This window comes from Candidatus Pelagibacter sp. FZCC0015, from assembly GCF_007833635.1.
Classification (GTDB): Bacteria; Pseudomonadota; Alphaproteobacteria; order Pelagibacterales; family Pelagibacteraceae; genus Pelagibacter.
The window spans coordinates 402620-460290 of record NZ_CP031125.1; the positions used below are offsets into that span (position 1 = coordinate 402620).

Genomic DNA, 57671 nt, shown 5'->3' on the forward strand with positions numbered 1-57671 from the left:
AAATTTATCAAAGCCTATAAATATTTGATTAGTCCATTATTGGGTCATTCTTGTAGATATTTACCAACATGTTCTGAATACAGCATAGATGCTTTAAAAGAATACGGTTTTTTTAAAGGATTATTAATTAGTATAAAAAGAATTTTATCCTGCCATCCAATAAAATTTTTAGGGGGTGGCGAAGGGTTTGATCCAGTTAAAAAAGAAATGAAGGATAATAAATAATGGAAACTAGAAATATAATTGCTGCCATAAGTTTATCAGCTGCTGTAATTATATTATACTCGCTATTTTTTGCACCACCTCCTGTAACGAAGGAAAATTTAACCGAAAAAACTAAGACTGAACAGAATTCAGATGCACCAAGTCTTGATCAAAAAGAAAATGTGACCGAAATTTCACGAGAAGAAGCATTACAACAAAGTGAAAGAATTCAATTTGAAAACCAAAGTATTGTTGGATCTATTTCATTAAAAGGGGCCGCAATAGACGATCTAACTTTCAAAGAATATAATGTTAGTTTAGAAAGCGATGAAAAAGTAAAATTTCTTGCACCACGAAGCTCTAAAGAAGGCTATATAATAGAAAGTGGTTTTATAACTACTGATAAAAATATCGATATTCCAAATGCAGATTCAATTTGGTCAGTTTCTGGAAATAATAAATTAACTGATCAATCTCCTATAAAACTAAGTTGGACTAATGATCAAGGCATCACTTTTGAAAAAGAAATTGCATTAGACGATAAGTTTTTATTCACAATAAAACAAAGAGTTATAAATTCTACTGATAAAAACTATGACTTCTATTCTTATGGACAAATTATAAGAAATCAAATTCCAGAGGGTTTAACCGATTTTTACATTCTTCATGAAGGCCCTATAGCTACATTAGATGAAGAATTAATTGAGGAAGATTATGATGATATTGAAGAGAAAAAATTTTCAAGAACTGCCCAAAAAGGATGGTTAGGTCTAGGAGATAAATATTACATATCAACTCTAATTCCACCAAGAGAAAAAGAATTTAAAACTACGATGGATTACAAAAACAAGTACAGAATAAACTTTGTTACAACAGAACCATTAGAGTTAACTGGAAACTCCTCTATAGAAGAAAACTTGCAAGTAATAGTAGCTGCAAAAAGAGTTGACGTAATTGATGGGTACGCAGAATCATTAAAGATTGATAAATTTGATCTTACAATTGATTGGGGATTCTTATACTTTTTAACACGTCCTTTGTTCACCGCTTTAGAATATTTCTTTAAAATATTTGGTAATTATGGATTAGCAATTATTGCTGTTACTGTTTGTATTCGTGTAGCATTTTTTCCACTTGCTAATTTTTCATTCAGAAGCATGGCTAAGATGAAAGCTCTTCAGCCTGAGATGGCAAGACTTAAGGAAGTACACAAAGATGACAAGATGAAATTGCAACAAGCAATGATGGCTCTTTACAAAAAGGAAAAAGTAAATCCCATGTCTGGATGTTTGCCAATTCTAATTCAAATACCTGTATTTTTCGCTTTGTATAAAGTTTTATTTGTAACGATAGAAATGCGTCATATGCCTTTTTATGGTTGGATCCAAGATTTAAGTGCTAAGGATCCTACTTCAATATTTAATTTATTTGGATTGTTTCCTTATGACGTACCTTCTTTCCTTGTAATTGGAGCGTGGCCAGTTGCTATGGGGGTATCAATGTGGGTGCAACAAAAGTTAAATCCCGCTCCAACAGATCCAATGCAAGCTAAAATATTTATGTTCTTCCCTTTATTTTTAACAGTAATTCTTGCACCATTCCCAAGTGGGCTAGTAATTTATTGGACAGTTAATAACATTTTAACAATGGCTCAGCAGGTTGTAATAATGAAACGTACAACAGTTAAAACTGTAACCTAATTAAAAAATAATAAATGGACCTTGAAAAGATATTACCTAAAGATGGGCCACCAATTAATGAAGTAACTAAATATATTGAAAAATATAAAAATGATTTAATAGTAATTAAATACGGTGGAAACGTTTTAATTGATAGAAACGTATTTAATAATTTTATAACTGATCTTAGTGTTTTAAATAAATTAGGCCTTGCAACTGTGGTAATTCATGGTGGTGGACCTAGGATTAAAAGAGAGCTAGAAAAATCAAATATTCAATCAAAATTTATAAGAGGACTAAGAGTAACTGACAAAAATATAATTGATATTGTTGAAACTGTTTTGATTGATTTTAATAATGACATTGTTAATTCTTTAAAAGACAAAGGCACAGAGGCAATCTCTATTCACACAAAAAATAATAATGTTATAAAAACTATACCAGAAGCAGAAGAATTAGGATTTGTAGGAATACCAAATGAGATTAATAATGAACAAATATTAAATACAATTAATCAAAATAAAGTTCCTATAATTTCTCCATTAGGATTAGGTAAAGAAAACCAAACATATAATATTAATGGAGATACAGCTGCAATGGCTATAGCAAAATCTTTAAAATCTAGAAGACTATTGTTAATGACGAATGTTGATGGTGTTTTAGATAAAAATAAGAATTTAATAGAGGAAATTTCTTCTTCAGAGGTTCTTGAAATGATTAAAGATGAAACTATTACAGAAGGTATGATACCTAAAATAAACGCATGCTTAGACGCCGTAAATAATGGTGTAACAGCAGTTGGTATAATCAATGGCACAAAGCCACATTCATGTTTATGGGAAATATTCTCTGACAAGGGCTCTGGGACCCTAATAAGACAATGAAAGAATTAAAGAATATCAAAAACATATTATTTGATTGTGATGGGGTACTCTATAGTGATCTTGAAGGAGTATTTGGTCAAGTAAGTAAAAAAATGACTCAATATATTTCGAATAAATTAAATGTAGAATTAAAAGAGGCAAAAGAATTACAAACAAATTATTTTCATAAATATAACACTAGTCTTAATGGTTTAATGATACATCACGACATACCTCCAAGAGAATTTTTAGACTACGTGCATGATATTAATTTAGATTTTTTAGAAAAAGATACTGCTTTAAGGAATGAGCTTGAAAATATTAATCTAAACAAATTTGTTTTTACAAATGGTAGTAAAGAACATGTTAAAAATATTACTACTCACTTAGGAATTGATGATCAATTTGATGGTGTATTTGATATTGTTGATGCTGAGTACAGTCCAAAACCTGATGCAAAAGCATTTGATCTTATGGTCAAAAAATTTCAAATTGATCCAACTGAGACACTTTATATTGAAGATATCGCAAAAAACTTATCTATTGGAAAAGAAAGAGGAGCAAAAACAGTTTGGTTAATCAATGATGAATACTGGGGGAAAAAAGAGTCTGATGAAGAGTATATTGATTACAAAATTGAAAATCTTTCTTTATTTTTAAAAGAAATAAGGTTATTAAAAAACTCATAAAACTATGAGTATTGAGAAAATTATAAATGAAGCTTGGGAAAATAAAGACCAAGTAAGTCAAAATTCAGATAAATCTTTAAAGGATGCTGTTAATCAAATTATTGATGATTTAGACAGTGGAAAAGCAAGAGTAGCTGAAAAGATCAATGGTGAATGGGTTACACATCAACATCTAAAAAAAGCTATCATGTTAAGCTTTAGAATGTACCCAATGGAAAATTTAAATGGTCCATACAGTAGCTGGTATGACAAAGCTCATTTACTTAAAGGAAAAACAGCTGGATGGACAAAAGAAGATCATGAAAAAGCTGGTTTTAGAATGGTACCTAATTCACCTGTAAGAAAAGGATCATTTGTAGGAAAAAATGCGGTTTTAATGCCATGTTATGTAAATATTGGTGCTTATATTGATGAAGGGACGATGATGGATACGTTTAGTCGTGCTGGAAGCTGTTGTCAGATTGGAAAAAATTGTCATATCTCAGCTGGTACTGGAGTTGGAGGAGTATTAGAACCTGCTCAAGCATTACCTACAATTATTGAAGACAATGTTTTCTTAGGAGCAATGTCTGAAGTAGTAGAAGGCGTAATAGTTGGGGAAGGCTCTGTTCTTAGTATGGGAATGTATATTGGACAATCAACAAAAATTGTTAATAGAAAAACTGGTGAAGTAACTTATGGAAAAATTCCACCTTATTCAGTGGTAGTTCCAGGATCTTTACCAGATAAAAACAATCCACAAGCGCCATCTTTGTATTGTGCAGTAATAATTAAACAAGTTGATGAAAAAACGAGATCTAAAACATCAGTTAACGATCTTCTAAGAGATTAAAATGCCAACAATAAATGAATTACAATTAGCTAAAGAGCTAATTAGGTTTCCATCTGTTACAAAAACTGATGCTGGTGTTATTAAATTTTTAGAAAAAAAATTAAAAAAAATTGGCTTTAAAACTAAAATTCTCGAGTTTAAAGATAAAAATAGTTATCCTGTAAAAAATCTTTACGCAAGACTTGGTACCGCAAGTCCAAATTTTTGTTATGCAGGTCATTTAGATGTAGTACCACCCGGTAATTTGAATGATTGGACTGTTAATCCATTCAAACCTGCTGTTAAGAAAGGATACCTAATTGGCAGAGGTGCAAATGATATGAAAAGCTCAATAGCTGCATTTGTTACTGCGGTAAGTAATTTTTCTAAAATAAATAAAAAATTTGATGGGTCTATTAGCCTTCTAATTACTGGGGACGAAGAAGGAATTGCAATTAATGGAACAAAAAAAGTTGTTGAGTATTTGAGAAAAAGAAAAGAAAAAATAGATTTTTGCTTAGTAGGAGAACCTACAAATCCAAATAAATTAGGAGAAATGATAAAAATTGGTCGTAGAGGTAGTATGACTGGAAAATTGTCTGTCATTGGTATTCAAGGTCATGTCGCTTACCCAAATAGAGCTAACAATCCATCAACAGCTTTAGTCCAAATACTAAAAGAGTTAAAAGAAATTAAATTTGATAAAGGAACAAAAGATTTTCAACCTACAAATTTAGAAATAACAAAAATTAACATTGATAATTCAGCTGATAATGTAATTCCGGGATTAGCTGGTGCTTCTTTTAATATTAGATTTAATAACAAACATACATCTTACAAATTAAAGAATAAAATTAATAAAATAATAAAACAAATTTGTAATAAAAATAAATCAAAATATAAAATTGAATATAGTGTTTCTGGTGAGGCTTTTTTAACTAAACCTAACAAAACTACATTTATGATACAAAATACAATTAAGAGAATTACAAAAATTAAACCTAAATTATCTACAACTGGTGGTACATCGGATGCTAGATTCATAAGAAAAATAGCTCCATGTTTAGAATTTGGATTAGTAGGAAAAACTATGCATAAAGTAGGAGAATGTGTGTCACTATCTGATTTAAAAAGATTAACTTTAATTTATACTAAAATCTTAGATAATTACTTTAAGTGAAAACTGGCTTAATTACATCAGATACATCTCAAAATCATGATACAGGTCCTGGACATCCAGAACAAATAGCAAGGGTATCAGTCATAGTAGAAAATTTTAAAAAACTTAATAATAAAAATCTTATATGGAAGAAACCATCTAAGGTTTCAGATGATATTCTATTAACCACACATGAAAATAATTATTTAAATTTAGTAAAAAGTTCTTTCCCAAAAAAAGGTTTTTCTTCACTTGATGGTGATACAATCATTTCACCTGGAAGCAAAGATGCAACTTTCGATGCAGTTGGATCAATAATTGCTGCAATTGATGGAGTAGAAAAAAAAGAATTTAAAAATGCATTTTGTGGTGTTCGACCTCCTGGACATCATAGTTCACAAAATAAAGCAGCTGGTTTTTGCATTTTAAATTCAGTGAGTATTGGTGCAAATTATTTGTTAAAAAAATATAAATATAAAAAAGTTGCAATAATAGATTTTGATGTACATCACGGTAATGGAACACAGGATATTTTTTATGAAAATGAAAATGTTCTTTTTATATCAACTCACCAATATCCCTACTACCCAGGAACTGGTTCTGAAAAAGAAAGAGGTAAATTTAACAATATCTTTAATATACCTTTGCCAGCTGGTATAAGTTCAGAAGAATATTTAAACGTATTTGACCGTGTATTAAAAAAATTAGAAGAGTTTAGACCAGAGTTTATATTGATTAGCGCTGGTTTTGACGCCCATGAAGATGACCCTCTCGCTCAATTTAATTTAAAAACAGAGGATTATTTTACTATTACTAAAAGAGTATTAGAGACCTCTAAAAAGTTTTGTAGTGGAAAAGTTGTTTCAATTTTAGAGGGCGGTTATGACCTAAATGCACTTCGAGACAGCACTAAAAGACACGTTGATGCTCTTTTAGAATTTAATTGATAAATCTTAATAAAACTCTAAATAAAAACCTTCATGAAATTATATAAAATAAAAAAGTCTGGAATTGATAATAAAGGTAGAGGACTTTATGCAACTCGTGACATTAAAGAGGGAACAAAAATAATAGACTATGTTGGAAAACTTATAACTAAAAAACAAACACAAGATTCTGATAAGTACGATAATAGTAAACCAATATATTTATTCACAATAAATAAAAGATACGATCTAGATGGAGATTTTCCATGGAATACCGCAGGTTTAATTAATCATTCTTGTGATAATAATTGTGATTACGATGGAAAGGGATTGAAAATTTGGGTCAAAGCAATCAAAGATATTAAAAAAGGTGAGGAGTTTACATGTGATTATGGATTTGGTTATGATGAAAACTACAAACAATTTCCTTGTAAATGTAAATCAAAAAACTGTTGTGGGTATATTGTAAGAGCTGAGTCTAGATGGCGAATAAATAAAAAGTTTGCTATGAGCAATAAAAATAAATTAATAAAGAACTCTAAATAAAAATAAACCACTTGGTGGTGCAGGAGGAGCACACAGTGTTCTTTTTTTTGACTTAAATCTCTTTTCAAAAGTTTTCAAATCCCATTTCTTTTCCCCCAAATATTTTAAACAACCAACCATAGATCTGACCTGATGTTGTAAAAAAGATTGAGAACTAAATTGAAATTCAATTTTGTTTTTTGATGATTTAATATTTATTGATTTTAAAGTTTTAATTGGACTTTTTGCATGACAACTTGATGATCTAAAAGTTGAATAATCATGGGTTCCTAATAACTTTTTTGCACCCTTTTTCATTAATTCTAAATCTAAAGGCTTACGAACATGCCATGCTCTGTTTTTTTCAATTATTGGTTGGCTTATTTGATTAAAAATAAAGTATTTATAAATTCTTTGTTTTGCTGAAAATCTAGCATGAAATTTATTATTTCTTTTTTTAATATTTTTAATTGCAATGTCTTTTAAATTTAAAAAATGATTAATGGATTTTAAAAATTTAATTGTATCAATTATTTTAATTTTACAATCGAAGTGTGCAGATTGCTCAAATGCATGAACCCCTGCATCAGTTCTTCCTTGACCATGTAAAATAATTTTTTCTTTTAATAATTTTGATAATTTTTCTTGAATTAATCCTTGAATTGTTTGGCCCTTTTTTTGAATTTGCCATCCTCTAAAATTTGTCCCCACATATTCAATAAGTATTTGGTATCTATTCATTATAAAAATGAACCCTTTTTAATTTGTGTTCCTAAAACAAATTCTCCAATACTTTGAGGCTTTTTTCCTTGTCTTTGTATTTCTTTAATTTTTATTGATTTTTTATCTCCACATGAAATTTCTAAATGGTCAGATAAAACCTCACCTGGTTTTCCTTGTGCTTGTCCAATTTCTGCTTTTAATATTTTATATCTCTCACCGTTAAACATGAAATAAGCGCCTGGAACTGGATAAAGTCCATTTATTTTACCAATTATAATTTTAGCATCTTCTTTCCAATTAATCTGCCCCTCTAATTTTTGAATTTTTGAAGCGTATGTAGCTGATGAGTGATCTTGTTCTATAAAGTTTGCTTTATCCTCATATATATCATCTATATTATCTAAAATTTTCTCTGCAGCCAAACTTGATAGCTTTTCATTAATATCTTCAGCATTTAAATTATCTTCTATATTTATTTTATAAACATTACATACAGGTCCTGTATCTAGTTCCTCGCCTATTTTCATAATACTTATTCCTGTCTCTTTATCTAAATTCATAATTGATCTCTGAATAGGAGCTGCACCTCTCCATTTTGGAAGTATAGATGCATGTATATTAATAAATCCTTTTTTAGTTAAATTTAAATATGACTTTGGTATAATTTGACCATAAGCAACAACTATTGCTAAATCTGCCTCTAAAGATTTAAAATATTCTAATTCATCTAAATTTTCTTTTAATGAATTTGGTGTTCTAAATTCTATATTTAAAGTCTCTGAAATTAATTGAATTGGTGACTTGTTAATTTTTTGACCTCTTTTAGATTTTTGAGGTGGTTGTGTATAAACACAAGAAATAGGATATCCATTTTGATAAAGTGATTTTAAAATTGGAACAGCGAACATGGGAGTACCCATAAAAACTATTTTTTTTAACATTGATTAAGCTTCTACAGAAGTAGATTTTAATTTTGATAATTTTTTAATTATCATTGACCTTTTTAATTTTGAAAGATAATCAATAAATAGGATTCCCTCTAAATGGTCCATCTCGTGCTGAATACATGTTGCCAGAAGACCATCGGCCTTTAGCAATTTCTTTTCTCCATCATAATCAAGATATTCTACTTCACACTTACTAGGTCTATCAATTTCTGCAAACTGATTTGGTACAGAAAGACATCCTTCTTCATAAGTTGCTTTTTCTGGATCTTTATTTTTAATAACTGGATTTACGAAATATCTTGGCTCTTTTTTATTCTCATCTTTACTTATATCCATAACAATAATTCTCTTTGGTACACCAACTTGTATGGCCGCGAGACCAATTCCATTTGCGTCATACATTGTCTCCAGCATATCATCCATCAATTTTTGTTCTTCTTTACCAACGCTATTGACTGGTTTAGATATTTGCCTAAGTAATTTATTAGGTTCTGTTATTATAGTTCTGATGGCCATAAATTGATTTTATTATAATTTTTATACTTTTAAAGGAAGAACTTTTAGCAATAGTTTGTTTCTAATTAAATCAACATTTAATTGATTTAAAGTATTGATAATAAAATAAACTGTATCTTCATCAATATTTTCAATTTTATCAGGTCCAATTACCTCAATTATTCTCAACAATGCGGCACCCATCTCATTATTATCTATCATTGTTTGAATATCGGCAGGCATTTCTGATTGCTTCACCTCATAAAGACTGTCATATTTTTTTGAAATTTCAACTCCATCAGATTTAAGTGCCTCTATAAAAATTATATCTTTTTTTGATAAAAAATATTTTTTATCTTTTTTAATTTTCTTTAAAAATTTATCTAGATCCTCTTCAATTTTAGATTTTGCATAGTCCCCATTAAAATAATTTATAAGTTTTGATTGATGTAAAATTTTACTATTATATTTAATCTTTTTATCTGCTGTCTCTTTCTTGTTTAGATTGCTATTATAAAATGTTGTAAAATTTGAAGGCACATCCTCAACATTAATTTCACCTAAAAATTTTTTTAATTCTAAATCAAAGGCATCACCTATTTCATCAGATATAAATAGATCCTTTAATATCTTTATAAATTCTAATTTGATTTTTGGTTCTTCAGCTAAAAGAGTTCTTTGATATAAAAGAGCGCGTCCCTCGATTGAAGATAGGGATTTATATGCCTCTTTTGCATTTAAAAATTGATTAATATTAAATTGGAATTTTTTATAAAATTCGAATAACTCCTCTTCAGAATAATTTTTATCATTAACAGCTTTTTCTATTGTAGAAATTTTTTCTACATCCGTAATCTCTATATCTTGAATTTTAAAAAGTAAATTAGCAGCTGAAAGATATTTCCAAATTATTTTAGGTGTATCTTCGCTTGGTTCATAAGAAAACTCAGGGTTAGTTCTATGAGCTAAATGAAAATCTAAAATTGAATTTATAGATATTTCTTTGTCAGCCTCATCTAGATATCCAAATAAATAATTTATTTTGTTTTCGTAATAACTGTCTTCGAAACCTAACTCTTTTTTTAAATCTAAAATTAGTTGTGCCTCTTCATTTTTTCCATAATTGATTAAACAATATAAATTAAATTTTGATAGATATTCATCTTGAAGAGGTTCTGTATTTTTAGAAAAAATCTCACATGATTTTTTTACGTTTGATTCTGATAAATAAGTATCCACCAAATATTTTGCCAAATTTGGATGTAAATTTATTATTTGATTTTTAATTAAATATTCTTCTATTAATTCTAAGTTTGCATCCTTTATTAACCAATCAGATTTAAAGCTCATAAATTCTTTCTCAGTAATATTTTGAGTTGGAGAATAAGCGTTGGTTAATAAAGATATATGCATTATATCAGATGCATCCTCTGAAAGATCAAACTTTTTAATATTCTGAAATAAATTTTTTAATTTTTTTCCATCAGAATTTGACCACATATCCATACTCAAACCGTATTCACTAGGATCATATAGTCCAACAATTTTAATTTCTTTTGATGAAAATTCTTTATCAAGTTTAATAGTATCTTTTTGTTTATTTGTTTGTAGTTCGTAAACACTATTCTGAGTAGTGCCGCTAGAATTTTCAGTTGAAATATTTGTTTCTGAAATAACTTGATTATCTTTTTTTTCTATATTCCAAATATCAATCGGTTTCTCTTCTGCAAAAGCAGGTGTAAAAAAAATAAGACAAACACATTTAATTAAAAGAATTTTCTTATTTAACAATTTTAAAATTTTCATTTGGAATAATTTTTTCAATTGCTTTTTTAGGTGCAGGAAAATCAATTGTACTTAGAAAAAAAATAATACCTAAAACAACCCCTAATCCAATTATAGATTTAATAACAAGTCCTATGATACTTGCTTTGCCTGAACTTGTGTTTTTAATGAATTGCATATACTTTTAGTTAATTTCAAATTAAGACATATTTATGTTTTTTCAATAAAGAAACTTATGAAATCAAAAGAAAATATAGTTTTTTTGGGGATGATGGGTTCTGGTAAGAGCTCTATTGGATTATTAGTTGCAAAAAAATTAAAATTAAATTTTGTAGATATAGATAAAGAAATTGAAAAAAACTTAAATACCACAATAAAACGAATATTCGAAACTAAAGGAGAAGTATATTTTAGAAAAATTGAAGAAAAGATAACTTTAAAAAAACTGAAATTAAATTCTAGTGTAATTTCACTCGGTGGTGGAGCTTTTACAAATAAAAATATTAGGAATGAGATTATAAAAAATCATTTATCTTTTTGGCTAAATTGGGATGATAAAACACTAATAAAAAGAATAAAAGATAGTAAAAAAAGACCCTTAGTTGCAAATGCTAATGAAAACGAAATTATTGATTTAATTAAAAAACGATCTACCATTTACTCAAAAGCACTATATGAAGTTAAATGTGATAATTTAAGTAAAAACTTAATTGTAAATAGAGTTATTGAATTATATGAAAAAATTAAATCTAAGAATAAATAGTAAATCAAAATATTATCCAATTATTATTGGATCAAATATTATTTCTGGTTTTTCAAACATTTTAAAAAAATATCATTTTAAATTTTCAAGGTATCTTTTTGTAATTGATGAAAATGTTCCAAAACCAATAATAAAAACAATCCACAAATCAATTAAAAAAAGTAAAAAAAAAATTCATTTTTTTAAAGCTACAGAAAAAAATAAAAATCAAAAAAGTGTAAATGGAATTTTAAAAATACTATTAGATGAGAATTATTCTAGAGAGGATTGTTTAGTTGCAATTGGTGGTGGAATCACTGGAGATGTAACTGCATTTGCAGCAAGTACATTTAAAAGAGGAATAAATTTTATTAACATTCCAACAACTTTTTTATCTCAGGTAGACTCATCTATAGGTGGTAAAACTGGTATTAATACTAAAAATGGGAAAAATTTAATTGGTACTTTTTATCAACCCAAATTAGTAATTAGTGATACAAATTTTTTAAAAACTTTAAAAAAAAGAGAAATTATATGTGGTTATGCTGAGGTGTTGAAACACGCAATTATTGCTAATAAAAGATTTTATTTATTCCTAAACAAAAACATTAAAAAAATACTTAAATTAGAGTCTCCATTTATTGAAAATTCAGTTTTTGAAAGCTGTAAAATAAAAAAAAACATTGTAGAAAAGGATGAAAAAGAAAATGGATTGAGAAAAACTTTAAACTTTGGTCATACTTTTGCTCATGCTTATGAGGCGACATTAAATTATTCAAAAAAATTAAACCATGGTGAAGCAGTAATCTTGGGCATGAAAACTGCTTTAAATTTTAGTTATAAAAATAATTTAATTAACAAATCTAATTATACAGAAATAATTGAACATATTAAACATTCTAAACTACCAAATAAATTGAATAATTTTTTTTCTCTAAAAGATATAAAAAAAATTATTTCTTTTATGTCAAATGATAAAAAAAACAAAGCAAATAAAATTAACCTAATTCTATTAAAAAGAATAACAAAACCAATTATAAAAAATCATTACAGTAAAAAATACTTATTTAAATTTTTAAAAAAAGAATTAAATAATTAATATTTGAATAGAGTGAATAAAATCTTTTAATTCCTTTTCTAAAATTTTATAAACCTTTTTATTGCTCTCGATTTTATTCATTTGCTTAAGCTCATTCGATCTTAAAACTAATTTTAAATGAAATTTTCCTTCTTGATTTCCTTTATGATTTTTATGAAGAAAAGATTTATCTTCAATATTTATACTTTCAATATTTATTTGATTTAATAATTTATTTTTTACAATTGCAATTAACTCATTTATATCCATATATGTTATTATATATCATGAAAAATATTTGTGACTGGAATAATTGTAATGAAATAGCTGAATATAAGGCACCAGTTGAAAAAGATAATAGCAGAAAATTTAGAATGCTTTGCCTTGAGCACGTAAAAGAATTTAATAAAAATTGGAACTATTTTTCAGGTATGAATGATGACCAAGTAATGGATTTTTTAAAATCTGACATGACTTGGCACAAACCCACACAAAGCTTTAGCTCTTCAGATAATTTTTTCAAAGTTTTATGGAATACAACTTTGAGAGATGAGTTAGATAAAGAAAAAATAAACGGAGATTATAATCATATGCGTCAATTTAAATTCGATCATAAAGATATAAAAGCTTTTGGAATATTGGGGGTTTCTGTGGGTTTAAAGTGGAAGAAAATACAAGATAAATTCAAATTACTTGTGAAAAAATTTCACCCTGATATGAATTCTGGGAATAAAAAATACGAGGAAAAACTTAAACTTATAACATTGGCTTACACTCAATTAAAAAATACCTATAGAGAAAAAATTGACACCAAATCTTAACACAGAACCAGATATTAAAGTTTCACTAAAACAAACTTTTGGAATTGATTCAGAAATGGAAGTTGACGCATTTTCAAAAAAAAATGAATACGTTCCTGAGATTGATAAAAACTACAAGTTCGATAGAGATACTACTTTAGCTATTATTTCAGGATTTGCATTTAATAAGAGAGTTTTAGTTCAAGGGTATCATGGCACTGGAAAATCTACTCACATTGAGCAAATAGCTGCAAGATTAAATTGGCCGTGTATCCGTGTAAATTTAGATAGTCATGTTAGTAGAATTGATTTGATTGGCAAAGATGCGATCGTTCTTAAAGATGGTAAACAAGTAACTCAATTTAACGAGGGAATTTTACCATGGTCTATACAAAATCCAGTTGCACTTGTTTTTGATGAATATGATGCTGGTAGACCTGATGTAATGTTTGTAATTCAAAGAGTTTTAGAAGCTGAGGGAAATTTTACATTACTAGATAAAAACAAAGTAATTAAACAAAATAAATTTTTTAGATTATTTGCTACTTCAAATACTGTTGGACTTGGTGATACGACAGGTCTTTACCATGGTACCCAGCAAATTAACCAAGGTCAGATGGATAGATGGAATATTGTTACTACTTTAAACTATCTAAGCCTAGATAGAGAAATGGATATTGTTTTGTCTAAAAATAAAAACTTAAATAACGCAAAGGGAAAAGAAAAGGTTGCTAACATGATAAAAGTAGCATCTTTAACGCGTAAAGGATTTATTGCAGGAGATATTTCAACAGTGATGAGCCCAAGAACGGTGTTACATTGGGCAGAAAATGCAGAGATATTTAAAGACACTGGTTACGCTTTTAGAGTAACATTTCTTAATAAATGTGATGATATTGAAAAGAATACTATCGCAGAATATTATCAAAGATGTTTTGGTGAAGAATTGCCAGAGTCTTTGATTAATATTCAAATCTAATGAGCACTAAAGAAAATAATTTAAAAGAAAAATTTAAAATTGCTTTAACTTCTACGGCAAAAGTAATTGCTGATGATTTTGATTTAAATAAAACAAATTCTGAAGAAAAAAAAATAAAAGAATTTAATTTTCTGGAGATTGATAATTTAAATAGTCCAGCTGATTTTATAAGATTACGTGCAGAAACAGACTCCTCTGCTTTGAAAAAAAAATTTTGTAATGAAGCAATTTACAAAAAAAACCTTCCCTCAAATACCTCTTCTAGATCTCTTTATAATATCGCTGAAAAAATACGTTATGAGACTCTGGGAGGAAAAATGTTAAAAGGAATTGAGAAAAATTTTCAAGAAAATTATCATCAAATAATAAATCGTAAACGCAAAGATCAATTAAAAACTAAAGAAGATGTATCTGTATCAGAGGCATTCGAGTTATATATGCTTAAGAATTTTCATAAAATTAAGCTAAATCCTCTAGCAACAAAAATGCTTAATTTTTGGGAAAAAGACTTTGAGGACGCTATAGAAAAACATAAAGAATTTTTGCTTAAAAATCTTGAAGATCAAAACATTTATAGCTCAAAGTTTTCAGAAATATTGGAAGAAATGGATATTTTTCAAAGTGAAGATGAAGATGAAAAAAAAGAGGAAAATCAAGATCAAGGACAAGATAATCCATCAAATGAAGATGAAAATAATGACAAAGAAGATAATAAAGATGAAAAAGATGAAAATGTATCTGAAGCTTCACTAGATGCTGACTATAGTGTAGATGAATTTAACTTTGACGAACAGCTGTCAGACACAGAGTCAGATGAACAAAGCTCTGAGCAAGTAGCTCAAAAAAAAATAGATAATATAAATTTAGATTATAAAATATTTACAACTCAGTTTGATGAGGTTGTAAAAGCTGAAAATCTAGAAAATGCAGATGAAGCGACAAAACTAAGAAAAAATTTAGATCAACAATTAATTGGCTTTCAAGATATTATAACGAAACTTGCAAATAAACTTCAAAGACAATTGCTTGCAAAACAAAATAGAGCATGGGAATTTGATTTAGAGGAAGGATTATTAGACAGTTCAAAACTTCCAAGAATTATCATGGATCCATATAATTCTTTATCATTCAAAAAAGAAAAAGATTTAGATTTTAAAGATACAGTAGTGACACTACTCATAGACAACTCTGGATCTATGAGAGGAAGACCAATCACTATTGCGGCTATTTGTGCAGATATTTTATCCAGAACGTTAGAAAGGTGCTCTGTTAAAGTCGAAATTTTAGGCTTCACAACCAAAAACTGGAAGGGCGGACAGAGTAGAGAATTATGGACTAAAAATACCAAACCGAAAACACCAGGAAGATTGAATGACCTAAGACATATAATTTACAAAGGAGCAGATACCCATTGGAGACAGGCCAAAAATAATTTGGGACTAATGCTAAAAGAGGGATTGCTCAAAGAGAATATTGATGGAGAAGCTATATCGTGGGCCTATAATAGAATTAAAAAGAGAAAAGAAGAAAGAAAAATATTAATGGTTATTTCTGATGGAGCCCCTGTAGATGACTCAACTCTTTCTGTAAATTCAGGTGACTTTTTAGAAAAACATTTAAAAAAGATTGTGAAGTTTATTGAAAATAAATCAGATATTGAAGTTTTGGCTATAGGAATTGGTCATGATGTTTCAAGATATTATAATAAAGCTATAAAAATTACCGACGTAAATGAATTAGGAGATGTTATGATATCTCAATTAAGCTCTTTATTTGAAACAAAAAACAAATACCACTAAATATTAAATAATTCCTTATTCTTCCACCTAATAATAACTTCAGCACCATCACGTGTTTTTGAGTTTCTACAATTGACTAATGCAAAATTTTTTTCTAATAAAGTTTTTCCAATAAACAACCCTAGTCCCAAACCCTCTTTAGACTTATCTTTTGAATAATTTGATTTTAAATATGGTTCTCCAATTTTCGATATAATATCCCGTGGATAACCATTGCCATCATCTTCTACTGTAATTTCTGTAAACTCACTATCGCTTTTTAAATTAATAAAAATAGAATTTTTGGCAAATTTATTTGCATTTCCTATGAAATTTCTTAACCCATAAACTATTTCAATAGATTTACTTATTTTTTTGGGGTTTGAATCTTGATCAAAATTGAAGACAAATTCCTTTTTACTTATTTCCTTAAATGAAGATATAATTTCATGCAAATAATCTCGAATATTAATATCTTTATCAATAAACTCATCTTCTTCCACAGGATTTAAAGTTAATCTCTTTAAAATTTCATTACATCGCTCGACTTGACTATTCAATAACTCTATATCTTTTTCTAAATCTTTTTGCCCCTTAAATTGCTTCATTAAATCATGTGCAATTATTGTTATTGTGGAAAGTGGTGTGCCTAGAGAATGTGCGGCTGCAGCAGCTTGACCACCTAAAGATAAAAGCTCATGTTCTTTAGCCATTACCTCTTCCATTTTTCCTAATGCCTCTTTTCTTAGTCTAGATTGTGTTCCAAACGTCATTGCAAAATAATTTAAAAATACTAAAGCGATAATCAAAGAAGCTGGGATGGAATAATAAAAATAATGATTGTTATGAAAATCACTATTTAAATTAATTGGCAACTCTTGATGATTAAAAGTTAAAAATACAATTATAAATATTGTTAAAATTACTAACAAAGTATTTGTTCTTAAGCTTAAATTTGATGAAGAAAAAACACTTGGTATTAATATAAAAATTACAAATGGATTAGTTATACCCCCTGACAAATAAAGAAGAACACCTAATTGCAAAATATCTATAAGCAAGAAGATAAAAGCAGATCTATCTGATAATTGTGTTTTTTTATAAATTAAAATTAAATATAAATTACTTAATATTCCTAAAAATATAACTAAATTTGAGGTAATAAAATCAAAACTAGAATTTAAAAATAAATATACAAAATTTACTGCAATTAATTGTCCAATAATTCCGATCCATCTTAGAGTGATATAAGTTGATTTTTTAAAAGAATGATATTTTGAAGTTTCAAAGAACTTCATTTTTAAATATCAAGATTTCTTACATTTATAGCATTAGAAACTATAAAATCTTTTCTTAATGCCACATCGTTACCCATCAAAGTATGAATTAAACTTTGATCCTTTTTGAAGTCTTTTGAGTATTGTACTTGTAGCAAATTTCTTGTTTCTGGGTCTAATGTAGTGCTCCATAATTCTTCTGGGTTCATTTCTCCAAGGCCTTTAAATCTTTGGATATTCATTTTTGATTTTTCTTCATCAATTTTTTTAAAATAATCCTTAGATCCCTTTTTAATTTTTTTTAACTCCTTATTATTATTTATGATGTAATCTTCTAACTCCTTCTCATCTTTTATATAAATTCCTTTTGAGCCTTTGTTAATTTTAAATAAGGGTGGTTGCGCTAAATAAACATGACCATTTTCAATTAGCTTATTAAATGGCTTATTATTAAAAAAAGTTAAAAGAAGAGCTCTTATATGAGAACCATCCACATCAGCATCCGTCATAATTATTATTTTTCCATATCTTAAATCCTTTAAATCAATTTCTTGCGCCTTTGGGTCCAATCCTAGAGCATTAATTAAAGTAACGATCTCATTTGAAGAAATCATTTTAGACAAAGCCTTTGTTCTTTGATCAGAACCATTGCCATTACCGTTTCCATTTTTTTTAACATTAAAATCTTCTACATAGGTATTAAGTATTTTACCTCTAAGCGGTAGAACTGCTTGATTTGCTCTATTTCTTCCTTGTTTTGCAGAACCACCAGCAGAATCCCCCTCTACAATAAATAATTCGGTTCCTTCTTGTTTACCAATTTGACAATCAGCTAATTTTCCAGGAAGACCACTTAATTCAAGAGCTCCTTTTCTTCGTACATTTTCTCTTGCTTTTCTAGCAACATCTCTAGCCATCGCAGCTTGAATAACTTTAGCTAGAATAATTTTTGCAATAGACGGATTTTGATCAAACCAAATAGATAATTTTTCATTTACTAATGTTTCTACAATCATCCTTACTTCTGATGAAACTAGCTTATCTTTTGTCTGAGATGAAAATTTTGGATCAGGAATTTTAGTTGAAAGTACACAAGTTAGACCTTCCTTAATATCGTCACCTGAAATTGCTAATTTGTTTTTCTTAAGTAAATTATTTTCATTAGCATATTTATTAACTACCCTAGTTAATGCACTTCTAAATCCCAATAAGTGGGTTCCACCGTCTTTTTGATAAATATTATTCGTATATGGAAATATATCTTCCGTATATCCTGCATTCCATTTTAATGAACACTCTAATTCAATATTATTTTTTTTACCTTCGATATAAATTGGTTTTCTAAATAAATCATTTCCATTTTTATTTTGTAACTTTTCTCTTTTTTCATCTAAAAAATCTACAAATTCTAGAACACCACCATCAAATTTAAACTCAGATGTTTTCTCTTTCTTTTGACTTGCATCAATAAATATTATTTTAATTCCTTTATTTAAAAATGCTAATTCTCGCATTCTTTTAATAAGAATATTTGCACTAAATTTTGTTGAAGAAAAAATTTCTTTTGAAGGTAAAAAAGTAATTTGTGTACCAGTTTGCTTTGCTTTTCCTACTACCTTTAAAGGAGCTTTGGCTTCACCATTTTGAAATTCTATGTAGTGTTTTTTTCCATCTCTAAATATCTCTAGCTGTAATTTTTCTGAAAGTGCATTGACAACTGAAACACCAACACCATGCAATCCACCTGAAACTTTGTAAGAATCATGATCAAACTTACCACCAGCATGAAGTTGAGTCATGATTACTTCTGCTGCTGATTTTTTTTCTCCTTTATGAATATCAACAGGAATACCTCTTCCATCATCATTTACTGTAATTGTTCCATCAGAGTTTATTTTTACATTAATATTTTTACAGTATCCTGCTAATGCTTCATCAATAGAGTTATCGACAACTTCATAGACCATATGATGCAAGCCAGTTCCATCATCTGTATCTCCAATGTACATACCTGGTCTTTTTCTAACCGCTTCAAGACCCTTTAAAACTTTGATGGAGTCTGCCTGATATGTGTTTTTATTTGTCATTTTTTAATTTTTGGAAAAAGAAAATTATAACATTTTTTATAGAAATTACTTATTTATCTTAACAAAAAAACTGTAAAATGCTTAAATTACCCCTGAAAAATAAAGCTTATTTGATGGCGGAGAGGATGGGATTCGAACCCATGAAAGAATTGCTCCTTTACACGCTTTCCAAGCGTGCGCCTTCAACCACTCGGCCACCTCTCCTAATATAAAGCAAAAAAATTAATTTATTTTAGAATAAGGTCTATAAGAAGACTTCCGTAAAATAAAAGAATTCAACAAGCCTAATAATCTCATTTTATAAATTATTTTTTTTTTATTATTAAAAATAAACATATAAAATAAATACTTTATAAATGTAGAAAAAAAATGGGGAAGTAATTTAATTAAAGCAAAAATAAATCCATAATGTTTTTTAGTAAAATAAAATTTAGACCACATCCAATGCCAATTTCTAGATTTCTCTATCTCGAGGTCTTGAATATTACTATGAGAATTACCTCCAAAATGATCTATTTTAACATTGACTAAAATTATTCTTCCACCATTTTTTTTTATATTCAAACAAAGATCTGTCTCCTCCAGATATAAAAAAAAGTTTTCGTCAAAAAGATTTCCAAATAAATAATTTTTATTCAAAAACATTGCAAATCCTTTTACGTGATCTACTTCTATTACTTCTTTTCCATCAAATCTATTACTTTTTTGATCATGATTTTCTAGAACTGATGCTATGGAAAAGTTTTCTTTTTTTATTTTAGAAAGAAATAAATCTAAATTTTTTTTTGATAAAAAAGTATCAGGATTAATTATAAAAATATAGTTTGTTTTTGATTTTGAAATACCAATATTGTTAGCTCTTCCATATCCAATATTTTCTTCCATTACAAAACATTCTAGATTCTGAAAATTTTTCTTTAATTCATTTTTAAGATTAAAGTTACCAGAATTTTCAATAATTATTTTTGGTGAAATTTCAGGCAACTCACTCAAACATTTAAAAATAATCTTTTCACTTTTAAAAGTAGTAATAACAAATGTTATTTCACTATAATTTATCATTCTATCCAATTTAAATAGTGTTTTTTATTTTTAATCAAATACTCTGGGAAAGAGTTGTCTATTGAAATTTTTTTATATTTTACTGATCTATTAAATATATCTTCCAATTTCTCAATTTTTTCTTTTATTAATTTTTCATCTTTAAATTCTGGTCTATTTAATTCTCCATGACAGAATGATGAAATTTTCTTTGCTAATTCTGATGGATTTTTAAGATTACTGAAATGCCATCCTCCATTTTTTATAATTTGATAATTTTGATTAAATAAAAATCTCTTAAAAAAATTTCTATTTTTAATTTTAATATTTCTTAACCATTGTGGCGATTTTAAATATTTTTTTACACATATTCTAGAACCATACCATTTGGGCTGAGTTTCATTTAATACATTAAATTTATAATAAAAAAAATTTTGTTCAAAAAAGGCAAACTTTTTTCTAGATTTAAATTCTTGAATTTTTAATGGATTTGGAATTTCATCTAAATCAGAAATTATAATCCAATCTTCCTCATTAGCTTCAACTAAATTATTTTGAATTTCATTTCTCATTGATTGATCTCTAAGATGACCAATATCCCAATTTTTTTTTAGCTTTATATTATCATCAATATTTATTTTCTTTAAAGAGACATAGTCAATTTTGCTTTTAAATTTGTTAAATTTTGTAATATCAAAATTTAACTTTCTTTTATTACCTTGATGATCTTCCTCTGCTTCAACAATTACAAACTTATCTACATAATCATTTAAAATATTTAATCTTAGATCTAATAAAAGATCTTCATCAAAATACATAAAACAATCATATATTTTCACTTTTTTTCACCACTGATTTTCAAAACGCCAATAAAAGCTTCTTGCGGAATTTCTACTCTACCAAATTGTTTAGATCTAGCTTTACCTTTTTTTTGTTTTTCTAAAAGTTTTCTCTTTCTGTCTGTTGCACCACCGCCGTGAATCTTTGTCAACACATCCTTTTTGAAACCCTTTATTGTTTCTCTAGCAATAATTTTTCCTCCTATTGCTGCCTGAACAGGAATCATAAAATTATGTCTTGGTATTAAATCCTTTAATTTTTCACAAACTTCTCTTCCAGTTTTTTGTGCAAAGTCTTTATGTATCATCATCGCTAAAGCATCAACTGGTTCTCCATTGACTAGAATACCAAGTTTAACTAAATCTCCCTCCCTATGCTTTATAATTTCATAGTCAAAACTAGCATAGCCACTAGTCATAGATTTAAGTCTATCATTAAAATCAAAAACAACTTCATTCAATGGTAACTCATAATTCACTACAGCTCTATTACCTGAGTAACTTAAATTAGTCTGAATCCCTCTTTTATCCTGACACATTTTTATAATCGAGCCTAAATATTGGTCAGGAGTAATGATTGTTGCTTTTATCCATGGCTCTTCGATATATTTTATTACAGTTGGATCAGGTAAACTTGATGGATTTTGAAGATCGATTATGTTTCCATTGTTAAGATGAACTTTATAAACAACACCAGGTGTAGTAGTTAATAAATTAACGTCAAATTCTCTTTCTAGTCTTTCTGTGACTATTTCCAAATGAAGTAATCCTAAAAATCCACATCTAAAACCTAAACCTAAAGCAGATGATGATTCTGGATCAAATGAAAAACTAGCATCATTCAATTGTAATTTAGCTAAACCGTCTTTAAGTTTTTGAAACTCAGAACTGTCTACTGGAAACAGCCCACAGAACACTACTGGCTTACTTGGTTTAAATCCTGGCAAAGCATCTTTTAAAGGTTTTGAAGCATCACAAATCGTATCTCCCACTTTTGTTTCAGACAAAACTTTAATTCCTGTTGTAATAAATCCAATTTCACCTGTTTTTAGTTCATTTATGTCTACTGGCTTTGGCGTAAAAACCCCAACTTTTTCAACAATATACTCCTGATTAGTAGACATCATTTTTATTTTCATGTGTTTTGAAAGTTTTCCATCTATCACTCTTACTAAAATCACTACACCTAAATATGTATCATACCAGCTATCAACCAATAAACATTTCAGATCTGCGGAACTTTCCCCTTTTGGAGCTGGTAATGTTGTAATAATTTGCTCTAAAATATCTTCTATTCCTTCTCCAGTTTTACCTGAACACGGAATTGCATTTTCGGTATCAATTCCAATAACTTCCTCTATTTGTTTTTTTGTTCTATCTAAATCTGATGCAGGTAAATCAACCTTATTTAAAACTGGTACTATCTCATGGTTGGTATCTAAAGCTTGGTAAACATTTGCTAAAGTTTGAGCTTCTACCCCTTGTGTACTATCTACGATCAAAATTGAACCTTCACATGCATATAAAGATCTACTTACTTCATAACTAAAATCTACATGGCCTGGTGTATCAATAATATTTAAAATATAATTTTTTCCATTTTTAGCTTTATAATTCAATTTTACAGTTTGAGCTTTGATTGTGATTCCTCTTTCACGTTCAATATCCATAGAATCTAAAACTTGTGCTTTCATCTCTCTTTCAGTTAATCCACCACAACTATGAATAATTCTATCAGCTATAGTAGATTTTCCATGATCAATATGCGCAATGATTGCAAAATTTCTTATATTATCAATTGTACTCATTATTTTTTTAGGAACGGATTTTAGCACCAGTTTTATTTTCAACTGTTTCTATTATCAAATTATTAATTTTTTCTAAATCATTATCCGTTAAAGTTTTTTCCAATGATTGAATTGTTACACTGATAGCAATTGATTTTTGATTTTCAGGAATATTATCTCCTTCGTATACGTCGAAAACCTTAACATTTGAAATTAAATTTTTATCAATATTTGATATTACACCTACTAAATCTTGCACACTTATTTTTTTATCAACAATAAATGCAAAATCTCTTTCAGATTTTTGGAAATCGGATACTGAATATTTTGGTTTTTGATCTTTTAAAGATTTTTTTGGCAGTTTTAAATTATCTAGAAACATTTCAAATCCTACTAAAGACTCTGTTTTAATATCTAGTGTTTTGATAATGTTTGGATGAATTTCACCAAAATAAGCAGCTACCTTATCTTTTCCCTTATTTAAAAAAACTCTACCTGATTTTCCTGGATGATAATAACTAGGGCTTTCATCATCAATATAAAATTTTTCTGAATCATAACCAGCTTCTACTAAAGTTTGTATAACGTCTCTTTTGATATCAAAAACATCTATATTTCTCTCTTTTTCAATCCATGAAAGTCTAGATTTTTTCCCAGCCGACAAACCACAAACAACTGTATTTTGAGCTCCAGGTTGTGAACCATAAAATATTGGTCCTATTTCAAATATTGATAAATCTTTAATTCCTCTATCTAAGTTTTTGCTCATGTACATCACTAAATTTGAAAAAATAGAATTTCTTAATACTCCCAACTCAGAGCTAATTGGATTTACAATTTTTATTTCTTTATTGTCCTCTTTAAAGTGATCATTATATTTTGAATCTGTAAAAGACCAAGTAATAGCTTCCAGATACCCTTTAGATGCTACTGCTCTTTGAAGAAAATGAAATAACTTTTGAGTTGGATTTAAAGTATTTTTTGATCTTTCTTTATTAGGATTTTCTATTTTTATTTTTTCATAGCCACTAATTCTTACAAGTTCCTCAACTATATCAATTTCTTGAACGATATCTGGTCTCCAAGATGGAACTGATAATTTAAAAAATTTTTTTTCTTTTTTTAATTTAAAACCAAGTTTTTCTAAGATTTCAATCATTTCCTTAGTTGAAATTTTAAAACCAGTAATTTTTTCAAACATTTTAGGTTCAAATTTTATGACTTTGTTTTTATAAGATTCAATTTTTTGAATATCTATTTTACTAATTTCACCACCACAAATTTCCTTAATTAAAAAGGCTGCTTTATTTAATCCAACTTCAATAGATAACTGATCAATACCTCTTTCAAATCTAAATTTAGCATCTGTATCGATATTCAATTTTTTAGCAGTTTTTCTAATTGATCTTGGGTCAAAATAAGCAGATTCTAATAGAACATTTTTTGTATCTAACTCTGTACCAGATCTTGTTCCTCCAATAATTCCTCCCAGGCCTAAAACACCTTTGTTATCACTTATCACACACATTCCATCATCTAGTTTATAATTTTTATGATCTAGAGCAGTAAATTCTTCTCCTGATTTTGAATTTCTAACAATTATTCCCTTATCAATTTTATCAGCATCATATGCGTGCAAAGGACGATTAATATCAATCATGACATAATTTGTAATATCTACAATTGCAGATATTGGCTTTTGGCCTATAGAAATTAATTTATCTTTCAGCCATTTAGGACTTTCTGTATTTTTGACGTTTGTTATCAAGCAGCTGCCAAAAGACAAACAGCCTTGATTTTTTTCTTTTGTTATTTTTACTTTTAAGGTTTGTTTTTTATTAGATTTAATTTTTTTATCTTTTTCTTGTTTTAAGTTTCCAAAACCTGCGGCTGATAAATCTCTTGCTATCCCCCGAACACCAAGACAGTCTGGTCTATTTGGTGTAATTGATAAATCGATAAGATTAGAACTTGGTTTAGAAAAATAACTTTTTCCAATATTTTTTGCATATTTCAAAGATGATAATTCAGTAATTCCGTCACTTTCATCTGATAAATTCAATTCAGATTCAGAACAAAGCATTCCATAAGATGTAACATCTCGTATTTTAGCAACAACAAGTTTAGTTTTGTTTTTTGGGATTATTGCACCTGGTGGAGCATACACAGTAATAAGGCCCTCTCTTGCATTTGCAGCCCCACAAACAACTTTTTTGATTTCATTGTTACCAACATCAACATCGCAAACTTTAAGCCTGTCTGCGTTTGGGTGTTTTTCTGTTTTAATGATTTTTGCTACTCTAAATAAGTCTAATCCTTCAGATAAATTTTCTATACTCTCAACCTCAAGACCTATGTCTGTTAGTTTCTCAAGAAGTTTATCTTCTTTAGCACTTATTTTTAAATGATCTTTTAACCAATCATATGTAATCTTCATCTGCTTAAACCTCTGTAATTTGAAGGAACATCAAGCGGATCAAAACCAAAATGATTTAGCCATCTGTAATCACAATCGAAAAACGCTCTTAAATCATTAATGCCGTATTTAAGCATTGCTAATCGGTCTATACCTATGCCAAAGGCATATCCTTGATATTTAGAAGGATCTACTTTTACATTTCTTAAAACATTAGGATGCACCATGCCACAGCCTAAAATTTCAAGCCACTTATCTCCTTCTCCGATAATTATTTTGCCATCTTTTATTTCATAACCAATATCAACTTCTGCAGATGGCTCTGTAAATGGAAAATGACTAGGTCTAAATCTCATTTTAATTTTTTCGACTTCAAAAAATTCTTTAATAAAATAATTCAAGCATCCTTTTAAATGCCCCATATTAATATTTGTATCAATATGCAAACCTTCTACTTGATGAAACATTGGTGCGTGTGTTTGATCACTATCAGATCTATAAGTTCTCCCAGGAGCAATGATCTTAAATGGAGGTTTGTCTTTTAGCATAGTTCTAATTTGAACTGGTGAAGTATGAGTTCGTAACAAAACTTCTTTGTTTTCATCTAAGTAAAATGTATCATGCATATCTCTTGCTGGATGATTGTCCGGTGTGTTTAAAGCAGTAAAGTTGTTATATTCATTTTCAACATCAGGGCCCTCCTCAACACTAAATCCTATTTCAGAGAAAATAGATGAAATTTCATCAATAGTTTGTGATACCGGATGAACTTTTCCTCTAACAAATGGTCTTTCAGGTAAAGTTATATCAACTTTTTCCTTTTCTAATTTTTCGTTTATCTTTTTTCCTTCTATCTCGTTAATTTTAGAAGTTATCAAATTCTGAAGCTCATCTTTAACTTGATTTAAATCCGATGCAAATTTTTTTCTATCAGTCTCTGGAATTGACCCTATTGTTTTAAATTTTGATGAAATTAAACCATTTTTACCAAAGAGATCGGTTTTGATTTCGTTTATTTGATCAATGCTTAAATCATTTTCTAGTTTTGATATAAACTGATCTCTAATATTTTTTATCTCTGACATATTAGTAGATTATTTCCTTAAGAAATAAAAACAATAGTGAAGATTAATTTAAAGCTGATTGAGCTTTTTGTACAATTGTTTTAAATGCTTCTGGGCTATCGTAAGCAATTTCAGCAAGAATTTTTCTATCTATTGCAATACCACATTTATTTAATCCATTGATAAATTTTGAATAAGTTAAGCCTTCAGCTCTTACTCCAGCATTGATTCTCTGTATCCACAATGATTTAAAATCTCTTTTTTTATTTCTTCTGTCTCTGTAAGCGTATTGCATGGATTTTTCCATAGCTTGCTTAGCTACTCTAATGGTATTTTTTCTTCTGCCCCATTGACCCTTTACAGCTTTTAAAACTTTTTTATGTTTAGCTTTACTAGTTACACCTCTTTTAACTCTTGCCATTATTAACCTCTTAAACTGTAAGGCATGTATGACTTAACAATTTTTCCATCTTGTTTAGACAATGTTGTAGTGCCTCTAAGTTTTCTTATTTGTGAATTCGTTCTTTTGATCATGCCATGTCTTTTACCTGCTTGAGCAGAAATAACTTTACCCTTAGCGGATATTTTAAATCTTTTTTTTGCTGAGCTTTTTGTTTTTAGTTTTGGCATAATTCTGCGGACTTATACAAAGAAAGATATAATTTTACAACCTCTATTAAAGCTTATAAAGGCTGAATTACCATGATCATTTGCTTCCCATCAAACTTGGGATGCAATTCTACCTTGCCAATATCCTTCATATCTTCTTTAATTTTACCCATTAGTTCATTTCCTAGATGGGAATGCTGAAGCTCTCTACCTTTAAATCTTATAGTAAATTTGACCTTATCTCCTTTAGCTATAAATTTTTTAGCATTTTTGACTTTAAACTCATAATCATGAGTTTCAGTAACAGGTCTCATTTTAATTTCTTTTAAAGAAACAATTTTTTGTTTTTTCTTTGCAAGATTAGCTTTTTTCTGAGCATCATACTTATATTTACCCATGTCCATTATTTTACATACAGGGGGATTTGCGTTAGGTGCTATTTCAATTAAATCTAAACCTTGATTTTTTGCCATGGAAATAGCTTCATTGGTATTCATCACTCCAAGATTTTCTCCATCACTTGCTATAACCTGAACATCAGGAGAAGAAATTCTATTATTTGATCTTGGACCTCTGTCCTTAGTTCTTCTTTGAAAATAATTTTGTTTGAAGTCTGCCACTTAGTTTGATGATGCTTTATTTAAAGCAGAGAATGTTTTTAAGAATTGATCTATACCCATATTTTCTTGTTTATTAGAGTCTAATCTTCTAATCGTTACTGAATTGGAGTCAACTTCTTTTTTACCACAAATTAATAAAAGCGGGATTTTTGCTAAAGAATGATCTCTAATTTTATAATTTAAATTATGATTTTTTAAATCTACTGCAGAACTTATACCTGAATTTTTAATTTTATTTGATACATCGACTGCATAGTCATTAAATTCCTCTGAAATGGGTATTACCATAGTCTGCAATGGAGATATCCAAAATGGAAACTTACCTGCATAATTTTCAATTAAAATTCCAATAAATCTTTCTAAAGAACCAAATAGTGCTCTATGTAACATAACGGGAACCTTTTTAGTTCCATCTTTGTCAACATAAGAAGCATCTAATCTTCCAGGTAAATTTAAATCTACTTGTAAGGTTCCACATTGCCAATCTCTGCCAATAGCATCTCGTAAAACAAATTCAATTTTAGGACCATAAAATGCTCCCTCGCCTTTATTAATAGTATATTCTAATTTAGAAGCTTTAACGGCTTCAAGCAAAGAGGCTTCTGCTTTATCCCAAACTGAATCATCACCAACTCTTACCTCTGGCCTATCTGCATATTTTAGAATCACATTTTCAAAACCAAGGTCCTTATAAATATCAAGTATTAGATTTGTAACAATTAAACATTCGCTAGTAATTTGATCTTCAGTGCAAAAAATATGGGCATCATCTTGAGTAAAGGCTCTTACTCTTAATAATCCATGTAAAGCGCCTGATGGCTCATAACGATGAACTTTCCCAAATTCAGCAAAACGTAACGGAAGATCTCTGTAACTTTTTAAGCCTTGATTAAATACCTGGATATGACCAGGGCAATTCATTGGTTTAATTGCAAAAACTTTCTCATCTGGTGTTTCAGAAGTATACATATTTTCTCCATATTTTTCCCAATGCCCAGATTTTTCCCATAGTTGTCTATCTAGTACCTCTGGAGTATTGACCTCTTTATAACCAGCTGCATCTTGTCTGCTTCTCATGTAGTTAATGAGCTTTTGAAACAAACCCCATCCTCTTTCATGCCAAAATACTGAGCCAGGGCTTTCTTCTCTAAAATGAAATAAATCCATTTCTCTACCTAATTTTCTGTGATCTCTTTTTTCGGCTTCTTCTATTCTTTTCAAATATTCATCTAGGTCTTTTTGAGTTGCCCAACTAGTACCATATATTCGTTGCAACATTTCATTGTTAGAGTCTCCTCTCCAATATGCTCCTGATACTTTTGTAAGTTTAAAATATTTCCCTATTTTACCTGTAGAGGATAAATGTGGGCCTCTACATAAATCATGCCATTCTCCGTGAAAATAAATTGATACATCTTCATTTTCAGGTATCGCTTCAATTAGCTCAGCTTTATAAATTTCTCCTTTTTTTTTAAAATGGCTAATTGCTTTGTTTCTATCCCAAACTTCTCTTTTTGTTGTTTCATTCCTATCGACAATCTCTTTCATTTTATTTTCAATTTTAACAAGATCATCCTCTGTAAATGGTTCTTTTCTAGCAAAGTCATAATAAAATCCATTTTCAATCACAGGTCCAATTGTAACTTGTGTTCCAGGAAATAATTCTTGAACAGCCATAGCTAAAATATGAGCTGTGTCATGCCTTATAGTTTCTAAGCCCTCCGGATTTTTTGAGGTAAAAATTTTTACAGAACAGTCATTTTCAATTAAAAAATCAAGATCTTTAAGTTCACCATCGACGCTTATGACCATGGCTTGTTTGGCTAATGATTTGCTAATTTTTTCAGCTACTTCAAGTCCAGTAACTTTATTAGGAAAGTCAATATTGTTTCCGTCAGGTAATGTTATTATAGGCATTTAATTTAATAATCTCTTATACTCTGAATAAGTAGAAAAGCACATTTTTTCAACATTAAATTTTTGAACTATGTTTTTTCTTCCCTCATAACCAATTGATTTTAATAGAGTTTCATCCATGTTAAGAGTTTTTAAAATTTTATTACTTAATGATTTGGCATTTCCTGCTTCATATAAAAAACCAGTTTTTTCATCAATTATAGTTTCGTTAGAACCTCCAATGTTACTTGCTATAATTGGTTTTTCCATTGATTGTGCTTCGACAGCAACTCTGCCAAAAGCCTCTGGTTCAGTTGAAGCTGAAACAATAATATCAGAAACTTTATAAGCTAAGGCCATATCCTTGCAATGATCTATAAATCTAATTTGTTTAGACAATCTATATTGCTCTGAAAGTCTTATTAATTTTTTCTTATATAAATCTCTACCTTGATCACTGCCTAAAATGACAGCATAAAATGCTTCATAACCCAGTTCTATATTCACTAAATTAATAGCCTCTATAAAAACTTCCTGTCCTTTCCAGGAAGTTAATCTACCAGGTAAAAGTATAATTTTTTTATCTTTTTCAATTTCCCATTTTTTTAATAATTTTTTTTCATCAATTTCAATTTTGGTTGTAGGGTCAAAGTAGTCAACGTTTATTCCTCTAAAAATAACCATTAATTTTTTTTTCTCATTTAAATATTTTGAATAATTTTTTTTAATATGAGAAAAAATAAAATTAGATCCTGCAATTATTAAATCTGCTCTAGTCATTACAGAATTGTAAATTTTTTTTATATTACTCTTAAAATTGTATGTTCCATGAAATGTAGTTACAAATTTTCTTCCTGTGATTTTTGTTGCTAACAAACATGACCAAGCAGGTGCTCTACTTCTCGCGTGAACAAGAGAAATATTAAAAACTAAAATTATTCCAATTAAGAGAAAAGCATTAATTAAAATTAGTATAGGATTTTTGCTCTGTACAGGAAGTCTAAATACCTTAACTTTTTTTCTATCTACAAATTTAAGTAATTCACCACCACTAGTTACAAGAAATGATTTACAATTATTTTCTGGTAAATAATGCGCAATATCATAACAGCCTGTTTCAGCTCCTCCATAACCTAACTTTGGAATAACTTGTAAAACTTTTAAATCAGATGACATTTGATATGATTATATATTAATAGACTAAACTTATAAACGATTATGGCAAATTTCAGATTTCATCAAATATCAAATACAAAGAAAATTAGATATATTTCCAAAATTTTTAAAAATAGTTCTTTTATAGTTTTTTTACATGGCTTTATGTCAGATCTTGAAGGAAAAAAACCAAATGCATTTTTAAAGTTTGCTAAAAAAAATAAAGTAAGTTTTTTAGCACTAGAATACTCTGGTCATGGGAAATCTTCTGGAAAATTTGTAAATGGGAATATTTCAAAATGGAGTAAAGAGACGTCAATTTTAATTAAAAAATACGTAAAAAAAAAAGAATTTGTGCTAATTGGTTCAAGTATGGGCGCATGGATTTCGCTCAATCAATTCAAAATTTTCAAAAAACAGATTAAAGGATTTTTAGGAATAGGGGCTGCTCCTGAATTTTTAGAAAATTTAATGTGGAAAAAATTTACTAAAAAAATGAAAGAGGAAACAATAAGTAAGGGTATTTATCAATTAAAACATGGCAATTATGAATATCCAATTAGTCTACAATTAATAAAAGATGGAAGAAAAAACAAAGTCTTAAATAAGAAAATAAATTCAAATATTAAAGTAACAATGGTACATGGTGAAAAAGATGAGACAGTTCCTGTCTCGTATTCAAGAAAAGTTTTAAGATTATTTCCCAAAGCTAAGAAGAAATTAAATATTATAAAAAAAGGTGATCACAGTTTATCAAATAAAAAATGGTTAAATATAATTTTAAAAGAGCTTAAATTATTAATTTAACTAACTTTTTTTATATCTTTTTTTAAAGTAATTGGATTTTTTAACTTATCCAACATTTCTTTAGGACACACCTGAACAAAATTATTTACTTCATCATCAAAGTTTTCAATTATTTTTTTCGATAATTGAGATTCAGTTTCTTTAAAATGCTCACTAACTAAATTTTTTAGATATTCTTTCCAATAATCTGTCTCTACGTTTTGCCAAACTACTGACTCTGGATTTACTTTCTTTTCAAATTGTTGAGATTTATCATATATAAAGGCCATTCCACCTGTCATACCAGCTGCAAAATTATCACCAACATCTCCTAAAATTACTACAGTTCCACCAGTCATATATTCACATCCATTCGAATCGCATCCTTCAATTACTGTGACTGCACCAGAATTTCTTACTGAAAATCTTTCACCAGCTTGGCCAGCAGCAAAAAGTTTTCCTGAAGTTGCTCCGTAAAGAACAGTATTTCCTAAAATTGTATTCTCATTTGAAACTAAATTACTCTCTTCAGGTAATTTTATTGAAATAGTAGCTCCTGACAAACCTTTACCAACATAATCATTTGCATCTCCCTTTAATACAAGTTTCAAACCTTTTGAAGAGAATGCACCAAATGATTGACCTGCTGATCCTTTAAAATTTAAAACTAAAAAGTTTTCATCAAGTTTTTCATAACCATATTTTTTATACAAATGATGAGAAATTCTTGTGCCTACTGCTCTGTTAGTATTTTTTATTTGATATTCTTTCTCAATTTTTTCAGAATTATCTAAAGCCTGTTCAACTTCTGGCCAAATTTGTTGATCAAGAGTATCTGGTACACTATTTATTTCTTGATCCTCACAATACCTTGGATTATTTCCAGTATCAGCTTGAACAAATAAAGGATTTAAATCTAAATCGTCTAAATTTGGAGAACCCTTGCTAACCTGTTTTAACAAGTCTGTCCTACCAATCACTTCATTTAATGATTTAAAACCTAAATTTGCTAATATTTCTCTTACTTCGCTGGCTATAAATGTGAATAAATTAACTACTTTTTCCGGAGTTCCAGTAAATTTTTCTCTGAGCTTTTCATCTTGAGTACAAACGCCTACAGGACATGTATTTGAATGACACTGCCTTACCATTATACATCCCATTGCAACTAATGCTGTAGTAGCAACACCATATTCTTCAGCACCCATCATTGCAGCTATCACCACATCTCTTCCAGTTTTAATTCCACCATCAGTTCTTAATGTAACTTTATGTCTAAGATTATTTAAAGTTAATACTTGGTTTGCTTCCGTCAAACCCATTTCCCATGGTATTCCAACATACTTAACGCTAGTCTGTGGTGTTGCTCCTGTTCCGCCATTATGTCCAGAAATTAATATTATATCTGCTTTTGCTTTAGCTACACCAGCTGCAATTGTTCCTACTCCAGAGGAAGCAACAAGCTTAACTCCAATTCTTGCTTTAGGATTTATCTGTTTCAAATCATAAATTAGTTGTGCAAGATCCTCGATTGAATAAATATCATGATGTGGTGGTGGTGATATTAAAGTTACTCCAGGAGTTGAATGTCTAAGTTTAGCAATTTCTTCAGTAACCTTAAATCCTGGTAACTGACCCCCTTCACCGGGCTTAGCGCCTTGTGCAATTTTAATTTCTATCTCATTACAATTATTAAGATAATTAACTGTAACTCCAAATCTTGCAGAAGCTATCTGTTTAACTCTTGAGTTTGCACTATCACCATTATCTAAAACTTTAAATCTACTTGCATCTTCACCGCCCTCTCCGCTACATGAAGCACCTTTGATCCTATTCATACCAGTTGCCAAAGTTTCATGTGCCTCTTTCGATAAAGCTCCATGAGACATGCTCCCACTTCCAAATCTCTTTAAAATATTTTCTATTGGCTCAACCTCAGAAATATCTATTGGTCCACTTAATTTTTTTTCTCTGAAATCAATTAAGTCTCTAAGATTAATAGGTGGTAAACTATATATTCCATCCGCATATCTTTTATAGGCATCATAAGAATTAGATCCTACTGCACTTTGAAGTAAATGGATTAATTTTCCTTGATATTGATGTGTTTCACCATTTTTACGATATCTATATATACCGCCTATCGGCAATATGGTTTCAGAACTTTCAAATGCCTCTTTATGAATTTCTCTAATTTTTTTCTCTATACCCGTAAGTCCAATACCTGAAATTTTAGAGACCACTCCTGGAAAATAATCTGCAACAATTGTTCTACTTAAACCTACGGTTTCAAAGTTACATCCACCTCTATAAGAACTTAGAACTGAAATACCCATCTTAGACATGATCTTTAATAAACCTGCGTTTACTGATTTTATGTATCTCTCTACACACTCATCAAAGCTAAATTTTCCAAATAACTTCTTTTCATGGCGCTGGAATAAACTATCAAATGCTAAATATGGATTCACAGTAGTTGCTCCAACTCCTATTAAGGTTGCAAAAGAGTGTGTATCTAAAGCCTCTCCAGATTGTACATTTATTGATACATATCCTCTTAGTTTTTTTTCAATAAGGAACGAATTAATTGATCCAACTGCTAAAAGCATTGGTATTGGAAGTTTTAAGCTAGAAAGCTCTTTGTCACTTAAAATCAATTGAGTAACTCCCTGTCTTACTGCAATTTCAGCTTCTTTTTGAATTTTTTTAATTGAGTCAAACAAAGTCTCTTCTTCAGAAAAAGTACAATCAATTATAGATGAGTTATTGCCAAAAAAATTTATAAATTTTTCAAACTGTGAATTTGATAATATTGGACTATTTAAAACATAAATATTTTGCTTTGTTAAATTATCAAAATTTAAAATATTTCCAAGATTTCCAAATCTTGTTTTCAAACTCATAACCTTGTTTTCTCTTAAAGAGTCTATTGGTGGGTTGGTGACTTGGCTAAAATTCTGTCTAAAAAAATGGTATAATGGTCTATATCTATCTGACAAAACAGCCAATGGTGTATCGTCACCCATAGATCCAGTTGCTTCTTTAGCATCTTCTGCCATAGGATGCAGTATGAGCTCAAGGTCTTCTAAACTTATTCCAAAAGTATATTGCCTTCTTCTTAAATCATCTCCCGAAAAAGAATTTTTTTCATCTGAAATGGTTAACTTATCATCTAGGTCGATAATTTGTGAATTAAAGTGTTTATATTCTTTGGCTAAATAATCTTTTATTTGCTTGTTAGTAAATACTTTACCTTTTTCTATTCTAACTCCAATTATTTCCCCAGGACCCAATCTTCCCTTTGACAAAATTCTTTTTTCATTTAATTCAATCATTCCTGTTTCAGAACCTGCAAATAATAATTTATCTTTTGTAATTGCGTATCTTAAAGGTCTTAATCCATTTCTATCATTTGCAGCTATAACCCACTCATTATCAGTTCCAGCAATAGCTGCTGGTCCATCCCATGGCTCCATAGTGCTGTTTAAAAAATTAAATAATTGTTGGTGATCTTTTGGTAGAGTTTTATTTTTTTTAGACCATGCGTCTGGAACTAACATAAGCTTTGCCAAAGGCGCAGGCTGACCAGATATATTTAATAATTCAAAAACATTGTCTAATGCAGCAGAGTCTGATGCTCCCTGTTGTATAACAGGTTTTAAGTTTTCAACATCGTCAAAAAGGGGACTGTTCATCTCTTGCTCATGAACTTTCATCCAATTTTTATTTCCTCTATAAGTATTAATTTCTCCATTATGTGCTATAGCTCTAAAGGGTTGAGCTAAATTCCAGCTAGGCGCTGTGTTTGTTGAAAATCTTTGATGAAAAATAGCAAACCTTGAAATAAATCTCTCATCTTTTAGATCAAGGTAGAAATCTGAGATAGCTTCAGCTAAAAACATTCCCTTGTAAATGATAGATTTAGAACTCAATGAACAAATATAAAAATTGTTTAAAGACTTTTTAAAAGCTTCATTTTCTATCTTTCTTCTAGTTTCATAAATTTTTCTTTCTAAATCTTTATTTGTTAATTCTGGATTATAAGGTTTAAACAATACTTGAATAATTTCAGGCATTGTTTGGAATGCCTTTTCTCCTAAAACTTTTGGATTAACTGGAACTTGTCTCCAGCCATAAATACTAAAATCATTTTTTGTTAATTCACTTTCAACAATAGTTTTGCAACTTTCTTGTGCTGCGTAATCATTCCGAGGTAGAAATATCATGCCCACACATATTTCAGAATTGTCATGTGTGTGTCCTGTTACTTCTATCTTTTCAATGAAGAAATCTTTTGGTATTTCAACATGAATCCCAGCTCCATCACCAGTTTTTCCATCGGCATCTACAGCGCCTCTATGCCAAACTGCTTTTAATGCTTCAATACCATACTCTACAACTTTACGAGATTTTTTACCTTCGGTTGATGCAATTATACCAACACCACAAGCATCATGCTCCATGTCTTCTGAATAAACATTATTTTCTTTTAAAAGGTAAAGGTTCTTTTTATAATTTTCCATTAAGCCACTCTTTTTTCCACTTTAGATTTACTCTCTAGATAAGTTTTAATTGAAGCTGCTGCATCTCTTCCATCTTTTATCGCCCAAACAACTAATGAAGCTCCTCTAACTATATCACCAGCAGCAAACACCCCTTTTATATTTGTTTCCATAGTATCAAAATCTGTTTTAATAGTTCCCCACTTTGTTACTTGTAATTCACTACTATCAAATAGATTTGGTAAATCTTCAGGATCAAAACCTAGTGCTTTGATGACCATATCTGCTTTTGTTTCGTAACTTGAGCCTTCTTGTACTTGTGGCTTTCTTCTTCCTGTCTCGTCTGGATCACCTAGTTTAATTTTATCTACAATTATTTTTTCTACTTTATTTGTACCTTTAAATTCTTTAGGACTTGATAACCAAACAAACTCAACACCTTCTTCTTCTGCATTTGCAACTTCTCTAGCAGATCCTGGCATATTTTCTTTATCTCTTCTATACAAACATTTAACAGATTTTGCCTTCTGTCTTATAGAAGTTCTTACACAATCCATTGCTGTGTCACCTCCACCGATTACAACAATATCTTTACCTTCTGCATTTAAAATTCCTTTATCAAACAACTCAACATCGTCTCCTAGACCTTTTTTATTAGATGCTGTTAAAAAATCCATTGCAGGAAAAATATTATCAAGATCATTTCCAGGTAAGTTTACTTCTCTTGCTTTATAAACTCCTGTTGCAATTAAAATTGCGTCGTGTTTTTTTCTCAATTGATCTAGGCTTGCATCCTTACCAACTTCAAAATTTTGAACAAATTCAATTCCTCCATCCTTTAAGAGTTTTGTTCTTCGCTCTACAACCTCTTTTTCTAATTTAAAATTTGGAATTCCATAAATTAATAATCCTCCTGCTCTATCATATCTATCGTAAACAGTAATTTTATATCCATTTTTTCTTAATTGTTCTGCAGCAGCTAAACCAGCAGGACCTGCTCCTATAATTCCTACGCTTTGATTTTTTTCATTAGTTACCTTAATTGGTTTTACCCAGCCCTCAGCCCAAGCATTATCTGTAATATATTTTTCTACTGATCCGATAGTTACTGTTCCATGACCAGACTGTTCAATTACACAATTTCCCTCGCATAATCTGTCTTGGGGGCAAATTCGACCACACACTTCAGGCATATTGTTTGTGCTTTGGGATAATTCATACGCCTCTTTTAATCTTCCCTCTGCTGTCAGTTTAAGCCAATCTGGAATGTTATTACTTAAAGGACAATGAACTTGGCAAAAAGGTACTCCACATTGCGAACACCTACTTGACTGTTCTTTGGCTTTTTCATTGATATACTCGTCATAAATTTCGTTAAAATCTTTCTTTCTCGTATCAACTTCTCTTTTAGGTGGAGTTTGTTGACCTATTTTAACAAATTTGAGCATTTTATCTTGCATAATATTATTTAAGTTTTGGCAAAATATACCCTGATTTATGTATATAAAGCATAAAATAGGTCATATATATTGACCCTAATTTTTAAATTATTACCGCCAATTAACACGTTTTTAATTATTGCATAGCTATTATGCTTAAATCGAATTGTTTTAAATAAATACTTTATAAGTTACGAAGAAACAATGTTTCAAAATATTATAGAAGTTTTAATTCTCTCCGCAATTCAAGGAATATCTGAATTTCTTCCTATTAGTTCTTCTGCTCATTTAATTTTGGTTTCTACTTTATATGAATTTAAATCTAGTTCTTTGCTTATTGATATCAGCCTCCATCTAGGTTCACTAATAGCTATAATTTATTTTTTTAAAGATGAATTGTTTGATATCAGAAAAAATAAAAGAATTTTAAATTTAATTGTATTAGGATCTATTCCATTAATAATTGTTGGATACATACTTTATAGTACAAATTTAATTTATCAGTTAAGAAATTTAGAAGTCATTGCTTGGACTACTTTAATATTCGCAGTTATTTTATACATCTCAGACAAAAATCGATTTGATAAAAAGATTTCTTCAAATTTAAATTTTCAGTCAATAATATTTATAGGTGTTTTCCAAATTTTCTCTCTTGTACCTGGAGTGAGTAGGGCAGGAATTACTATAACAGCTGCAAGAATTTTAAAATTTAATAGAGTAGATTCAAGTAAGATATCTTTTTTACTTTCAATCCCAGCATTAGCTGGAGCTAGTGTCTTAAGCTTGAAAGATGTTTTTGAACAATCAATTCAGTTTAATTACTTAGTTGTTATCGCAATTATATCTTCTTTTATTTTTTCTTTTCTAACAGTTAAATTCTTTTTAATTTATATAAATAAATTTTCAATGAATGCATTTGTAATTTATAGAATAATAATTGCTTTGATTTTATTTAGTTTAGTTTATTAAGTATATTTCTTCTTAATTAAAGGGAGTAATTGAGATAAGAGAACTCCACATAGAATAAAAAAGCATCCAAGTAAATTATTAACATCTAGAATTTGATTTAAAATAAACCAAGCAGCTATAGTCGCAAATACACCTTCAAGAGAAAAAATTATAGCTGCAGGCGCTGGAGTAATATTACGCTGGGCATAAATTTGTAATACAAATGCAAATCCGCCAGATAATATACCTGCATATAAAATTGAATAAATTTCCATTAAAATATTACTTAAAATAAATTCTTCATAAATAATTCCAATTATAAATGAAAAAATAGCCACAATTAAAGTCTGTGCAGCTCCTAAGGTAAGTGGAAGATTGTATTTAGTTATAATGATCCCAGTAAAAATAATATGAGTGCTCCAAAATAAAGCTCCTAGAACAACTAAAGTATCTCCTAATCTTACTGTTGCATCATGAAAATTTGTTAATAAATATCCTCCAATTAAACATAGAACTACAGAAGGCCATACACTCCAATGCATTGATTTTTTACCAAACAAAAATATGATAATCGGTACCATTGGCACATAAAAAATTGTAAAAAAAGCAGCATTTGCAACATCTGTGTAAAGCAAAGCAACTTGTTGAAGTGCAGAGCCTAAAAATAAAGAAATTCCAATTAACAATGAATAAATTATGAAAGTTTTTTTATCTAATTTAAATTCTGATTTAAAATTTTTTAATTCAAATAAAATCAAAAGTGGAGTTATGGCTAAAAAACCAACAAAAAACCTCACAGCATTAAATGTAAAAGGGCCAATATTATCCATGCCTGTGTCTTGGGCAATAAAAGTTGTTCCCCAAATGAAAGTGCACAATAAGGCACTAAATAATGATATGGATTTACTCATTTTTAATTAGACAGCTAGTTTATAAGCAAAATTTTTGCCTAAGTTTTCTTTTAGATCATTATTAAACCTAGCTGCTTCTGCACCATCAATAATTCTGTGATCATAAGATAAAGAAATTGGGAGCATAGTCCTGGTTTGAAACTTACCATTCATAAAAATTTGTTTTTTTTCTGATCTTCCTACTCCTAATATAGCAACTTCAGGATAATTAATTATAGGGGTAAAAAATGAACCTCCTATACCACCTAAGCTCGTAATCGTCATCGAGCCACCAAACAATTCTTTTTTATCAATTTTTAAATTTCTACAAAGTTCACTTACCTCTTTTAATTCTTTACTTATTAGAGAAATTTTTTTGTTATTTGCATTTCTTATTTTTGGAACCATTAATCCATTTGGTGTGTCAACTGCTATCCCAATATGGTAATATTTTTTTAAAGTCATTTTTCCAGTCTCAATTTCGTCTATAGAAGAATTAAAACTAGGAAATTTCTTAAGAGATGCAACTAAAGCCTTTATTATAAATGCTAGAGGTGTAATTTTAATTTTTTCTCCAGTATACATATCTGTTAATGAACTTCTAAAACTTTCCATCTCCGTTATGTCGGCTTCATCGTGATTTGTAACATGAGGAATTGTTGTCCATGAATTTGTAAGATATTTTGATGATAATTTTTTTACTCTTGGTATGTCTTTAATTTCTATTTCACCGAAATCAGAATGTTCAAATTCGTTTTTAATTTTATATGGTTTTGTATCTTTTGCTACAACTGTGGTTTTTGAGTTAGATGAAACAAATTTTTTAATATCATCTTCAATAACTCTACCATCTTTCTGGCTCCCGGCTACTTGATTAATATCTACACCAAGTTCTCTAGCAAATTTTCTAGCTTTTGGACTTGCAGATGAAATATCTGAAATATTATTTTTAGAAAAAGTTTTTTCTTGGATTTCAGGTTTTATTACCTCAATATTTTTTGACTCTTTTTCAATTTCTAGTTTTTCTTTAACCTCTTCCTTTTTAACTTTTAAATCACTTTCTACAGTTAAAATTAAGTCGCCCTCAGAAACTTTGTCTCCTACTTTTATTTTTAAATTTTTAATTTTACCTTCTAAATTTGATGGTATTTCTACGCTAGATTTATCACTTTCGATTGTTATTAGAGCATCATTTTTTTTAATTGATTGACCTTCAGAAACTAATACCTCAATTACCTCTACATCTTTGAAATCTCCAATATTAGGTACTTTAATCTCAGTTTCTGACATTTATAATTTCGTTGGCATTGGTTTGTTACTGTCAATATTATACTTCTTCATTGCATCTTTTGCATATTTAGAAGTTATAAGCTGTTCTTTTGCCAAAATACTTAAACCGTAAGCAACCAAATGTTCTTTATCTACCTCAAAAAATTTTCTTAAATTTTTTCTTGTATCACTTCTTCCAAAACCATCTGCTCCTAATGAATAAAAACTTTTAGTAGTATAAGATCTGATTTGATCTGAATTCATTCTCATATAATCAGATGCAGCCATAATTGGACCCTCTGTTTGGCCTAGGCATTGCTCTACATAAGATTTTTTGGGTTCTTTATCAGGATTTAAAAGATTATATCTTTCTACCTCCATCCCATCTTTTCTTAATTCATTAAAACTTGTTACACTCCAAATCTCGCTGTCAATTTGATAATCATTTTGCAAAATCTCTGCAGCAGACATCATTTCCCTTAAGATTGTTCCTGATCCTAAAAGTTGGATTTTAGTTTTTTTGTATTTGTTAAATTCTTTTATTTTATACATACCCTTTAAAATGCCTTCCTCACAATTTTTATCTTTCGGCATTTCTGGATGTGTGTAATTTTCATTCATTGTTGTAATATAATAAAAAACATTCTCATTTTTCTCATGCATTCTTCTTAGACCTTCTCGAAAAATTACAGCTAATTCATAGTGAAATGTAGGATCATAAGTTACACAATTTGGAATAGTTGATGCAATTAAATGACTATGTCCATCCTGGTGTTGTAAGCCTTCTCCAGCTAATGTTGTTCTTCCAGCTGTTGCACCTACCAAAAATCCTCTAGCCTGACTATCCCCAGCTGCCCAAGCTAGATCTCCTATTCTTTGGAAACCAAACATTGAATAAAAAATATAAATTGGGATCATTTCGATATCATGATTAGTATATGCAGTGGCAGCAGCAATCCATGAAGACATAGCACCTGCCTCATTGATACCTTCTTCTAAAACTTGACCACTTTTATCTTCTCTATAAGAACTTAATTGAGCAGCATCCTCGGGTTCATATTTTTGCCCCTCATGTGCATAAATTCCAATTTTTTGGAAAAAACCTTCCATGCCAAACGTTCTGGCTTCATCAGGAATAATTGGAACTAATCTTGGAGATATATTTTTATCTCTTAATAAATTAGTTAGCATTCTCACAAGTGCCATTGTAGTAGACATTTCTTTTTCACCAGTCGATACTTTCATAAAATCAAAAATATCTTTGGTTGGTGCTTTTATTGGTTTTGCAAATGTAGATCGTTCAGGTAAAAATCCACCTAATTTAATTCTTCTTTCTTTGATGTATTTTATTTCAGGCGATTTTTCATCGGGCTTAAAATATTCAATATTTTTTACCTGTTGATCTGTTAAAGGAACATCAAATCGATCTCGATAATACATCAAGTCATCAACATCTAATTTTTTAGTTTGGTGAGTAGTATTCACGCTTTCACCAGATTTTCCCATTCCATAACCTTTAATAGTTTTAGCAATAATTACAGTTGGACTTCCTTGATTTTTAGTTGCTTTATCATATGCAGCAAAAACTTTATGAGGATCATGTCCACCTCTATTTAGCCGCCATATATCTTTATCCGACATGCTTGAAACTAATTCTAATGTTTCAGGAGATTTTCCAAAAAACTTTTCTCTCACATAAGCACCATCTCTTGCCTTCATTGCTTGATACTCTCCATCTACTGTCTCATTCATAATTTTTACTAATTGACCAGTTTTATCGTTAGCTATCAATGAGTCCCAATACGATCCCCAAATAACTTTAATTACATTCCAACCAGCTCCTCTAAAACTTCCTTCAAGTTCTTGAATAATTTTTCCATTACCTCTAACCGGACCGTCCAATCTTTGAAGATTACAATTAACTACAAAAATTAAATTATCTAAATTCTCTCTTGCAGCTAGCCCAATTGCTCCCATCGACTCTGGTTCATCCATTTCTCCATCACCTAAAAAGGCCCATACTTTTCTTCCTTCATCTTTAATCAAACCTCTATTGATTAAATATTTCATGTATCTAGCTTGATATATAGCAAGCATGGGACCTAGCCCCATAGATACGGTGGGAAATTGCCAAAATTTTGGCATTAACCAAGGATGTGGATATGAAGAAAGACCACCAGGCTTTACCTCTTGTCTAAAACTATCTAATTGTTTTTCATTTAATCTGCCTTCTAAAAATGCCCTTGCATACATTCCAGGAGCACTATGCCCTTGAAAATAAATTAAATCTCCACCAAATTTATTATTTTTTGCTCTCCAAAAATGGTTCATACCGACATCGTATAATGTTGCAGCAGATGCAAATGTACCAATGTGTCCACCAAGCTCAGGGTGTTTTTTATTTGCTCGAACTACCATTGCTGCTGCATTCCATCTAATTAACGATCTAATTCTTCTTTCAATATTTTGATCACCACTAGACTTTACTTCAGCCTCCGGGGGTATTGTATTTATGTAAGGTGTATTTTGAGTATAAGGAATATTTGCTCCTTCTCGATAAGCTTTGTTAATTAATTCTTTAATTAAAAAATGGGCTCTTTGATTTCCATCTTTCGAAATAACTGCAGATAAAGACTCCAACCAATCTTGAGTTTCAAGTGGATCAATATCAGTCCCATTAACTACTTGTATTGTAGATTGTTTTTTCTCAATTATAGGTTCAGATATAATTTTTTTTTCCTCTTTTTTTTCAGCCATTGCTTCTTCGGCTTGTTTAATTATATTTTCTGTATCTTTTGGAAGAGTACTTTCTGATGATGTTTTTGATGATGATTTAAGATTAAGCAATAAATCACCTTTAGAAACTTTATCACCAACTTTAACTGCTAAACTATCTACTTTTCCAGCAATTGTAGAAGGGATTTCAACGCTAGATTTGTCACTTTCAATTGTAACTATTGGATCATTTTCTTTAATTTGATCACCAGGTTTTACAAGTATCTCTATAACCTCAACATTTTCAAAGTCACCAATGTCAGGAACAAGTAATTTTTCGCTCATTTTTTAAAATGTTTTATATACCCAAAAAAACATTATTGAATTTTATTTTATCACATTAATAAGGTTTTTTCGTTAATCTTGTATTTTTATTGTACAAAAAATAAAAAAATAAATGAATATTAAGCTTTTTAGCTTCTCTCAATACACATAGCTATTCCCATGCCACCACCAATACAGAGTGCCGCACAACCTTTTTTTTTATCTTGCTTGATCATTTCATGGACAAGTGTAACCAAAATTCTTGCCCCAGAAGCTCCAATCGGATGACCCAAAGCAATTGCTCCTCCATTAACATTAACTTTTTGTTCAGGAATTTTTAATTCTTTAATTACCGCAATACTTTGTGCTGCAAAGGCCTCATTAATTTCAAATAAATCTACTTCATCTATTTTCCAATTCGCTTTAGATAAAGCTTCTTGAATTGAAGGTATAGGTCCTAGTCCCATTAATGAAGGCTCAACTCCACAAGTAGCCCAAGATACAATTTTAACTAATGACTCTAATGATTTTTTTTCTGCTTGCTCTCTAGACATTAATACTAAAGCCGCAGCACCATCATTTATTCCTGAGGAATTTCCAGGTGTCACAGTCCCGTTTTCTTTAAATACTGTTTTTAATTTTTTTAAGTCACCTATACTTAAATTTTCTCTAGGATGTTCATCTTTTTCAAAAAAAAATTTTTTATCACCATCTTCAATTTGTAATTTTATCAGCTCATCTTTAAATTTATTTTCGCTATAAGCTTTTTCAGTTTTTTTCTGGGAATTTAAAGAAAAATTATCTTGTTCATCTCTAGAAATTTTATATTTTTCAGCAACATTCTCAGCTGTAACGCCCATATGATAATCGTTAAATGAATCAAGCAGACCATCTTTTATCATTGTGTCTACTAATTTGTTCTCAGAAAATTTTTGATCTTCTCTATAATAAATTGCATGATTTGCTCTAGACATATTTTCTTGACCACCTGCAATGACTATTTTATTTTCTCCTAAACTTATTGATTGATATCCCGAAACAACAGATCTTAATCCAGATCCACAAACCTGATTAATAATATGAGCAGGTTTAGAAACCGGTACTCCAGCACCAATTGAAGCTTGCCTAGCAGGATTTTGACCAAGTCCAGAAGTTAAAACGTGCCCCATAATTACTTCATCAATCTCTTCTAAATCTAATTTTGATTTATAAATTGCTTCTTTAATTGCAATTGATCCTAATTTTGATGCGCTAAGATTTTTTAAAGACCCTTTGTATCTTCCAATAGGAGTTCTTAGTGCTGAAGTTATTACAACATCCTTGGAGTTTTTGCTCATAAAGTAATTAACATAATATTTTATAAGTTAAATTACATCAAAAACTTTGATATATGGGATATATTATTAAAAAGGACCGCTGGCCAAATTGGATAAGGCGCTCGGCTACGAACCGGGAGATTCCAGATTCGAGTTCTGGGCGGTCCACCAAAAGGAAATAAAAATGTTTAATTGGATTTTAAAAGCATCTTTACAAAAATCAGTAATTTATTTTTTTATAATTATTTTAATTATTTTATTAATTTTAACTTTTGTATTATAAAAAATCATGGGCAATGAATTTGAGCAAATAAGTATTAAACCTGGATTCATGAAACACAATGGAGGTGTTTTATTTAGATCTATTTCAGAGAATGAATACGAATTTAAATCTATAATTAATGAAAATCATTTAAATGCTGCAGGAATAACTCATGGAGGCTATTTATCTGCTTTAATAGATGCTGGAGCGGGAACAGCAGCACATAGAGCTGCAGATAATGCACCCTGTGTAACTATTTCTTTAGATATAAAATTTATAGGTGCTTCAAAGGTTGGAGATGAAATTATTGGACATACAAAAATTTTAAAAAAAACAAATACTCTTATCTTTTTATTTTGTGAGCTAAAGTGTAATGATAAAATAATTACTTCTGCATCTGGAGTATGGAAAATTTTAAAAATAAAGCCCTCTAATTTAGGACCTGGTGGGTAATTTTACTCTTTTCTTTTTAAGTTAAAATAGCCAAACACTAGTAAAAATAATATTGCTATAGGATAAACAATATTTTTTGATGGTCTATCTGAATTTTCAATTTTAAATTCACTTATATAGTCTCCCATTTCAAAACCGCTTTTTTTTGCTTCTCCATTCCATTTCAAATTATCAACAACAATTTTATCATCTTGTTTCGTTAATGTAATTCCATAATCCTCTAAAGTAAATTTATCCTCAAAAGTATTTTTTGATATCACAAATAACTTATATCTTTCTCCATATAAACTAGGCCGTGTTATTTTAATTTGAATTTCTTTTGTTGAGTCTAATTTTATTAAATTAATTTTAGTAATTTGTTCATAATTATATTTTGGATAAAATTTATTTAAAACAAAATCAGGTGACAACAAAGAAATAGAAATAACTAAAAAAATAATTATTTCGTACCATTTAAGTTTATTAAAAAACCAGCCTTGTGTAGCTGATGTAAAAACTAAAATCCCAATTAAAGAAGTTGTAATTACAATTAATCCATGCCAAATATTTTCAATACCAATAAGTAAAAGTTCATGATTAAATAAAAATACAATCGGCAAAATTCCTGTTCTTAAACTATACCAAAAAGCTTGCACTCCTGTTCTTAAAGGATCTCCACCAGATATTCCTGCGGCTGCATAAGAGGCAAGTCCTACAGGCGGCGTTACATCAGCCATTAAGCCAAAATAGAAGACAAATAAATGAACTGCAATTAACGGAAAAATAAAACCTGAGGCATTCCCAACATCCACTAAAACTGTCGCCATTAAAGAAGCAACAACAACATAATTTGCAGTTGTTGGTAAACCCATTCCTAAAAGTAAACACAAAATAATTGTTAAAAATAATAGAATAGTAACATTATCTTTAGCTATAGATTCTATAACTATTATTAAATTTGTACTTAAACCTGTAGATCCAACAGCACCAACAATAATTCCTGCAGTTGCAATCGCTATACCAACAGCAACCATATTTAAAGCGCCTTTTTCAAAACCAACTATTGTTTGATTAAACCATTCTTTAAGAGCATCCTTTTTAATTTCATTTTTAATTAACAAATTAATTAGATTTACTAAAACTAAAGTAATCGTTGCGTAAAAAATTGAGTATGAAGCGGTAAATCTTAAGTAAACCAAAGTATAAATTAAAACAAATATTGGAATTAAAAAATGTACACCAGACAAAAATGTTTTCTTTAAATGAGGAACATCTGCATCATCCATTCCCTTAAGGTTTAATTTTAAAGCTTCTAAATGTGAAATATAAAATAATGCTATATAAGAAATAATTGCTGGCAAAAAAGCATGTTTAACTATCTCAAAGTAAGTCACACCAATAAAACTTGCCATCACAAATGCTGCAGCTCCCATAACAGGTGGCATAATTTGACCATTTACAGAGGAAGAAACTTCAATAGCGCCAGCTTTTTCCTTCGAAAAACCAGTTTTTTTCATAATTGGAATTGTAAATGTTCCAGTAGTAACTGTGTTTGCAATTGAAGATCCTGAAATTAATCCAGTCATACCGGAACCTAATATCGCAGCCTTTGCTGGTCCTCCTCGCATTTTTCCAACCATTGCAAAAGCAAGATCTAAAAAATATTTACCACCACCGGCGGTTTCGAGCAAAGCACCAAACAAAACGAATAAGAAAATAAAATCTACTGATACACCTATTGGAATTCCAAAAATTGCTTCTTGATCAAGCCACTGAAAACCTACAAGTCTATTTAATGATAAACCACCGTGTGAAATTATTTCAGGTGCATATCTTCCAAAATATGAAAACAACAAAAAACAACTAGCAATAATTACCAAAGGTAGGCCAATTGCTCTTCTGGTAGCTTCTAAAAGTATCAAAATACCACATCCTCCTAAGATTAATTCTAATGGGAAATTAAATGTTTCTGTTATTCTAAGATTTAAAAGTACACCTCCTCTTTCAACTAACTGATCATAAAAAAAATAAATATAGAGGCACGATATCGCCCCCATAAAACTGATCAAAACATCAAAAAATGAAATTTTCTTACCTTTAGATATTGGATAAATTAAAAAAGCTAAAGTTAAAGCAAAACCTAAATGAATTGCCCTTGCTGGCAATCCTTTGAACATTCCAAAATTTAACATAAATGGAAATGGTGAAGCGTACCAAAGTTGAAATAATGACCAAATAATTGCTATTGCTGAAACAATTTTCAAATGAAAACCAGTAATATTTCTAGTTGGTGATAAGTCCTCGCTTATTTTATTTTTAATTTTACTGCTGATTGAGTCGCTCATTAAAATTATTCATAACATAAAAAAAAGGCCCGGTAAAAATTACCAGGCCTTTTTAATTAATAAAAATTGGATTACATTAACCCAGCTTCTTTATAGTATTTTATTGCTCCTGGATGTAATGGAGCAGATAAACCATCTTTAATCATGTTTTTCTTTTCCAAAAATCCAAATGCTGGATGTTGTTTTTTGAAATCATCAAAATTTTCCATTACAGCTTTTGTAACTAAATAAACAAGCTCTTCAGAAACATCTGCAGAAGTAACAACAGTAGCTTTTACACCAAAAGTTGTAGCATCTTTTTTCTGACCTGTATAAGTTCCTTTAGGTATTACTGCCTGTGCATAATAATCTGCACCATCAATCAAACCTTGAACCTCAGAACCTGTTAAATTAATTGGAGATGCTTTAGCTGCACAAGTTGCTGCTTGTTCCATAGCACCATTTGGAAATCCAACTGAATAACCAAATGCATCTATTTTTCCGTCACATAGCGCTTTGACTTGTTCAGAAGATGTAAGTTCAGTTGTTGATTTAAAGAAACTGTTATCAACACCCATGGCTTTCATTAATTCTTCCATAGTTCCTCTTTGTCCTGAACCTGGGTTACCAATATTAACAACTTTTCCCTCTAAATCTGCAAAATCTTTAATTCTTGCTTTTTTTCTAGCCCAAATTTGAAAAGGCTCATTGTGAACTGAGAAAACTGCTCTCAAATTACTAAATTGTTTTCCTTCCCATTTACTAGATCCATTAACAGCATGATACTGCCAGTCTGATTGTGCAACTCCAAATTGGAATTCACCAGCTGCTATCTGACCAATATTGTAGTTTGATCCACCAGTTGATGGAGCAGTACATCTATAAGCTTTTTCTGTACCTTTTGATCTTCCATGCTCAGCACTGATTGCTGACTTATGAAGCATTTTACATATAGCATTCCCTGTTTGGAAATATACTCCTGTAGGTCCACCTGTTCCTATCGTAAAGAACTCAGCTGATTTAGCAACAGTTGTTAAAGACAATGATGCAAATATAATCAGTAAAGCACTTGATAGAGATGTGATTATTTTTTTCATTATTTTCCCCCTATATTTTTATGTCGTTATTTTTTAAAAGTTTATTCTAACAAAAAACAATCAAGGGTGTACAGAGTGAATTTATAGGGTTTCAGACCAATTTTTTAATTTATTAACACCTTCAACTACTTTTGGTGCAAACTTATTAATTAGATTTTCATCAATTTTTTTATTTTCATCAATATTATTCATAAACTCTTGTCCATCAAAATCTGTAAAGCTTAGCCTTGCTAACATTTTGTCTGGATTAAATCCAAAATCAGAACCTGGTAATAAAGCAACTCCAGTATTATGTAATATATCCCCACACATTTCTGATGAAGTTTTAAATTTGTTATTTAAAAATTCTGGCATTAAATAAAATCCTCCTTGAGGCTCATTAATCAATACCTTATTTGATTTTAAATTTAAAAAAACATATTTACCAATTGCACTTAAAATATTTATTGATTTTGCAATATAATTTGAATGATCGTTTTCATAAGCTTTAATTGCTGCGTACTGAATAGGTGCGCTCACAGCAGAAAAGGTTTCACTAGCTAATACATTGATCATATTTTTTAAATCATTCAATTCATCTGGAATTATAAAATAACCAAGTCTCCATCCTCCTGCACCACACCATTTACTAAGTCCAGTACTAATAATAGTTTTTTCAGGACAATAACTTGAGATAGATTTAAAATTTTTTGAAAATGTTAATTCTGAATATATTTCATCTGATAAAATTATAAGATTATATTTTTTAGCAATTTCTGAAATTTCTTCTAATTTGTTACAAACCTGTCCAGAAGGATTGTTTGGTGAATTTAAAAATAATAAATAATTTTTATCTTTATCTTTTGATATGATTTTCTCAATTTGTGCTCCAGTAGGAAACCAGTTGTTTTCTCTTTCTGTTTGGAGAATTTGAATTTTATTTCTCCCTAAAATAGCTTGTGGTGCATATGAAACCCAACTGGGTGCTGGCAATATAATTTCACCATCAAAAATTACATGTAATAAAAACATTAATTCTTTAGATCCTGGTCCAATAATTACATTGTTCGCTTTGTAGTTATAATTTTTCTTTTTCGATGAATATTTAGCAACAACTTCCCTTAATTCATCAAGACCTTGCATAGGTAAATATTTATTTTGATAGGCATTACTTTTTAATTCTTCAACTATATCCTCAGGTACTTTAAATGGTGATTGTCCAAAACCAAATTTAAAGATTTTTTTTCCCTGTTGTTCTAATTGTTTTGAAGTTTCGTTAATTGCAAGAGTAGATGAAGGTTTTAGGTTTTTGACAAGATTTTTTAACATTTAATAGCTCAATTCTTCTAAATTATTAAACTGTTCAAGAGCTTCGGGATTTGCTAAAGCTTCAATGTTTTTAATTTGACTTCCTTCTATCTTACTTTTAACTGCAAGTTCAACTATTTTGCCACTTTTTGTTCGAGGTATATCTTTTACAACAATAACTTTACTTGGAACATGTCTAGGAGATGCATTTTTTTTTATTTGTAATTTAATTTTGTAAATTAATTCTGCTGTTAATGAATAATTTTTGCTCATTACAATAAATAAAACTATTCTAACATCATTATCCCATGATTGTCCTACAACAATAGACTCTTTTATTTCTTTAAACTTTTCAACTTCTGAATATATCTCTGCTGTTCCAAGTCTTACACCTCCTGGATTTAGGGTGGTATCTGATCTTCCATGAATTATATATCCACCACTATTTTTTATCTCTGCGTAATCTCCATGGTGCCATACATTTTTAAATCTATTAAAATAAGCACCCTTAAATTTAATATCATTTTTATCATTCCAAAACTTTAAAGGCATTGATGGAAAAGGATTTTTACATACAAGTTCTCCTTTACTATTTTTTAAAGACCTCCCTTTATCATTTAAAACATCTACATCTAAAGCCAAACCATTGTTTTGTATTTCTCCTATATTTACTGGCTGATATAAATTTCCTAACACAAAGCACGAAACAATATCTGTACCACCAGAAATAGATGACAAGTGCACATTTTTTTTAATATGCTTATAAACATATTTGAAACTTTCTTCTGAAAGAGGTGAGCCAGTTGAACAAATTGTTCTTAGCTTATTTAGTTTAAATTTATATTTTAATTTTGGTTTAAATTTTCTTAAAGCATCTACATACTTCGCACTTATTCCAAATAAAGTTATTTTTTCTCTTTGTGCTATTTTCAAAAGCAAATCAGCAGATTTAAACATTGGAGATCCATCAAAAAGAACAATAGATGCCCTCGATGCTAATGAACTAACTAACCAATTCCACATCATCCATCCACATGTGGTAAAATAAAAAACATTATCATTTTCTTTAATATTACAATGTAATTGATGTTCCTTCATATGCTGGATTAAAACACCACCAGATCGATGACAAATGCATTTAGGTTTTCCAGTAGTACCACTTGAATATAGTATTGCTAATTCTGTCTCAAAATCAAATCTTTTGAAATCAATTTTTTCAGCATTAGTTTGCATTAATTCATTCCATTTAAATAAATTAATTTTATTAAATTTATATTTATTTTTAATAAACTTTTTTCCAGGATAGTTACTAATTATAACACTTTTAATTGATGGGATTAATTTTAAAATCTCTGGAAGTCTTTTTAAAACATCTATTTTTTTTCCATTATAAAAATACTGATCAGTGATAAATAAAACTTTTGGATTAATTTGAGAAAATCTTTCTATAACACCTTTAGATCCAAAATCAGGACTACAAGAAGACCAAATACACCCCAGGGAAGTTGTAGCAATGAATGCTTCAACAGTTTCAATAGTATTTGGCATATAGGCTGCTACTCTATCTCCTTTTTTAATATTTATTTTTTTTAGAAACTTTGAAATTTTACTCGTATTTAAATTTAATTGTCTCCATGATCTTTCTTCTCTAAATCCATTTTCACTAATAAAGGTTACTGCTTTTTCATTGTTGTTTTTAGATAATAAATTTTCACCAAAATTTAGTCTGCTACCTGGTAAAAATAAATTTTTATAAAAAGTCTTTGATTTTCTGAAATTTTTATTACTTTTAAATCCCTTTATTTTACTAAAATCCCAAAATCTACTCCAAAACTCAGGTGAATTTTTAATACTCCAATTTAATAATTTTTTATAATTTCTATTAAATTTTATTTTTAATTTTTTTGAAATGTAATTTTCAAAAGCAAATAAATTTGAATTTTTTTTTACAATTAGAGAAGGTTGCCAAAGTTTTTTACTCATTTTATTAAATTAAATTACTGTTATAGAATTAATCTTATTTATGATAATCTCACTAACATTTAAAAGAAAATGAGAACTTTTTACCCTCCGATTCGGTCATGTTTTAGTCTATTTTTGTTCTTTAGCAGTAACAATATCTGGTAGGTAAAAAAAAAGAAGCACAAAAGATAGAAATGACTAAAAATAAAATTACAGCTGTTCTCGGTCCTACAAATACAGGCAAAACCTATCTTGCTATCGAAACCATGCTTTCTTTTGAGAGTGGCATGATTGGATTTCCACTTAGATTACTTGCAAGAGAAGTATATGACAAAGTAATCAAGAAAATAAGTTTAGATAAAGTTGCACTTATAACCGGAGAAGAAAAAATAATCCCATCTAATGCAAAATATTTTTTATGCACAGTGGAGTCTATGCCAATTGACAAACATCTTGAGTTTGTTGGCGTAGACGAGATTCAAATGTGCTCTGATCATGAAAGAGGTCATATTTTTACTGATAGACTTTTAAATATGAGGGGGGAAAAACTTACAATGCTAATGGGCTCAAGTACCATTAAAAATATTATTTCAAAATTAGATGAAGATATTGAATTTATAAATAGACAAAGATTATCTAAACTTACATACGCTGGTCATAAAAAAGTATCAAGAATTGATAGAAAAACAGCAATCATTGCGTTTTCAGCAGAGGAGGTTTACGCCATTGCTGAATTAATAAGAAGACAAAAGGGTGGTGCCGCTATTGTAATGGGATCACTAAGTCCAAAAACAAGAAATGCTCAAGTTGAATTATATCAATCTGGGGATGTTGATTTCCTAGTTGCAACAGATGCAATTGGGATGGGAATAAACATGGATTTAGATTTTGTTTATTTTTCAAATGTTAAGAAATTTGATGGAAAAAAATTAAGAAGATTAAATTTATCTGAAATAGGTCAAATAGCCGGAAGAGCTGGCAGGTACCTAAACGATGGAAGTTTTGGCATTACTGGTGATTGTAAAGAAATATCTCCAGAAGAGGTAGAATTATTAGAAAATCATAAATTTGAAGAAATAAGAACTTTGTTTTGGAGAAATTCAAATCTTAATTTCAATAACCCAATTAGTTTAATTAAAAGTTTAGAGGAAAAACCTCAGGTGGAATGGCTAAGAAAAATTCATGAATGTGAGGATGAAAAGGCACTTAAATATTTTTTAAAAGATCAAAAAATTTTAAATAAAGAATTTGATAAGAAAACTTTAATGCTCTTGTGGGAATGTTGCCAAATACCTGATTTTGTAAAAAAAACCTATGGAAATCATTTTGAAGTTATAGGAAATGTATTTAAATTTTTAACTAGCAAAAAAGGACTAATTTCTGAAGATTATATGAGATTACAGCTCATGAAACTAGATAAATTAGATGGAAATGTAGATTCTTTATCAAATAGAATTGCAAATGTCAGAACTTGGTCATATGTTTCGAATAAAAATAATTGGGTAGAAAATCAAAGTTATTGGATTGAAAAAACTAAACACTTAGAAGATAGACTTTCAGACAGATTGCATGAAGAACTTACTAAAACTTTTATTGACAAAAGAGCAAGCGTGCTTGCTAGAGGTTTAAAACAAGATATGGAATTTAAAACTGAAATTTTACAAAATAATGATGTTAAAATTGACGATCAATTCATCGGGAAGATAAAAGGACTAAAATTAGAACTAGATTTAAAAAAAGGTGCTTTGGAAACTGATATTAAATCTTTAAAAAAAGCTGCAAGACAAACTATTGGTCCGGAATTAGAAAAACGTGTTCAATCAATAATTGATACAGGATTAATTAGTTTGAATGAAGATTTTAAAATTTACTGGAATGATTTCCCAATTGCCAAATTAACAACGGGTAATGATTATTTAAATCCTAATTTTGATTTAATCGTTGATGATATCATTGAACAAAACACTAAACAGAAAATAAATGACTATATTAATAAATGGATACATTCAAAAATAAATAACGTTCTTAAAAGTTTAATTGATCTAAAAAATATAAAAGAAAATAATTCATCAATTAAAGCACTAGCATACCAACTCTATGAAAATAATGGAGTATTAAAGCGAGATCAAGTTTCTGAATACCTAAAAAACTTAGAACAAAATGAAAGAAAAATTCTTAGAGACTTAGGAGTAAAGTTTGGGAGATATCATGTTTTCCTTTATCAATTAATTAAACCAGAAGCAGTATCTTTGCGAACATTATTGTGGAAAAATTTTTATCAAAAATTTCATAGTTTAAAACCACCTACCTTTGGTTTGAATTTTTTAGACGATAAAGAAATAAAAAATAAAAACTTTATGCTTTTATGTGGATTTGAAAGATTTGATAATTTTTTTGTAAGAATTGATATTTTGGAGAGATTATTTGTATTAATAATAAATTCTAGTTCAAAGGAAAATTCTGAAATAAAATTAGTTCCAGAAATGTTAAATCTTTTAGGATGTAGTAAAGATAATTTCAAAAAATTACTTCAGAAAATGAATTATAAAATATTTGAAAAAGAAAATGAAACATTTTTTAAATATAGTCCTAATAAGAAATTTAAAAAAATTACCACAAAGAAGATCTCAAACGAAAATCCTTTTAAAATATTAAAGAATTTAAATTTAAATTAAAATGTTTTTTACAAAAGAAGAAACAAAAAATAATAATTTTCTCACAAAAGTTTGTGCTTTATTAATTCATGCTGCAAAAATTGATGAGAACTATACAGATAAAGAGGAAGAAATTATTAAAAGAACACTTAATGAGCTAGGTATAGAAAATGAAAATGTTTATAAAACAATTGAAGAAGCAAAAAAAATTGAAGAAAGCTCAAATCAAATTTTAGACTTTACTAGAGAAGTAAAAGGATTGCCCGAGAAAGATAAAATTAAAATTATTGAGGCTTTGTGGTCTATAATCTATTCAAACAAAGATGCTGATATATATGAAACTAATTTAATGAGACGACTTGCGGGTTTACTTTACATTGACAATAAAACAATGGGCGATATTAAAGAAAAAATTAAACAAAATTTAAAATGACATATATCGTTAACGACAATTGTATTAAGTGCAAGCTAACAGACTGCGTTGATGTCTGCCCAGTTGATTGCTTTTACGAAGGTAAAAATATGCTTGTAATTAAACCCGATGAGTGTATAGATTGTGGCGTTTGCGAGCCAGAATGTCCTGTCGATGCCATAAAAGCAGACACCGAACCTGGAAGTGAAAAATGGTTAGAGATCAATAAAAAATATTCTGAAATCTGGCCTAACATAAGTGAAAAAAAAGATCCACCAGCGGATCACGAGAAATTTAAAAATGAGCAAAATAAGTACGAAAAATATTTTAAAGAAAATCTTTAAAGGCAACACAGACAAAAAAGTGAAAAAAAAAGTTTCTAAAAAGAAAGTTGTAAAAGCAAAAAAAGCTAAAAAAGCTAAAAAAGCTAAAAAAATAATTTCAAAAAAAATCAAAAAAGTTGTTAAAAAAGTTACACCTAAATTAACTAAAACAAAAAAAGCTGTTAAAATTACAGAAACGACAGCTGAACCTAAAGTAGATAATTTAAGAATTTCAAAAACAAATGAAGTTAAGCCTGAAATAAAAAAAGTTAAAAAACAAGAAACCGAAAAAAGAGAATACAAAATTAAAGATCATGTTGTTTATCCAAAGCATGGGGTAGGGCAAATTACTGAATTTAAAAAGATCAATATTGGTGGAATTGATGTCGAAACGTATGTTATTAAATTTGAAAAAGACAAAGCTAACGGAATGGTGCCTGTAAACAAGCAGTCTCACTTGAGGCCGTTAGCAACTATTAATCAAGTTAACAAGTGTATTTCAATTTTAAAAAGTAAACCAAAAATTAAAAGATCAATGTGGAGTCGAAGAGCTCAAGAATATGAAGCAAAAATATCTTCTGGAAAAATATATGAATTAGCTGAGGTTGTCAGAGATTTAAACAAGGGTGATGACCTTATGGTTGACCAGTCTTATAGTGAAAGACAATTATTTGAAAAAGCTTATGAAAGAATTTTGTCTGAATTTCAGATTGTTTTAAATGTATCATTAGAAGATACTCAAAAAAAATTGGATAAAGCACTAAAAAGAAACTTAGGTGGGCAGCCTCAACCAGCGGCACCTGTAAAAACGCCAACTAATGAACTACCTGTAGACGAGCCAATTTCTGATAACGACGAACCAATTGACGAGTAAAAAAAAACGCCTCTCACACACTACTGTAATGAGAAGCGTTTTTTGTAAAGAATACTAAGTTACTATTTTCTTCTTCTTTTTTTTGCTTTTTTCTTAGCTTTTTTCTTAGCTTTTTTCTTAGTTTTCTTTGCCGCTTTTTTTCTTTTCTTAGGCATCTTTAGCTCCCTTTTTTAGTTAAACGAATCAAATTGATTCGCTGTTAATATATTTTTATTTTTTTCTATAAGTTATGTCAATTCTTTAATTAAAAGTTAAATTTTATAAAATTTTTTTTTAATTTTTTATTTTTATAAAACTTTTTTTTATTAATTTAGTTAATGTTTATGCGGTTAATAAACAACTTAAATCAAATATTTTAATAAAGGTTTTCTAGCTGATTTTTATATTTTTCTGTAACTTTTTTTCTTTTTACTTTCATCGTTGGTGTCATTAAACCATTTTCAATAGAAAAATTTTCATCTATTAATTGAATTTTTTTTATCTTTTCTAATAAAGTTAATTTTTTATTTATTTTTTCAATTGCTTTATTTATTTCTTCTTTTTCATTTAAAAAATCTTTATTAGGAACAATTAAAGCAACTAAGTAATTTTTTTTATCACCATAAACCATACATTGATCTATCTCTGGTTCATTCGTAATCATATTTTCAATTTTAGCAGGTGAAATGTTATCTCCGCCAGCACTTACTATGATATCTTTTTTTCTATCAGTAATTTTTAAATAACCATCATTTGAATCTATCTCTCCAATATCACCTGTATGTAACCATCCATTTATAATTACTTTTTCGGTTTCTTCTTTTTTGTTCCAATATCCTAGCATTACATTTTCGCCTTTAACTAAAATTTCTCCATCTTCAGCAATTTTAACTTCATTTCCA

At 29.1% G+C, this 57671-nt stretch carries 49 protein-coding genes and 2 tRNA genes (2 of these 51 running past the window's edge); 21 read left to right on the top strand and 30 right to left on the bottom strand.

The features are described 5' to 3' along the window. The 8 genes in view from yidD to DT059_RS02170 are tightly spaced (at most 33 nt apart) and all read left to right on the top strand, a layout consistent with a single transcriptional unit that may run on beyond the window. Positions 1-225: the 3' portion of a membrane protein insertion efficiency factor YidD gene (gene yidD / locus DT059_RS02135; protein ID WP_023854406.1), read on the top strand. The gene continues 27 nt to the left of window position 1, outside the view; 225 of the gene's 252 nt are visible here — the last part of the coding sequence; the start codon falls outside the window, past its left edge; its stop codon occupies positions 223-225. Next, entirely contained in the window at positions 225-1904 is a 1680-nt protein-coding gene (gene yidC, locus DT059_RS02140) for a membrane protein insertase YidC (RefSeq protein WP_145596361.1), read from the top strand. Before yidD ends, yidC begins: the two co-directional genes overlap by 1 nt. Positions 1905-1918: 14 nt before the next feature. Continuing rightward, complete coding sequence (argB, locus tag DT059_RS02145; RefSeq protein WP_145596363.1) at positions 1919-2767, top strand: acetylglutamate kinase; 849 nt, start codon at positions 1919-1921, stop codon at positions 2765-2767. After that, a complete protein-coding gene (locus DT059_RS02150; protein ID WP_145596365.1) occupies positions 2764-3435 on the top strand; it encodes a pyrimidine 5'-nucleotidase in 672 nt (223 codons plus the stop codon). Before argB ends, DT059_RS02150 begins: the two co-directional genes overlap by 4 nt. Before the next feature lie 4 nt (positions 3436-3439). After that, on the top strand, positions 3440-4267 hold the full coding sequence (dapD, locus tag DT059_RS02155; RefSeq protein WP_145596368.1) for a 2,3,4,5-tetrahydropyridine-2,6-dicarboxylate N-succinyltransferase: 828 nt from the start codon (positions 3440-3442) through the stop codon (positions 4265-4267). A gap of 1 nt (position 4268) precedes the next feature. Further along, positions 4269-5426, top strand: a complete 1158-nt coding sequence (gene dapE, locus DT059_RS02160) for a succinyl-diaminopimelate desuccinylase (RefSeq protein WP_145596370.1) — start codon at positions 4269-4271, stop codon at positions 5424-5426. After that, complete coding sequence (locus DT059_RS02165) at positions 5423-6352, top strand: histone deacetylase family protein (RefSeq protein WP_145596372.1); 930 nt, start codon at positions 5423-5425, stop codon at positions 6350-6352. The genes dapE and DT059_RS02165 overlap by 4 nt, the downstream gene beginning before the upstream one ends. A gap of 33 nt (positions 6353-6385) precedes the next feature. Beyond that, positions 6386-6877 (top strand): SET domain-containing protein, encoded by a 492-nt coding sequence (locus tag DT059_RS02170; protein ID WP_023854413.1) that lies wholly within the window; start codon positions 6386-6388, stop codon positions 6875-6877. Here the strand turns inward: DT059_RS02170 and truA are convergent. From truA to DT059_RS02195, 5 genes are read right to left on the bottom strand one after another with little or no spacing between them, the layout of a single operon-like run. After that, positions 6857-7597 carry a tRNA pseudouridine(38-40) synthase TruA gene (gene truA / locus DT059_RS02175; RefSeq protein ID WP_145596374.1) on the bottom strand — a complete coding sequence of 247 codons (741 nt, stop codon included), beginning with the start codon at positions 7595-7597 and terminating at the stop codon, positions 6857-6859. The genes DT059_RS02170 and truA overlap by 21 nt on opposite strands. Beyond that, entirely contained in the window at positions 7597-8520 is a 924-nt protein-coding gene (gene fmt, locus DT059_RS02180; protein ID WP_145596376.1) for a methionyl-tRNA formyltransferase, read from the bottom strand. Before fmt ends, truA begins: the two co-directional genes overlap by 1 nt. A gap of 3 nt (positions 8521-8523) precedes the next feature. Beyond that, a complete protein-coding gene (gene def / locus DT059_RS02185) occupies positions 8524-9042 on the bottom strand; it encodes a peptide deformylase (RefSeq protein ID WP_072091137.1) in 519 nt (172 codons plus the stop codon). A 21-nt stretch (positions 9043-9063) separates the two neighbouring features. Next, a complete protein-coding gene (locus tag DT059_RS02190) occupies positions 9064-10827 on the bottom strand; it encodes a hypothetical protein (RefSeq protein WP_145596378.1) in 1764 nt (587 codons plus the stop codon). After that, positions 10802-10984, bottom strand: a complete 183-nt coding sequence (locus tag DT059_RS02195) for a hypothetical protein (RefSeq protein ID WP_145596380.1) — start codon at positions 10982-10984, stop codon at positions 10802-10804. Before DT059_RS02195 ends, DT059_RS02190 begins: the two co-directional genes overlap by 26 nt. Before the next feature lie 57 nt (positions 10985-11041). On the opposite strand from DT059_RS02195, the gene DT059_RS02200 reads away from it, so the two are divergent. Then, positions 11042-11569, top strand: a complete 528-nt coding sequence (locus DT059_RS02200; protein ID WP_145596382.1) for a shikimate kinase — start codon at positions 11042-11044, stop codon at positions 11567-11569. Continuing rightward, complete coding sequence (gene aroB / locus DT059_RS02205; protein WP_145596383.1) at positions 11541-12647, top strand: 3-dehydroquinate synthase; 1107 nt, start codon at positions 11541-11543, stop codon at positions 12645-12647. The genes DT059_RS02200 and aroB overlap by 29 nt, the downstream gene beginning before the upstream one ends. On the opposite strand, the gene DT059_RS02210 is transcribed toward aroB, so the two are convergent. Then, positions 12636-12896, bottom strand: a complete 261-nt coding sequence (locus tag DT059_RS02210; RefSeq protein ID WP_145596385.1) for a BolA/IbaG family iron-sulfur metabolism protein — start codon at positions 12894-12896, stop codon at positions 12636-12638. The genes aroB and DT059_RS02210 overlap by 12 nt on opposite strands. Before the next feature lie 17 nt (positions 12897-12913). On the opposite strand from DT059_RS02210, the gene DT059_RS02215 reads away from it, so the two are divergent. Genes DT059_RS02215 through DT059_RS02225 form a run of 3 tightly spaced genes read left to right on the top strand, consistent with a single transcriptional unit; the run spans position 12914 to position 16204 of the window. Next, a complete protein-coding gene (locus DT059_RS02215) occupies positions 12914-13447 on the top strand; it encodes a J domain-containing protein (RefSeq protein ID WP_145596387.1) in 534 nt (177 codons plus the stop codon). After that, entirely contained in the window at positions 13431-14405 is a 975-nt protein-coding gene (gene cobS, locus DT059_RS02220) for a cobaltochelatase subunit CobS (RefSeq protein ID WP_145596389.1), read from the top strand. The genes DT059_RS02215 and cobS overlap by 17 nt, the downstream gene beginning before the upstream one ends. Beyond that, positions 14405-16204, top strand: coding sequence for a cobaltochelatase CobT-related protein (locus DT059_RS02225; protein ID WP_145596391.1), 1800 nt, complete (start codon positions 14405-14407; stop codon positions 16202-16204). The genes cobS and DT059_RS02225 overlap by 1 nt, the downstream gene beginning before the upstream one ends. Here the strand turns inward: DT059_RS02225 and DT059_RS02230 are convergent. The 13 genes from DT059_RS02230 to DT059_RS02290 all read right to left on the bottom strand — a co-directional run bounded on the left by DT059_RS02230 (position 16201) and on the right by DT059_RS02290 (position 30995). Then, positions 16201-17481 carry an ActS/PrrB/RegB family redox-sensitive histidine kinase gene (locus tag DT059_RS02230; protein WP_145596393.1) on the bottom strand — a complete coding sequence of 427 codons (1281 nt, stop codon included), beginning with the start codon at positions 17479-17481 and terminating at the stop codon, positions 16201-16203. The genes DT059_RS02225 and DT059_RS02230 overlap by 4 nt on opposite strands. A 2-nt stretch (positions 17482-17483) precedes the next feature. Next, positions 17484-19547, bottom strand: coding sequence for a DNA gyrase subunit B (locus DT059_RS02235; RefSeq protein WP_145596395.1), 2064 nt, complete (start codon positions 19545-19547; stop codon positions 17484-17486). Positions 19548-19661: 114 nt separating this feature from the next. After that, positions 19662-19751, bottom strand: a tRNA-Ser gene (locus DT059_RS02240). Between the two features lie 18 nt (positions 19752-19769). Then, a complete protein-coding gene (locus DT059_RS02245; protein ID WP_145596396.1) occupies positions 19770-20609 on the bottom strand; it encodes a glycosyltransferase family 2 protein in 840 nt (279 codons plus the stop codon). After that, positions 20606-21427: a hypothetical protein gene (locus tag DT059_RS02250; RefSeq protein WP_145596398.1), complete on the bottom strand. Its 822-nt coding sequence runs from the start codon at positions 21425-21427 to the stop codon at positions 20606-20608. Before DT059_RS02250 ends, DT059_RS02245 begins: the two co-directional genes overlap by 4 nt. Further along, positions 21424-23235, bottom strand: coding sequence for a translation elongation factor 4 (lepA, locus tag DT059_RS02255; RefSeq protein WP_145596399.1), 1812 nt, complete (start codon positions 23233-23235; stop codon positions 21424-21426). The genes DT059_RS02250 and lepA overlap by 4 nt, the downstream gene beginning before the upstream one ends. Positions 23236-23242: 7 nt before the next feature. Then, complete coding sequence (gene pheT / locus DT059_RS02260; RefSeq protein ID WP_145596401.1) at positions 23243-25651, bottom strand: phenylalanine--tRNA ligase subunit beta; 2409 nt, start codon at positions 25649-25651, stop codon at positions 23243-23245. Further along, positions 25648-26715, bottom strand: coding sequence for a phenylalanine--tRNA ligase subunit alpha (gene pheS, locus DT059_RS02265; protein ID WP_145596403.1), 1068 nt, complete (start codon positions 26713-26715; stop codon positions 25648-25650). The genes pheT and pheS overlap by 4 nt, the downstream gene beginning before the upstream one ends. A gap of 43 nt (positions 26716-26758) precedes the next feature. Then, complete coding sequence (gene rplT, locus DT059_RS02270; protein WP_023854435.1) at positions 26759-27115, bottom strand: 50S ribosomal protein L20; 357 nt, start codon at positions 27113-27115, stop codon at positions 26759-26761. A 2-nt stretch (positions 27116-27117) separates the two neighbouring features. Next, positions 27118-27324, bottom strand: coding sequence for a 50S ribosomal protein L35 (rpmI, locus tag DT059_RS02275; RefSeq protein ID WP_023854436.1), 207 nt, complete (start codon positions 27322-27324; stop codon positions 27118-27120). Between the two features lie 53 nt (positions 27325-27377). After that, a complete protein-coding gene (gene infC / locus DT059_RS02280) occupies positions 27378-27923 on the bottom strand; it encodes a translation initiation factor IF-3 (RefSeq protein ID WP_075484372.1) in 546 nt (181 codons plus the stop codon). Then, positions 27924-29840, bottom strand: coding sequence for a threonine--tRNA ligase (gene thrS / locus DT059_RS02285; RefSeq protein WP_145596404.1), 1917 nt, complete (start codon positions 29838-29840; stop codon positions 27924-27926). Continuing rightward, entirely contained in the window at positions 29841-30995 is a 1155-nt protein-coding gene (locus DT059_RS02290) for a glycosyltransferase family 4 protein (RefSeq protein ID WP_145596406.1), read from the bottom strand. A 42-nt stretch (positions 30996-31037) separates the two neighbouring features. On the opposite strand from DT059_RS02290, the gene DT059_RS02295 reads away from it, so the two are divergent. After that, positions 31038-31781: an alpha/beta hydrolase gene (locus DT059_RS02295; protein ID WP_145596411.1), complete on the top strand. Its 744-nt coding sequence runs from the start codon at positions 31038-31040 to the stop codon at positions 31779-31781. Here the strand turns inward: DT059_RS02295 and gltB are convergent. Then, a complete protein-coding gene (gene gltB, locus DT059_RS02300) occupies positions 31778-36283 on the bottom strand; it encodes a glutamate synthase large subunit (protein WP_145596413.1) in 4506 nt (1501 codons plus the stop codon). The genes DT059_RS02295 and gltB overlap by 4 nt on opposite strands. Next, a complete protein-coding gene (locus tag DT059_RS02305) occupies positions 36283-37722 on the bottom strand; it encodes an NAD(P)-dependent oxidoreductase (RefSeq protein WP_145596415.1) in 1440 nt (479 codons plus the stop codon). The genes gltB and DT059_RS02305 overlap by 1 nt, the downstream gene beginning before the upstream one ends. A gap of 183 nt (positions 37723-37905) precedes the next feature. On the opposite strand from DT059_RS02305, the gene DT059_RS02310 reads away from it, so the two are divergent. After that, positions 37906-38670 (top strand): undecaprenyl-diphosphate phosphatase, encoded by a 765-nt coding sequence (locus DT059_RS02310; RefSeq protein ID WP_145596417.1) that lies wholly within the window; start codon positions 37906-37908, stop codon positions 38668-38670. Here DT059_RS02310 and DT059_RS02315 read toward each other — a convergent pair. From DT059_RS02315 to DT059_RS02330, 4 genes are all read right to left on the bottom strand, one after another. Then, positions 38667-39560: a DMT family transporter gene (locus tag DT059_RS02315; RefSeq protein ID WP_023854444.1), complete on the bottom strand. Its 894-nt coding sequence runs from the start codon at positions 39558-39560 to the stop codon at positions 38667-38669. The two genes, DT059_RS02310 and DT059_RS02315, sit on opposite strands and share 4 nt — an antisense overlap. Positions 39561-39566: 6 nt before the next feature. Next, a complete protein-coding gene (locus DT059_RS02320; RefSeq protein WP_145596418.1) occupies positions 39567-40829 on the bottom strand; it encodes a 2-oxo acid dehydrogenase subunit E2 in 1263 nt (420 codons plus the stop codon). Further along, entirely contained in the window at positions 40830-43868 is a 3039-nt protein-coding gene (aceE, locus tag DT059_RS02325; protein WP_145596420.1) for a pyruvate dehydrogenase (acetyl-transferring), homodimeric type, read from the bottom strand. 128 nt (positions 43869-43996) lie between these two features. Further along, positions 43997-45184 carry an acetyl-CoA C-acetyltransferase gene (locus DT059_RS02330; RefSeq protein ID WP_145596422.1) on the bottom strand — a complete coding sequence of 396 codons (1188 nt, stop codon included), beginning with the start codon at positions 45182-45184 and terminating at the stop codon, positions 43997-43999. A gap of 73 nt (positions 45185-45257) precedes the next feature. On the opposite strand from DT059_RS02330, the gene DT059_RS02335 reads away from it, so the two are divergent. Further along, positions 45258-45334, top strand: a tRNA-Arg gene (locus DT059_RS02335). A 118-nt stretch (positions 45335-45452) separates the two neighbouring features. Further along, a complete protein-coding gene (locus DT059_RS02340) occupies positions 45453-45878 on the top strand; it encodes a PaaI family thioesterase (protein WP_145596424.1) in 426 nt (141 codons plus the stop codon). 2 nt (positions 45879-45880) lie between these two features. Here DT059_RS02340 and DT059_RS02345 read toward each other — a convergent pair whose 3' ends face one another. From DT059_RS02345 to DT059_RS02360, 4 genes are all read right to left on the bottom strand, one after another. After that, complete coding sequence (locus DT059_RS02345; protein ID WP_145596426.1) at positions 45881-48202, bottom strand: TRAP transporter permease; 2322 nt, start codon at positions 48200-48202, stop codon at positions 45881-45883. 71 nt (positions 48203-48273) lie between these two features. Further along, on the bottom strand, positions 48274-49278 hold the full coding sequence (locus tag DT059_RS02350; protein ID WP_145596428.1) for a TAXI family TRAP transporter solute-binding subunit: 1005 nt from the start codon (positions 49276-49278) through the stop codon (positions 48274-48276). Positions 49279-49359: 81 nt separating this feature from the next. Next, entirely contained in the window at positions 49360-50586 is a 1227-nt protein-coding gene (locus DT059_RS02355) for a pyridoxal phosphate-dependent aminotransferase (protein ID WP_145596429.1), read from the bottom strand. Beyond that, entirely contained in the window at positions 50587-52548 is a 1962-nt protein-coding gene (locus DT059_RS02360) for an acetoacetate--CoA ligase (RefSeq protein ID WP_145596431.1), read from the bottom strand. Positions 52549-52721: 173 nt separating this feature from the next. Between DT059_RS02360 and DT059_RS02365 the strand changes: the two genes are divergently transcribed. The 4 genes from DT059_RS02365 to DT059_RS02380 are packed head-to-tail and all read left to right on the top strand — an operon-like array spanning position 52722 to position 56790. Continuing rightward, entirely contained in the window at positions 52722-55202 is a 2481-nt protein-coding gene (locus DT059_RS02365; protein ID WP_145596433.1) for a helicase-related protein, read from the top strand. Between the two features lies 1 nt (position 55203). After that, positions 55204-55614: a tellurite resistance TerB family protein gene (locus DT059_RS02370; RefSeq protein WP_145596436.1), complete on the top strand. Its 411-nt coding sequence runs from the start codon at positions 55204-55206 to the stop codon at positions 55612-55614. After that, complete coding sequence (fdxA, locus tag DT059_RS02375) at positions 55611-55937, top strand: ferredoxin FdxA (protein ID WP_075484280.1); 327 nt, start codon at positions 55611-55613, stop codon at positions 55935-55937. Before DT059_RS02370 ends, fdxA begins: the two co-directional genes overlap by 4 nt. Continuing rightward, positions 55894-56790, top strand: coding sequence for a CarD family transcriptional regulator (locus DT059_RS02380; protein ID WP_145596438.1), 897 nt, complete (start codon positions 55894-55896; stop codon positions 56788-56790). The genes fdxA and DT059_RS02380 overlap by 44 nt, the downstream gene beginning before the upstream one ends. A 355-nt stretch (positions 56791-57145) precedes the next feature. On the opposite strand, the gene DT059_RS02385 is transcribed toward DT059_RS02380, so the two are convergent. After that, positions 57146-57671, bottom strand: the end of a protein-coding gene (locus DT059_RS02385; RefSeq protein WP_145596439.1) for an AMP-dependent synthetase/ligase. Its footprint extends 1205 nt past the window's final position; 526 of the gene's 1731 nt are visible here — the last part of the coding sequence; its start codon lies off the right edge, out of view — the gene reads right to left on this strand; it ends in the stop codon at positions 57146-57148.

Excerpts from the sequence above, each read along its gene's own strand:
- DT059_RS02330 (WP_145596422.1), bottom strand. The coding sequence starts at position 45,184 with ATGAGCAAAAACTCCAAGGATGTTGTAATAACTTCAGCACTAAGAACT.
- truA (WP_145596374.1), bottom strand. The coding sequence starts at position 7,597 with ATGAATAGATACCAAATACTTATTGAATATGTGGGGACAAATTTTAGA.
- DT059_RS02370 (WP_145596436.1), top strand. The coding sequence starts at position 55,204 with ATGTTTTTTACAAAAGAAGAAACAAAAAATAATAATTTTCTCACAAAA.
- aceE (WP_145596420.1), bottom strand. The coding sequence starts at position 43,868 with ATGAGCGAAAAATTACTTGTTCCTGACATTGGTGACTTTGAAAATGTT.
- aroB (WP_145596383.1), top strand. The coding sequence starts at position 11,541 with ATGAAAAAATTAAATCTAAGAATAAATAGTAAATCAAAATATTATCCA.
- DT059_RS02170 (WP_023854413.1), top strand. The coding sequence starts at position 6,386 with ATGAAATTATATAAAATAAAAAAGTCTGGAATTGATAATAAAGGTAGA.
- DT059_RS02195 (WP_145596380.1), bottom strand. The coding sequence starts at position 10,984 with ATGCAATTCATTAAAAACACAAGTTCAGGCAAAGCAAGTATCATAGGA.
- fdxA (WP_075484280.1), top strand. The coding sequence starts at position 55,611 with ATGACATATATCGTTAACGACAATTGTATTAAGTGCAAGCTAACAGAC.
- lepA (WP_145596399.1), bottom strand. The coding sequence starts at position 23,235 with ATGAGTACAATTGATAATATAAGAAATTTTGCAATCATTGCGCATATT.
- DT059_RS02315 (WP_023854444.1), bottom strand. The coding sequence starts at position 39,560 with ATGAGTAAATCCATATCATTATTTAGTGCCTTATTGTGCACTTTCATT.
- DT059_RS02230 (WP_145596393.1), bottom strand. The coding sequence starts at position 17,481 with ATGAAGTTCTTTGAAACTTCAAAATATCATTCTTTTAAAAAATCAACT.
- pheS (WP_145596403.1), bottom strand. The coding sequence starts at position 26,715 with ATGTCAGAGATAAAAAATATTAGAGATCAGTTTATATCAAAACTAGAA.
- DT059_RS02200 (WP_145596382.1), top strand. The coding sequence starts at position 11,042 with ATGAAATCAAAAGAAAATATAGTTTTTTTGGGGATGATGGGTTCTGGT.
- rpmI (WP_023854436.1), bottom strand. The coding sequence starts at position 27,324 with ATGCCAAAACTAAAAACAAAAAGCTCAGCAAAAAAAAGATTTAAAATA.
- DT059_RS02310 (WP_145596417.1), top strand. The coding sequence starts at position 37,906 with ATGTTTCAAAATATTATAGAAGTTTTAATTCTCTCCGCAATTCAAGGA.
- DT059_RS02295 (WP_145596411.1), top strand. The coding sequence starts at position 31,038 with ATGGCAAATTTCAGATTTCATCAAATATCAAATACAAAGAAAATTAGA.
- fmt (WP_145596376.1), bottom strand. The coding sequence starts at position 8,520 with ATGTTAAAAAAAATAGTTTTTATGGGTACTCCCATGTTCGCTGTTCCA.
- DT059_RS02350 (WP_145596428.1), bottom strand. The coding sequence starts at position 49,278 with ATGAAAAAAATAATCACATCTCTATCAAGTGCTTTACTGATTATATTT.
- DT059_RS02235 (WP_145596395.1), bottom strand. The coding sequence starts at position 19,547 with ATGACAAATAAAAACACATATCAGGCAGACTCCATCAAAGTTTTAAAG.
- pheT (WP_145596401.1), bottom strand. The coding sequence starts at position 25,651 with ATGAAGATTACATATGATTGGTTAAAAGATCATTTAAAAATAAGTGCT.
- DT059_RS02365 (WP_145596433.1), top strand. The coding sequence starts at position 52,722 with ATGACTAAAAATAAAATTACAGCTGTTCTCGGTCCTACAAATACAGGC.
- DT059_RS02245 (WP_145596396.1), bottom strand. The coding sequence starts at position 20,609 with ATGATAAATTATAGTGAAATAACATTTGTTATTACTACTTTTAAAAGT.
- DT059_RS02215 (WP_145596387.1), top strand. The coding sequence starts at position 12,914 with ATGAAAAATATTTGTGACTGGAATAATTGTAATGAAATAGCTGAATAT.
- DT059_RS02225 (WP_145596391.1), top strand. The coding sequence starts at position 14,405 with ATGAGCACTAAAGAAAATAATTTAAAAGAAAAATTTAAAATTGCTTTA.
- DT059_RS02340 (WP_145596424.1), top strand. The coding sequence starts at position 45,453 with ATGGGCAATGAATTTGAGCAAATAAGTATTAAACCTGGATTCATGAAA.
- dapD (WP_145596368.1), top strand. The coding sequence starts at position 3,440 with ATGAGTATTGAGAAAATTATAAATGAAGCTTGGGAAAATAAAGACCAA.
- dapE (WP_145596370.1), top strand. The coding sequence starts at position 4,269 with ATGCCAACAATAAATGAATTACAATTAGCTAAAGAGCTAATTAGGTTT.
- DT059_RS02210 (WP_145596385.1), bottom strand. The coding sequence starts at position 12,896 with ATGGATATAAATGAGTTAATTGCAATTGTAAAAAATAAATTATTAAAT.
- gltB (WP_145596413.1), bottom strand. The coding sequence starts at position 36,283 with ATGGAAAATTATAAAAAGAACCTTTACCTTTTAAAAGAAAATAATGTT.
- DT059_RS02190 (WP_145596378.1), bottom strand. The coding sequence starts at position 10,827 with ATGAAAATTTTAAAATTGTTAAATAAGAAAATTCTTTTAATTAAATGT.
- DT059_RS02355 (WP_145596429.1), bottom strand. The coding sequence starts at position 50,586 with ATGTTAAAAAATCTTGTCAAAAACCTAAAACCTTCATCTACTCTTGCA.
- argB (WP_145596363.1), top strand. The coding sequence starts at position 1,919 with ATGGACCTTGAAAAGATATTACCTAAAGATGGGCCACCAATTAATGAA.
- yidC (WP_145596361.1), top strand. The coding sequence starts at position 225 with ATGGAAACTAGAAATATAATTGCTGCCATAAGTTTATCAGCTGCTGTA.
- DT059_RS02320 (WP_145596418.1), bottom strand. The coding sequence starts at position 40,829 with ATGTCAGAAACTGAGATTAAAGTACCTAATATTGGAGATTTCAAAGAT.
- DT059_RS02290 (WP_145596406.1), bottom strand. The coding sequence starts at position 30,995 with ATGTCATCTGATTTAAAAGTTTTACAAGTTATTCCAAAGTTAGGTTAT.
- DT059_RS02305 (WP_145596415.1), bottom strand. The coding sequence starts at position 37,722 with ATGCAAGATAAAATGCTCAAATTTGTTAAAATAGGTCAACAAACTCCA.
- DT059_RS02360 (WP_145596431.1), bottom strand. The coding sequence starts at position 52,548 with ATGAGTAAAAAACTTTGGCAACCTTCTCTAATTGTAAAAAAAAATTCA.
- def (WP_072091137.1), bottom strand. The coding sequence starts at position 9,042 with ATGGCCATCAGAACTATAATAACAGAACCTAATAAATTACTTAGGCAA.
- thrS (WP_145596404.1), bottom strand. The coding sequence starts at position 29,840 with ATGCCTATAATAACATTACCTGACGGAAACAATATTGACTTTCCTAAT.
- rplT (WP_023854435.1), bottom strand. The coding sequence starts at position 27,115 with ATGGCAAGAGTTAAAAGAGGTGTAACTAGTAAAGCTAAACATAAAAAA.
- DT059_RS02345 (WP_145596426.1), bottom strand. The coding sequence starts at position 48,202 with ATGAGCGACTCAATCAGCAGTAAAATTAAAAATAAAATAAGCGAGGAC.
- DT059_RS02150 (WP_145596365.1), top strand. The coding sequence starts at position 2,764 with ATGAAAGAATTAAAGAATATCAAAAACATATTATTTGATTGTGATGGG.
- DT059_RS02380 (WP_145596438.1), top strand. The coding sequence starts at position 55,894 with ATGAGCAAAATAAGTACGAAAAATATTTTAAAGAAAATCTTTAAAGGC.